The sequence below is a fragment of the Achromobacter veterisilvae genome (genome assembly GCF_037619525.1).
In the GTDB taxonomy this organism is placed as follows: Bacteria; Pseudomonadota; Gammaproteobacteria; order Burkholderiales; family Burkholderiaceae_B; genus Achromobacter; species Achromobacter veterisilvae.
Genome location: NZ_CP148753.1, coordinates 5,814,254 through 5,871,924 on the forward strand (window position 1 = coordinate 5,814,254; position 57,671 = coordinate 5,871,924).

Consider the following 57,671-nt stretch of genomic DNA (forward strand, 5'->3'; position numbering starts at 1 on the left):
AGGCCCTGCAGGACCACCACCACCCCGCCCAGCGCCATGTGGTCGGCCATCATCGAGACGATGCCGGACATGTGCGACGTGTACTGCTGGACGGCCAGGAAGCCGCCGGCATTGACCGCGCCGGCGGTAAAGGTCAGGAAGTAGGCCAACTGCCGGTTGGCCTGCGGGCTGCGGCTCACCGCCGTCAGCCGGCGTAGGAAGGGAATGGCCACGCTGGACTCTCGAAGACAAGAACTCGCTCACTGCGATGAGCCTGACATTCTAGTCTTCGGCGCGGGCCATCCCCCCGGGACGGGCTTACGCCCCGTCCGATTCGCTCAACTGCTTGCGGCGGTATTCGCCCTGGCGCGCGTGCATCCAGCCCGGGTACTCCGGCGGCAAGGCGCTGACCTCGTCGAGCGCAGCCAGTTCGTCTTCCGTCAGCCGGATGCCGGTGGCGGCCAGATTGTCGTCCAACTGGTCCACGCGCTTGGCGCCGATGATGACGCTGGTCACCGCCCGCTGATGCAGCAGCCAGGCCAGCGCCACCTGCGCCACGGACACGCCGCGCGCATCGGCGATCGACCTCAAGGCGTCGATGCTGTCATAGGCGCGATCCTGGTCCACCGGCGGGAAATCGAACACGGCTCGGCGGCTGCCGGCCTCGGCCTGGCCGCCGCGGCCGTACTTGCCGCTGAGCAGGCCGCCGGCCAGCGGGCTCCAGACCATCAGCCCGACGCCCTCGCTTTGCAGCAGGGGCACGATCTCGCGTTCCAGGTCGCGGCCCGCGATCGTGTAATAGGCCTGAAGCGATTCGAAGCGCGCCAGCCCCAGGCGCTCGGCGATGCCCAGCGCCTTCATGATCTGCCAGGCTGCCCAGTTGGACACGCCGACGTAGCGGACATGGCCGTGCTGCACCAGATTGTCCAGCGCCCTGACCGTTTCCTCGACCGGCGTCGCGGGATCGAAGCCGTGGATCTGGTAGAGGTCGATGTGGTCCAGTTGCAGGCGCGACAGGCTCTTCTTGACGCCGTCCATGATGTGCGCGCGCGAATTGCCGCGGGCGTTGACGCCGGCGCCCGTCTGGCCGAAGACCTTGGTGGCGATGACCACGTCGTCGCGCGCCACTTTCAGGTCGCGCAGCGCCTGGCCGGTGATGATCTCCGAACGGCCCTCGGAATAGACGTCGGCCGTGTCGATGAAATTGACCCCGGCGTCCAGCGCCCGGCCGACCAGCCGGTTGGCGTCTTCCTGCTGCAGGCTGCCAATCTTGCTCCACAACTCGCCCTCGCCGCCGAAGGTCATGGTTCCCAGGCACAGTTCCGATACGAACAGGCCGGTGCTTCCGAATTTCTTGTACCGCATGGTGGGCTCCTTCCAGGGACGCGGCGGGCGGTCTGCCTGCCGGTATCGGAGCAGTATGCGTCCCGGAGCGGACGCCGGCGCTGCTCGATACTGCCCTTTTTTTGCCTGATTCTCCGGCGATGTCCCGCCACCGGCCCGGGGACGCTCATTCCTCCGAATTTTTTGCCCATTCCTCCACGCCCCGCCGCGCCCGCAGCCAGGACGCCCGACTTGGGCCTACACTGGCAATCGCCTAATCCTCTGCTGCCCCGCCGGCTCCCGCGCCGAACGGCGCGCCACCGGAGTCCTCCCCATGCCACTGACCACCGCACTTCCCGCCGATCGCGCCCGCCCGCCGGCCGCCGTCGAATACGAGCCGGCGCGGCGCGAACTGCTCTGCACGCTGGAACGCATGACCGGCGACCTGGAAGGGTCGCTGGACACCCCCATCGAAGGCCTGTTCCTGCACCGCCTGTCGCAACCCACCGGCGCCAAGCCCGGGCTGCAGCGGGCCGCGCTGGCGGTCATCGCGCAAGGCTCCAAGCGCCTGCTCATCGGGGACGAGGCGTTCGAGTACGACCCCTTCCACTACCTGATTTCTTCGGTCGACCTGCCGGTGGTGGCCAAGGTATCGGTGGCCAGTCCGGCCCTGCCCTATCTGGGACTGCGGCTGGACCTCAACGCCGAGGAAATCACGGAACTGATCAGCGACGAGAACCTGCCCCCGCTGGTGCCGGCCGAGGCCTCGCGCGCCCTCAGCGTGAACCCGCTGGGCGGCTCGCTGCTGGACGTGGTGCTGCGCCTGCTGCGTCTGCTGGACACGCCGCGAGACATCCCCATTCTTGCGCCCATGGTCAAGCGCGAACTGCTGTACCGCCTGCTGATGAACGGCCAGGGCGTGGTGCTGCGCCAGTCGGTGCTGCAGGACAGCCAGCTCAACAGGGTGGCCAAGGCCATCCGCATCCTGCGGGACAACTACGCGCAGCCGTTGCGGGTCGAGGAAATCGCGCGCGACGTGCACATGAGCGTGTCGTCGCTGCACCATCATTTCAAGCAGGCCACCGCCATGAGCCCGCTGCAATACCAGAAACACCTGCGCCTGCAGGAGGCGCGGCGGCTCATGCTGACCGACGACGCCGGGGTCGCGCTGGCGGCGCACGCCGTGGGCTATGAAAGCTCGTCCCAGTTCAGCCGGGAATACAGCCGCCTGTTCGGGGCGCCGCCCCTGCGCGACAAGCAGCGCTGGAAGGACGAGACCGCCTTGGCGGCGGCCTGAAGCGCCCGCCGGGCATCCCGGAGGGCACGTCCCGGCGCGCAGCGTCATTCCTCGAACGCGATCCGCATTCCCGGCAGGCCGATGCCGTCCAGCGCGGTGCTCCACGTCTCGCCCGGGTGCACGGGATAGGCGCGGGTCAGCGTGCCGGTGGTGACGAGTTCGCCCGCCTGGATCGCCTCGTCCGCGGGACGGTCGGCCAGCGCCGCCAGCAGATGGGCCACGGCCGCCAGCGGGCTGCCCAGCACGTTGGCGCCGCAGCCCGTCTCGCGAAGGACGCCATTGCACGACAGTTCCACCTGGAAGCGCGCCAGCCTGTCGGCCAAGCCCGGCCAGGTCAGGCCCGGCCGGGTCAGGCCCGGCCCGAGATCGGCCGGCTCCAGCCGCGGGCCGACGAACAGCGCCGCGTGCAAGGCGTTGTCCGCCACGGTATCGGCCGCCTGAAACTGCCAGGCCGGGTAATGCGACTGCACCAGTTCGAAGCCGTGGGCGATCCAGTCCACGCAGTCCAGGATGCGCGCCGGATCGTCCGTCCGCGGCGGCGCGGCGCCGAAATGCAGCACGATTTCCGGCTCGATGCGCGGTTCGACGTAGCGGTCCAGCCGGCAGCGGAACTCGCCGCCGTCGTCCTGGAAGAGCGTATGCGCATAGACGCGGCCCCAGACCGGGAAATCCACGCCCAGCGCCGCCCACATCGCCGGATTGGTGAACCCGATCTTCCGGCCGACGGCCTGCGCGCCTTCCGCCAGCCGCGCCCGGTGGATCCGCGCGGCAACCTCGTAGGCCGCGTCCAGGCCGAAGCGCGGGAACCTGGCGGAGACCGGGGCGATGGAAGCGGCGTGGTCCTGCGCCGCCTTGATGTCGCGGGCGAGCGCCGCGGGGTCGGAAGCTGGCATGGAGGCTCCTGGAAATACCCGAATGTAAAGGGAAAACCGTCTCCGTTGCACGGGGCGCGAGGGGACTATTCGACCCATTCGCGCACACAATACGGCGACGGCCGTTATATGCTCGCCCTGATGTCCCATTTTCAGAACGACCAGGAGCCGGCATGCACGACTTGAATGATCTCTACTACTTCGTCCAGGTCGTCAAGAATGGCGGATTCGCCCCGGCCGGCCGCGCCCTGGACATCCCCAAGTCCCGCCTAAGCCGGCGCATCGCGCTGCTCGAAGACCGGCTGGGGGTGCGGCTCATCCAGCGTTCCACGCGCAGCTTTGCCGTCACCGAACTGGGCCAGGAGTACTTCGAACAATGCCTGTCGATGCTGGCGGGCGCGGAGGCCGCCCAGGAGGTCATCGACCGCACCCGCGCCGAACCGCAGGGCACGATCCGCATGAGCGCGCCGCCCGCGCTGATCTACTACTTCCTGGGCGACCTGGTCGCCCGCTTCATGGTCCAGTGTCCCAAGGTCCACGTGTACCTGAAGAGCTTCAGCCGCCCGGTGGACGTGCTGCGCGAAGGCTTCGACATCGCCGTGCGCGTGCGCTTCGGCCCCATCGAAAGCAGCGACCTCGTCATGAAACCCTTGGGGATGAGCTGCCAGAGCCTGGTGGCCAGTCCGGTCCTGGCGCGGAGCATCGCGCTGCCGGCCGACCCGCAGGCCCTGAGCCGGCAGCCCACGCTGGCGCTGGGCACCGAGCAGCGCGAATCGCATTGGCACCTGGAAGGGCCCGACGGTTCGCGCCAGGTCGTGCCGTTCACCCCGCGCCTGGTCACGGACGACATGCTGGCCTTGAAGCAGGCGGCGCTGCGCGGCGTGGGGGTGGTCGCCCTGCCGCTCCTGATGATCCGCGATGAGCTGGAAGCCGGCGCGCTGGTGGACGTGGGCGCCCCCTGGCAGCCCGAGCCCGGCAGCGTCCATGCCATCTTCCCGTCCCGCCGGGGCCTGCTGCCCGGGGTGCGGGACTTGCTGGATTTCATGAGCACGGAGTACCGGGAGGTTGCCCGGCGCGAACACGATGCGCAGAGGCGCCCGGGGCGTCCCGTCCCGGAATAGCCCGGACGCGCATCGTCCGACGAGTGGGACGCAGGAACCCGTTTTCCGTGCCTACCCGGCAGGGTGAGCGATCCGGACGACGCCGCCATGCTGCCGATCGAAAGCTGCGGCAAGGCCCAGGACGTCATCAGGAATGGCGATGCGCGATGCCCGCCGCGCTATTTCTTGCGGGCGAACGGATAGGCCTGCTGCGCCAGGAAGGTGCCCGGCATGTCGTTGTCCAGGATGCCGTAGTGCTCGGGCAGGCGGTTGCGCACGCCGCGCACCGCGGTGCCGAACAGGTAGTCGATGAACGACAGGTGGGCGGCGTAGTTCCTGTCGATCGCCTCGGTGTCCGACGAATGGTGCCAGTGGTGGAAATCCGGCGTCACGATCACGTAGCGCAGCCAGCCCCAGGGCAGCTTCACGTTGGAATGGATCAGCACCGCCTGGAAACCGACGATGATGATGTAGGCGTCGAGCACCGATTTCGAAAAGCCCAGCGCGAACAGCACGCCCAGCACCGCCACGCGGGTGATCAGCAGTTCGACGATGTGCAGGCGCGAACCGGCCAGCCAGTCCAGCGTGCGCGTGCTGTGGTGCACGGCGTGGATGCGCCACAGGAACGGCACCTCGTGATAGGCGCGATGCGCCGCATATTGCACCAGGTCCGCCACCAGCACGGCCAGGAACAGTTCCGCCAGGTAGGGCAGCGACACGATCGCCTGCTGCAGGGGTTCGTAGGCCGCCCAGGAGAACAGCCGGTGCACGAAGAAATTGATGCACAGCAGCACCGCCCCCACCGACAGGTGGTTGAACAGGAAGTGCTTCATGTCCACCTGCCAGTCCATGCGGAACACCGGCTGGCCGGGATACAGCGGGAACAGCTTCTCGAAAATGATGAACACGGTGCTGGAAGCCAGCAGGTCCAGGATGAACCAGTCCAGTCCCAGGTAGGGATGATTGCCCGTGTTGGACGTGGTCACCACCACGTTGCTGCCGCCCGCGGCGACCGCGCCGCACACCAGCACGAAGGCCGCGATGTTCAGCCAGCGCTGGCGGCCCAGGACCGTATTGGCCAGCGCAATCGTGCCTGACGCCAGCAGCGCGCCGAACAGCAGGGCCCGCATCGCGTCCACGGAATAGAAGCTGCGCAGTTCCGGGGTCGTCAGATAAGCCGGGAAATGGAAGGCCAGCACGCCCAGCACGGCAAGGATCGCCAGGAACAGCGCGATCACGCCGCTGATCATCCCCGTGCCCGGGCGGATGCGCCCGTCCTGCTTGAAGAGATCGAAAACCTGCCGATAGATGGGCGCGCGCTGTTTCATGTCACTTTTATGGCTGACCACGGGGAAGCGAGTGTATCCCCGGGCCAGAATCCCCATGTAATCACTCGTGACCAAACAGGACAAAATCACTTGGGGTGGGTATTCGGCCGCCGCGTCTGTTTGCGCCGCATCAACGCGCTGGCCGGCGCCGTCCGGGCGGACGGTTGACAACGGCTCGACGTTGGCGTGTCATGGAACCGAAGACACAAGGATCATCAGGCTCACAGCGCTTTCGCAGTACCCGCCAACCGGTTCTTTCAAGAGGCCCTTATGTTCCCTGAATACCGCCAACTCATCACCCGTCTGAAATCCGAAAACGCGCACTTCTCCGCGCTGTTCCAGCGTCACAACGACCTGGACCAGGAAATCAAGAATATGGAGGCCGGCATCCAGCCGGCCTCCGGCAACCAGGTCGAAGTGCTGAAGAAGGAAAAGCTGCAACTGAAGGACAAGCTGTACGGCATCCTGCGCGCGGCGGAGCAGGACGGTAGCTGAGGCTGCGCGCTACATCGGTTCCAACCCAGCCCCTTTGACGACCGTCGCGTATTTCGCCATTTCCGCGCGGAAGTACGCCACGGTCTGCTCCGGCGGCATCAGCACGATCTTGTTGTTCTGGACCGCCATGGCCTGCCTGACCTCCGGCGAGTTGAATGCGCGGTCCAGCGCGCCATAGACGCGGCGCACGTCGGCGGCGGGCAGCTTGGCCGGGCCCGCCGCGGCAAACCATCCCCCTATCTCGTAATCCGGCAGCCCCTGCTCCCGCAGGGTGGGCAGATCCGGCAGCGCCGCCATGCGCTCGCCGCCGCAGGCGCCCAGCGCCTTCAGCGCGCCGCCCTGCACCTGCGGCAGCACCGAAGGCAGCGACAGGACCCCGAAATCGACCTGTCCGCTCATCAGGTCCGCCATCATCGGCCCGACGCCCTTGTACGGAATATGCCTGGCTTTCACGCCCGCCTGCTGCACGTACATCTCGGCGGCCAGGTGCAGGACGGTGCCGTTGCCCGAGGACGCGTAGTTATAGCGGCCGGGCTGGCGCCGCAACAGCGCGGTCAGTTCCTGGATGCCGTTCGCCTGGATCTTCTGCGGATTCGCCACCAGCAGGAAGGGCGTCATCCCCACCATGCTGATCGGCGTGATGTCCGCCAGCGGATCGAACGGCAGCGATTTGTACACGCTGGGGAAAATGACGTGATTGTTCGACAGCATGGCGAGCGTATAGCCGTCGGGCGGCGAACGCACCAGCGCCGACGTGCCGACGATGCCGCCCGCGCCGGGCTGGTTCTCGACGACCACGGTATGGCCCAGGGCGGCCGACAGGGCCGGCCCCGCCGAGCGGGTGATCGTGTCCACGCCGGATCCCACCCCGACCGGCAGGATGAATTTCACGGGCCGGTCGCCCTGTGCCCGCGGCAGGCCCGGCGCGGCCAGCATCGCGGCTCCGAACGCGCCCAGCACCCTCCTGCGGCTCCAACCCGCGCTTTGCTTGTCCATGCTTGTCTCCTTTCCGTTTTTTATGTCGCGCGAACCTGCCGCGCGCTTCCCCTTGCGGGTTCAATGCCCCATCAAGCCGCCGCCCCCTGTTCCCGCAGGGCGGCGATCTCGTCCGGGGCGTAGCCCAGACTTTCCAGCAAGGCGTCGGTGTCGGCGCCCAGCGCCGGCGGATGCTGCCTGACCCCGAGGCGCTTGCCGTCCATCATCAAGGGGAACAGGGCCGCGCCCGCCATCTGCCCGGCCCGCTCGCCATCCGGCAGCCGGATGTCCGCCAGCCCCCCGGTCGCGCGCAGGTGCGGATCGTCATACAGTTCCTCCGGCTTGACGATGGGCGCGAACGGCAGGCCGATGCGCTCGAACACGCTTGCCAGTTCGGCGGCGCCGTAGCGCGCCAGGCGCTCGCGCAGATCGGCCAGCAAGGCGGGCCGCTGGCGCACGCGGTCATTGTTCGTCGCCAGCGCCGGGTCGTGCTTCAGATCGCCGAACCCGAACGCATCGCAAAAGGTCTGCCATTGCGAGTCGCTGACCGCCGCCAGGAATATCTGTTCGCCGTCCCTGACGGTGAACACGTCGTACAGGGCCCAGGCCGATACGCGGTCCGGCATCGGCGCGGAAGGCTGGCCCGTGATCGCATACTGCAGCATGTGCTGCCCCACCAGGAACACATTGTTTTCGAACAGCGCCGACTGCACCTCCTGGCCTCGGCCGGTGATGCCGCGCTGGATCAGCGCCGCCATGGCGCCGATGGCGCCGAACATGCCGCCCATGATGTCGTTCACGCTGGTGCCGGCGCGCACCGGGTCGCCCGGGCGCCCCGTCATGTAGGCCAGCCCACCCATCATCTGCACCACCTCGTCCAGCGCGGTGCGCAAGGCATAGGGACCGGGCAGGAACCCTTTGTGGCTTACATAGATGAGGCCGGGATTCTCCTTGGACAGGGACGCGTAGTCCAGGCCGTGCCTGGCCATCGTGCCGGGACGGAAGTTCTCGGCCACGACGTCGGCGCTCGCCGCCAGCCGGCGCGCGGCCTGCGCGCCGGCGGGGGTGTGGATGTCCAGGGCGATGCTCTTCTTGTTGCGGTTGAACATGGGGAAAAAACCCGCGCCCACGCCCAGCAGGTGGCGCGTCCGGTCGCCTTTTACCGGCTCGACCTTGATGACTTCGGCCCCCAGGTCGGCCAGCACCATCCCGCAGGTGGGCCCCATGACCATGTGCGTGAACTCGACCACGCGCAGGCCGGCCAGCGGCAAGGCATTGGGGGGTGCAACAACGGAAGCGTCTGGCGTATTCGGCATGGAATGGCTCGGATGGAATTCGGCGGCGCGCTCAAGCGGCGCCGGAAGGCGCGGGATAGGTTCTGGGCAGGCCGGCGCGCCACAGCGCGCCATGCAAGGGCTGGTCCGGCAGCCAGCGGACCGCGGCCTCGCGCAGCGCCAGCAGGCGGGCCATGTCCACGCCCGTGCCGATGCCCATGCTCTCCAGCATGAACACCAGGTCTTCGGTGCTGACGTTGCCGCTGGCGCCCGGCGCATGCGGACAGCCCCCGATGCCCGCCAGGCAGGCATCGAATCGCGCCACGCCGCTGTCCAGCGCCGCCAGCGCATTGGCCAGCCCGAGTCCTCGCGTATCGTGGAAATGCGCGCAGCAAAGACGGTCGCCGGCGATGCGCCGCGCCTGCCCGAACAGGCGCCGCACCGCGGCCGGATCGGCGTAGCCCACGGTGTCGGCCAGGCTCACGCGGTCGGCGCCCGCCTCCAGCAAGTCCGCCACCAGCCGCAGGACCTCGCCGGGAGGCACCGCGCCCTGCAGCGTGCAGCCGAAGGCGGTGCCGACCCCGCCCTCGATCAGCATGGACGAACCGGCGCAATCGCGCGCGGCGCGCATCTCGCGCACCATGGCGACCGCCTCTTGCGGAGTCTTGCGCAGATTCGCCACGCTGTGGGCGTGGCTGGCCGAGAGCGGCACCAGCATCAGGTCCGCGCCGCTTGCCAGGGCGCGCTCGGCGCCTTTCAGGTTGGGCACGAGCACCGAAACCGACAAGCCGGGCAGGCGCTTCGCGTGGGCGACCAGTTCGCCGGTATCGGCCAGTTGCGGCAGCAGCCGGGCGGGCACGAAAGATCCCACTTCGATCTCGCGCTGCCCGGCCGCATAGGCCGCGTCGATCCATTCGAGCTTGGTGGCCGTGGGCAGCACCATCGCCAGGCTTTGCAGGCCGTCGCGCAGGCCCACTTCTCGGACGATGGCGGCGGCGGGATGGGGGCTCGGACAATCAGGCGGCATCGCAGTGTCGGGTCGATCTGGGAGCAATCAGTTTAGATATTCCCATCCAATCCACAAGCGCTATTAAGGAACGTTTAAAATTCCGAACTGGAATATCAAGAAGCCCCTACTGCGATGCGCGACCTGGACATCACAACGCTGCGCCTGTTCATCTCCGTGTGCGAGACCGGCAACATCGCGCGCGCCGGCCGGCATGCCAACATCGTGGGGTCGGCCATCAGCAAGCGGCTGGCGCAACTGGAAGACACCGTGGGAACCAAGCTGCTGACGCGCAAGCGCCGAGGCGTGGAACCCACCGCGGCCGGGGAAACGCTGCTCGAACACGCGCGCGCCATCCTGGCCAGCTCCGGACGCATCGAGCGCGACATGGCCGCCTACGCCAGCGGCGTGAAAGGCCAGGTGCGCATCCTGGCCACCGCCTCGGTCCTGGCCGAATCCCTCGCCGAGGACATCGCGGCGTTCCTGCAGGCCGCGCCCCATCGGAATATCCGCGTGGACATGGAGGAACGCGTCAGCCACGAGGTGGTGCGCGGCGTCAAGGAAGGCATCGCCAGCCTGGGCATCTGCTGGGACGCCGCCGATTTCCACGGATTGCACACCCGCCCCTACCGGGGCGACCGCCTGGCCGTGGTCACGGGACCCGACCACCCGCTGGCCCGGCGCGACGCCGTCTGGTTCGAGGAAGCGCTGGAATACGAACACGTCAACATGCCCGCCGCCGGCGCCGTGCTGAGGATGCTGCAAACCGCCGCCAGCGAAAGCGGCAAGACCCTGCGGCACCGGGTGACGGTCAGCAATTTCGACTCCGCCTTCCGCGTGGTACTGGCCGGCCTGGCGATCAGCGTCGCCCCGATGGAAGTGGCCACGCCGTATGCCATGGCCCACGGATTGCGGGTGCTGCCGTTGAAAGACGAATGGAGCCGCCGCCGCTTCGCCGTCTGCATGCGCGACGAAAAAAACCTGCCGGCGGCCGCCGGACTGCTGCTGGAACATCTTGTGGCGGCGGGGCAGGCCGAAGCGACGGGCCGCGCGGAAGAATAATTCCGGAAAAGCCGGCCTCAGCGGCGCTTGCCCGCGCCCTTCCCGCTTCCGGACCCGGACGCCGAAGCGTTCGCATAGTCCTTCACGGTGCGGTCCTTGTTGAAGATCACGGTCAGCTTCTGCTGGTCGTCCATCGCATCGTAGGCGCCGTCGTAGAAATAGAACCAGGTCGCGGTCAACAGCCCTTCCTGGTTGAACTGCTGGGACCGGGGCGGGCCGTAATCGCGGACCATCTCGTCGTAGGTGGTGACGTTCAGCTTGATCGCCTGCACCTTGGCCTCGGTGATCAGATCGCTGGAACCGCTGGCGCATCCCGCCACCACGGCCGCCACGAACAGCAAGGACATTCTCATTCTTACTCAACCTTGTAGGATTCAAGCGGCCGGCGCCGTCACCACACGACGCGAACCCCCAGACGGCCGCTCACGCCGTGCCCGGCATAACCATCGATGGAGCGATTGTAATCACCCGCGGCGAATACATTGACGCGCTTGGACACGCGGCCGGACACCCCCACGCCGACCTGCGCCCAGGTGCTGCCGAGTTTCGTCTCCATCGCCACCGGGTTCTCTCCGGAAAGGTTGGAGAAGGTGGTTCGGCCATTCGCCCCGAATCGTTGCCACAGGTTCGCGCGCAGCCATGTGGTTGCCTCCTCGCCTTTGGGGTTGCCGGCCTGATGGGTCAGCCGGGCGCCCACACGGGCATAGCCAGTGTGGGTGTCGTCGAACCTGACCCGCCCATAACTGTCCTTGGCGCTGTCCAGCGATACATACTGGTAGATCATTTGCGCCTGCGGCTCCAGCGCCCATTGCGCCGTCAGGGGGATCGGGTAGCCGGCTTCTATCGACGCGGCGCCGCCATATCCGCGAGAGGTGGAGCGCTCTCCCCCGACGGAACGGGTCTTGACGTCGGGGTGATAGGTGCCCTGCACCACGCCATCGACGTACGCGCCCGATGCGCTCTTGCGCGTCCAATACCCGCCAAGCGATATGCCCGACATCGACGCCGACCCCGCGCGGCCTTCGGCCGGCGCCCTCACGTCCGCCGATGCGGTGGCCGCGCCCACGTATACGCCGGCGATATCGCGAGTGCCGGAAGGTTGCTCGCGGCGATACAGATCCGTGCCCACCTGGACGCCCGCGATGTCGTAGTCGTATGCAGGGCCTTGCCTGACCAGGGCGTCATAGCCGCGCTTGCCGGCGCTGCCCGTCTCTCCAAATACGCGGCCCCACGCGGATCTCCCGTGCGGCTGCGCCGGCGCCGCGTCGGCGTAGTCCTCGCCATTCCGGTCGTGATAGGTGCCCAGCATCGCCAGGCCAAAATGATTCGCCAGCGAGGGAAGCGCCATGTTCAAGGGAACCTCGACACGGTATTCGGGCGCGGGCCGCCCGGTTTCCCCGCCGCCCTGATCGGGGTCGGTTTCGAGGCTGGACCGCAAGTACCACGCATCGGGGTTTGCGCTGCCGCCCCGGTAAAGCCGATACTCGTACGCGCCCGCGGCGGCGCGCCCCGCCAGCGAAAACGACGCGGCGTCGGAGGTGCCGCCGTTGACCGTCTCGACGACAGCGATTCCGTCGCCGGTCGTCAGGGCCCCGCCCCCGCCGGTGTTGCGCACGACAATCGAGGTCGTGCCGCTGGCCTGCCCGCCGTCTATGACCACCTTGTCGGAAGCCGAACCGCTACCTCCCAGCCACGTGTTCAGCGCGATGCTGCCGCCAGCTCCGGCGTAGTTTCCGACCGTCAAGGTCTTGTACTGCGCCGCGTCGGCGGGATTCGCGGGCGGGGCGAAGTCGATGTGGCTCGCGGCGTTGGACAGCGACGTCAACGAGGAAGACCCCGTGACATCCCATCGGCTCGCGCCGGCCAGACGCAGGTGCGAAACGCCCGTTCCCGGGTCCGTCAGGGCGGCGCCGGAAATGTAGGACCGGTCGTCGGCGACCATGTCCAGGCGGCCGATCACATTCAGCGCCACGCCATTGACGCCGATCAGGGCCGAACGGTTCAGCGACGCCTGGAGCGATCCGGCGGCCACTTCAAGCGCGTTGCCCGCGGCCTGGACCACGCTATCGGTCATGCTCACAGAGTTGTCGGCGAATGACGAGAGGATCCCTTGCGAACCCGCGCCCGAGGCGCTGACCCGGGTCTGATTCAGCGTCACACTGCCCGCGGACAGCAATTCGACCCCGGCCGCCGCCGGCCCGTCGGTGGTGATCGTGGACTCCGTCGCGTCGATGGAGCTGGAAGCATTGGCGTACAAGCCGCTGGCGCCCGCGCCATGGGTGGCGACGATGGCGTTCTGAAGATTGATGGCGCCGTTGTAATACGCCCGGGCGCCATAAGCCGTCGCGCCCTGCGTCGAAATGCGGGTCCCGTCGGCATTCACCGTCGCGGTCGCTTCCGCGGACAGGCCGTTGGATTTCGCGCCGTGGGTCTCCACGGACCCGCCGGTCAGCGTCACTGTCGACCCCTGTTGAAACGCCGCCACGCCCGCCGCGACGTCTCCATGCGTAACGATATCGACGTTGTTCGCGATGGCCGTGGCCTTGACCCCCGACGCATTCGCCGTGGCCATCAGGCCAGCCGCATTGTTGCCCAGGGTCGTGATCGCGCCCCCGTCCATCCGCAGCGCGCCGCCCGCTTCGGCACGCGCGCCCGTGGCGCCGTTGCCCGAGGTCTTGATATCGCCGAGGGCGAAGTTGACGACGCTTTTCGTGTGCGCGAAAACCCCATGCGCATTCAGGCCCGAGGTTTCCACCGAGGTGTTTATCGCGTCGATGCTTGCCGTGGCCACCGTCGGCGCATAGGTCGAAAACAAACCGTAGGCATAGGCGCCCGCCGTCTTCACGGCCGTCGAGTCGAGAACCGCGTGGCTGCCGCCGGTCACCCAGACGCCGAAGGCCGACAGGGATCCGTTGCCGTCCAGCGCCTTGGTTTCTATCGTGCCGCCGCTGAACTGCAAGGCGCTGGCGCCCTCCACCTTGACCCCGCTGGAGAGCGAACCGCGCGTTTCGACGCGGGTGTTGGACACCGTCGCGCTGGAGCCGATGCCGGAGCCGTCGCCGGCGATCATCAGGCCGGGCGCGTTCGCCCCGCTGGTCGTCAGCGTACTGTCGGATACGCTGATCGTGCCGCGTTGCGCGCTGACCGCGCGAGCGCCGTCTCCCGTGGTCGCGATCGTCGCGCGAGTCAATTCCATCGCCGCCTTGGACACCGCCACCGCGCCGTGCGCGGACGCGCCCGTCGTGGTCACGGTCACATCGTGGGCCACAATCCCCACCTGCGCCGGCGCGGGGTCCGTGTACGCGTACAGGCCATAGGCATAGGCGCCGGAGGTGGACACCGAAGTTCCGTAGAGTTCCGCCAGGCCCTTGCCGGTCACCCACACGCCGTAGGCGGCGGAACTGCTGTTGCCCGCGGTCGTGGTGGTCTGGATCGAACCGCCCGTCATGACGGCTTTGCCCATCGACTCGAGCTTGATGCCCGCGGCGCCCTGCCCGCTGGTGCTGATGGTCAGGCCGTCGGCCTCGACGACCGAGTTGGCATTGCGGACCAGCATGCCGAAGCCCGCCGCCGCATCCGCGCTGGTGCTCAGGTTGGTATCGACGGGCAGCACATGCGTCTGGCCATCCGTCACCGACAATGCCTGCGCATGCGCGGCAATCGGGGACATGGCCAGCATACAAGCCGCTGTTATGGGTTTCAGGCGAATGCTGGGGATAACGGTCTTCATGGTGGTTTTCTTCTCGCTTGAGGGTTAACCCCAAGATAACCACCAGCCGCACAGCCCAAAGTAAGACGATTCCTAAAAGGACGCGGCCTTTACAATCGTTGACGCCCCCAATATTCGATAACTCGCCATCGGGAAGCCGCGGGAAGATGAAAGACGCCGCTATCGAGTTTCGCGCAGCCGGCGCCAAAGCGTAGTGGCGCTGATTCCAAGAATAGCGCAGGCCTCCTGGCGATTGCCCCCGCAGCGCGCCAGCACCGTCCGGATATGCGCCGCGTCATGCCGCCGCGAGGTGTCGGCCAGCGACTCCGCATCCCCATCCGCCGTCGCGCCGCCAGCCAGTTCGGGCGCGACGTCGCCGACGACGCGCCGCATTTGCGCGTCCGTGAGATCCGCGGGCATCTCGACCAGATATACGGCCAGGCGCTCCAGCACGTTTTCGAGTTCGCGGATATTGCCGGGCCAGGCATACGCCATCAAGGCGGCCTGCGCGGCGGGAGACAGCGGCCGGTGCGGGTACAGGCCGAGGTTCTCCTGAATGCGCAGGTAAAGCAGTTGCGCCAGCGGCCAGATGTCCTGCCTGCGTTCGCGCAAGGTCGGCATGTCGATGCGCAGAATATTCAACCGGAAAAACAGGTCCTGGCGGAAGTCCCCCGCGGCCACCATGACCGCCAGGTCCCGGTGGGTGGCGGCGATGATGCGCACGTTGACCGGCACGGCTTCGCTGCCGCCCACCGGCATCACCTGGCGTTCCTGCAGCACCCGCAGCAGGCGGATCTGCAACGCGGCCGGCATGTCGCCCACCTCGTCCAGGAAGAGGGTGCCGTTATGGGCCGATTCGAACAGGCCGGGCTTTCCGCCCCGGCGGGCTCCGCTGAAGGCGCCATCTTCGTAGCCGAACAACTCGCTCTCCAGCAGGCTCTCGGGGAAAGCCGCGCAGTTGACGGCGATGAAGGGGAAACTGTGGCGCGCGCTGGCCTGATGGATGCCTTGCGCCAGCACTTCCTTGCCCGTGCCGCTTTCGCCGCCGATCAGCACAGTGGAATCCACCCTGGCGTAGCGCCGGCCCAGCATGCGCACTTTCTCGACGGGCGGCGCCGTGCCGAACAGATCGTCCAGCGTGTAGCGCACCGCGTGGGCGCGCATCCGGGCGCGAGTGCGCAGGTTGCGGTCGGCGCGGTGGATGGCGCCGGCTTCCTGCAAGGTCAGAACGGCGCCCGACAGTCCAGCCCCGGTCGCCAGGGGAATGCGGTTCACGACCACCATCTTGCCGGCCAGGCGATGGATGGATTCGGCCTCGCGCTTGCCGCTGCGCAGCACCTCGTCCAACGACAGCGCCGGCGAAATCTCCTCCAGCCGCCGCCCCGCCATGCCGGACGCGCTGATGCCCAGCAGGCGCTCGACCGCGGGGTTCAGGGCCTGGACCCTGCCCGACGCGTCGACGGCGGCCACGCCTTCGTCCAGATTGGACAGCACCGCGTTGAGGTATTCGCGCCGCCCCGATTCGATCCGCTGCAGCCGGGTGATTTCGATGGCGTCTTCGATGCACGCCCCGATCGTCGCCGGCGAATACACCAGCACGCCCGTCAGGCCGATGCGCTCGGCGTAATCCACGAGCAGGCCGGAGCCGACGATCACCTCGATGCCCTCGCCCTTCAGCGCCTGGACCTGCGCCAGCGCGTCGTCCGGATCCTGGTAGGTGCGGACCGGGATATCCAGGGAGAACGTACTCAGGAATGTGTCCAGCTCCGGATACTGGCCCGCCTGCCCCAGCAACGCCACCCGCGGCGAAATGCGGCGGGCCGTGGAGAGCGCGTTCATGACCTCGAAGCCGATGATCTTCACCTGCACCACGGGCACGGACACATGGCGCCGCAGATAGGCGCCATTGAGGCCCGCCGCCACGACCGCATCCACCTGCCCCTGCCGGGCCGCCTGGTTGATGGCGTTGGCGGCCGCCTCGAAGCCCGCCTCGATGAGCTTGAACTCTCCCCGTCCGGCGAAGCGCGGCAGTATCTGCGCAAAGCTGCGCGATATCCGCGCCATGCCTATGGCCCAGATGCGAGGCAACGAGGCGGAATCCGGTTCGGTCGATGGCGAGGCGGGGAGCATGGCGGGTCCTGTAGCGGTTGCGCCCACGTATATCACCATTGAAATCCATGTATTTCAATTTTGAAATTGAAACATCGCCCCGCCCGCCCCGCGACGGGCGGAGCCAGCCTGGTACGCAAATTGCGTGAGTAGGCATATCCCCTTCCAACGGAGCACCCATGTCCCTCCCCACCCCCTCCGCCCCCGCAAGCGCCGGCGCGCGCATGCGCCTGGCAATGCAGACCGAACGCCCCTTGCAGATCGTCGGCGCCATCAACGCCAACCACGCGCTGCTGGCCCAGCAAGCCGGCTTCCAGGCCATCTATCTTTCCGGCGGCGGCGTCGCCGCAGGCTCGCTCGGCGTCCCCGACCTGGGCATCGTCGGCCTCGAAGACGTGCTGACGGACGTGCGGCGGATCACGGAGATCTGCTCGTTGCCGCTGACGGTCGATGCCGATACCGGCTTTGGCGCGTCGGCGTTCAATGTGGCGCGCACCACCCGATCGCTGATCGCGGCCGGCGCGGCGGCGATGCAGATCGAGGACCAGGCCGGCGCCAAACGCTGCGGACACCGGCCGAACAAAGAGGTCGTGACCCTGCCCGAAATGGTGGATCGCATCAAGGCGGCGGTCGACGCGCGCACCGACCCCGAATTCGTCATCATCGCGCGCACCGACGCGCTGGCCAGCCAGGGCAGGCAGAGCGCCCTGGACCGCCTGGCGGCGTGCATCGAAGCCGGCGCGGACGTCGCCTTTCCCGAGGCGGTGCACGACCTGGAAGGATTCCGCGGCTTCGCCCGCGCGCTGCCCGCGCCCATCCTGGCCAACATCACGGAATTCGGACAGACTCCCATGCTGACCGTGGACGAACTCGCCGCGGCCGATGTCGCCATCGCGCTGTACCCCCTGTCGGCCTTCCGCGCGATGAACCGCGCGGCGCAGCGGACGTACGCGGCCATCCGCCGCGACGGCACGCAGCGCGCCATGCTGGACGAAATGCAGACGCGCCTGGAACTCTACGAAAGCATCGGATACTTCGCCTACGAAGAAAAACTCGACGCGCTCTACGCCGGCAAGGCAGCCTGATCCGCCACCGCCCGCCCGACGGCGGGAACGGAAAAATACAACTGGAGACATCGCCATCATGCATTCCTCGCCGGATGACCCGTTCCTGCTCGTGTACGACGACGATGCGGAATATGGATCCCATTTCTCGGTCCCCGCCTTTGCGTCCACCCATGGGCTGGACGCGCTGCGCCTGCCCTACGTCGCCAAGGTGCTGATCGAAAATGCGCTGCGCCATGAAAGCGCCCCGGACGATCGCCGCCCGCGCGCACAGGCGCTGCTGCGGGCCTACCATCCGGATGCCCCCCAGTCCACTGCCGGCGAGCCCGCCGATGTCTGGCTGTACCCCACTCGCGTGCTGGCCCAGGATGTCAGCGGCATACCCAGCTTGATCGACCTGGCCGCGATGCGCGACGCCATACTGGCGCGCGGCGGCGACCCGAGGCGCATCAATCCGCACATTCCGGTGGACCTGATCGTGGACCATTCGCTGATCGCCGAGCAGGCGGGCCACGCCGGGGCGCGCGCCGCCAACGAGGCCAGCGAATACGCGCAGAACCGCGAGCGCTACGCCTTTCTCAAATGGGCGCAGGGCTCTTTCGACAAACTGCGCCTGGTCCCTCCCGGCAAGGGCATCCTGCATCAGATCAATATCGAATACCTGGCCGAGGTCGCCTCGGCGCGGATCACCGCGCAAGGCGCTCGCGTCACCTGTCCCGACACGCTGGTGGGCACCGACAGCCACACCAGCATGGTCAACGCGCTGGGCGTGCTGGGCTGGGGCGTCGGCGGCATCGAAGCCGAAGCCGCCATGCTGGGCGACGCCCTGGTGCTGCGCGCGCCAGAGGCGATCGGAGTGCGCCTGCGCAATCGGCCGGCGCCCGGCGTCACCGCCACCGACATCGTGCTCAGCCTCACCAGCATCCTGCGCCAGGCCAAAGTGGTTGCGCAGTTCGTGGAGTTCACCGGCGACGCCCTGGACGGCACGCTGACCCTGGAAGACCGCGCGACCCTGTCCAACATGGCCCCGGAGTACGGTTCGACCTGCGCGTACTTTCCCGTGGACGAAGAAACGCTGTCCTACCTGCTGCGCACCGGACGCAGCCCGGAGCACGTCGAACGGGTGCGCCGGTATGCCGAGGCGGCCGGCCTGTGGCGCGCGGCCGGAGCGCCGGAGCCGGGCTATAGCCGGATCGTGGACGTGGATCTGGCGCAAATAGGACGAGTGGCCGCCGGACCGGGCAAGCCCCAGGAAAGAGTGAGCCTGGCCGAACTGCCCATCAGCTTCAGGAAGGCGGCGTCCGCCATGCCCGCGACCGCGGGCGACGCGCTGCCCGAAGGCGCGGTGGTGCTGGCCGCGATCACCAGTTGCACCAACACGTCCAACCCCAGGCTGCTGGTGGCCGCCGGCCTGCTGGCGCGCAAGGCGGTTTCCCTGGGCCTGCGTCCGCCGCCATGGACCAAAACGTCGTTCACTCCCGGCTCCCGGGTCGTCACCGACTATCTGCGGGCCAGCGGATTGCAGACTGCGCTGGACGAACTGGGCTTCCATACCGCCGGCTACGGCTGCGCGACCTGCGCCGGACTGTCCGGCGCGCTGGCGCCCGAGACGGAGCGGGCCATCGCCGCGGGCAACACCCGCGTCGCCGCGGTTCTCTCCGGCAACCGCAATTTCCCCGGACGCGTCCACCCGCTGGCCCGCGCGAACTACCTGGCCTCTCCCGCGCTGGTCGTCGCCTTCGCCCTGGCCGGCACAGTGGAGCGGGACCTGGACACGGAGCCCGTCGGCTGGCGGCCGGACGGTACTCCCGTCCCCCTGGCCGAGCTGTGGCCCAGCGATGCCGAGACCGACGAGATGGTCTCCGCGCACGTGCGGCCCAGCCTGTTCACGCAGCGCTACCGCGACGTGTTCGAAGGCGATCCGGCCTGGCTGGCCCTGCCCACCGACACCGGCGCCTGCTATGCCTGGGATGAACAGAGCCTGTACCTGCGCCGCCCTCCGTACCTGGATGTGCCGCGGCAAGAGGGCGCCATCCACGTCCAGGGCGCGCGCGCCCTGATGATCCTGGGCGACTCGGTCACCACCGACCACATCTCGCCCGCCAACGAGATTCCGCCTCAGTCCAGCGCCGGCCGTTACCTGCTATCCCTGGGCGTGGCGCCCTCCGATCTGCATACCTACCTCGCGCGCCGCGGCAATCACCGGGTAATGATGCGCGCCACCTTCGCGCAACCCACTCTGGCCAACGAACTCTTGCCGCAAGGACCCGCCGGCGCCACCCGCCACGAGCCGGGCGGCGAGACCATGCCCGTCTATGACGCGGCCATGCGCTACCGGGACGCGGGCGTTCCCGTCATCGTCGTGGCGGGCAAGGACTACGGCACGGGATCCTCGCGCGACTGGGCGGCCAAGGGCACCCGGCTGCTGGGCGTGCGCGCGGTGATCGCGGAGAGTTTCGAACGCATCCACCGCTCGAACCTGGTCAACATGGGCGTGCTGCCCCTGCAGTTTCCGGCCGGCGTCACGCGCCTTACCCTGGAACTCGACGGCAGCGAAACCTATGATCTGGACATCGACGCCGGGCTGGGCCCGCAGGGCTCGGTTTCCTGCGTGATCCATGGCCCCGGCGCGCCACGCCGGCTGGCCCTGGCCTGCCGGCTGGACAACGAGCATGAAGTGGAAATCTGGCGGGCCGGCGGCATCCTGCCCGCCGTGCTGCGCCAGGCGCTGGCCGATTCAGGCGGCGCGCGGCAACCATAAGAAGCAGAAGCGAAGTGCCATCACCATAACCAAAGGAGACAACCATGTACGCAAAACGACTCTACTCCCCGCTGCGCGCCCTGGCGCTGGCGGCAGGGCTGGCGCTCGCCTCCGGCGCGCACGCCGCCGACTGGCCCACGAAACCGCTGCGGCTCGTCGTACCGTTCTCCGCGGGGGGCCAACTGGACGCCATGACACGCATCTTCGCGACCGGGCTGTCGGAACACCTGAAGCAGCCCGTCGTCATCGACAACCGGCCGGGAGCCGGCGGCCTGATCGGTTCCGACGCCGTCGCCAAGAGCGATCCGGACGGCTATATCTTCCTGGTCGCGGGCAACGGCGCCATCACGAACAAGCTGTTGCGCGCCAAGATGCCCTATGAAGACTCCGACCTCGTGCCCGTCGGACTGCTGTTCGAATCGTCGTCGGTGATCGTCGTCAATGCGAAGAGCGATATCCATACGCTCAAGGACTGGCAGAAAAAGGCCGGCGCCGGCGGACACCCCATCCTGTTCGCCACCGCGGGATCCGGCAGCACCGGCCACTTCGTCGGCGAAATGCTGGGCCAGGCGCTGAACGTTCCCGTGACGATCGTGCCCTACAAGAGCGGCTCCGAAAGCTCCGCGGCGCTGATGGGCGGACAGGTCGACGCGGCGTCGGAAGCCAGCGTATCGATCCGGAATTACATCGCCGCCGGCCGGGTGCGCGCGCTGGCCGCGACCGCGGACCACCGCACGCCCTTGCTGCCGGACACGCCGACCACGGCCGAGCAGGGTTTCCCGCAAATCAATATCACGCATTGGGGCGGCATGTACGCGCCCAAGGGAACGTCCGACGCCGTCATCGAGGCGATGAACCGCGCCATCGCCCAGGTCATGGCGACGCCGGCGATCAAGAAACAGTTGAACGACGCCGGCTACGAGCCCATACCCAACTCGGTAGCGCAGTTCAAGACCTTCATCGCCGCCGAAGACAAGCGCCTGGGCGGCATCGTCAAGTCGGCCGGCATGAAGGCCGAATAGCCTTCGGGGAACGGCGATCGGATCGCCGTGAGCCCTAGTCCGCCTTCATCTTGCCGATATCGGGCGCAAAGGCTTCGGGCGGATGCCTGGCGATGGAACGGCACAGCAGTTCGGACATGCCCTTGGCCAACTGCTTGTTGTTCCATTCGCCCGAATCGGAATACCACTTCGGCACCCAGTTCACGGCGCCGAAAATCGAGAAAATGGCCAGCTTGGGATCGCAGGGAATGACGCTCCCGTCTTCGATCCCCTCGCGCACGAAACCGCGCAGCTTGGCTTCGAAGCGGTCTCGTTGCCTGACGATCTCGGCCCGGTCGTCCGGCTCGAGCGCGTGCTCTTCCGTGATGATGACGCACCGGCTCATTTCGCTGAGCGTCACCTCCAGGTACTCCTTGAGGGCGAGCTGTAGTTTCTCCAGGCCGGTGCCGCCCTTGCGTTCCGCCTGTTCGATGGCGTCGAAGCCCACGCGCAACGCCTCAGCGAAGGCTTCGTACAGCAGCGCATGCTTGTTCGGAAAGTAGTGATACAAGGCGGCCTTGGTGACGCCAAGGCTGGTCGCGATATCGCCGAGCGACGTAGCGTGGAATCCTTTTTGGTTGAACGCGGCAATCGCCTGGCGCAACAACGCTTCGCGCTTCAACTGATGCATCGCCTTGTGCGTCGGCACCGAATTATTCCATGTTGCCACTGATCAAACCCTCCCGGTGAGTTGCGTGGACCGGCCGCATATTTAACTTTTTTTCCCATTGAGGTACAACTCGGTGAGCGTGCCCTCATACGCTTCGGCGGCGAACGCCAGTGTCTCGGACAAGGTCGGATGCGGGTGTATGGTCAGCGCGATATCGCCGGGCTCCGCGCCCATTTCGATGGCCAGCGCCGCCTCGGCGATCAGGTCGCCCGCTTGCGGCCCCACCATTCCCACCCCCAGCAAGGCATGGGTGCGCGGGTCGACCAGGATCTTGGTCAAGCCCTCGCCGCGTCCCAGGCTCAATGCCCTGCCGCTGGCCGCCCATGGGAAGCTGGCCGACTCGTACGCCACGCCATCCCGGCGAGCGGCCGTCTCCGTCAAACCTACCCAAGCCACTTCGGGATCCGTGTACGCGACGGCTGGAATGACCTTGGCGTCGTTGCCGGCCTTCCTGCCCGCGGCGACTTCGGCGGCCACCTTGCCTTCGTATGCCGCCTTGTGGGCCAGCATGGGTTCCCCGACGACGTCGCCGATGGCGAAAATGTGCGGGACATTGGTGCGCTGCCTGGCGTCCACCGCGATGAAGCCGCGCTCGTCCACCTGGACACCCGCCCGTTCGGCCCCGATCCCGGCGCCGTTGGGCCGGCGGCCGACGGCCACCAAGACGGCATCATACACCTGGGGCCCGGCGGCGCTCGCCCCCTCGAAGATGACGTGCACGCCATCTTCGCGCGCCTGCGCGGAGACCACCCGCGTGCCGGTCAGGATCGCCTCGTAGCGGCCGGCCACGCGCGCTTCCAGCGGTTTGACCAGGTCGCGGTCGCAACCCGGCAGCAGGCCCTCGGTCAGCTCCACCACCGTGACCCGGGCGCCCAGCGCCGCGTAGACCGTGGCCAGTTCCATCCCGATGACGCCGCCTCCCACGACCAGCAGGCGCCCGGGAACGTCCTTGAGCGCCAACGCGGCGCTCGAATCCATGATGCGGGGGTCTTCCGGCAGGCCCGGCAGGCGCACGGGATGCGACCCCACGGCGACGATGGCCTGCTTGAAGTTCACCGTGGGGCCATCGGCGACCGCCAGGCGGTTCGGGCCGGTGAATGCCCCCCTGCCGGTCACCACCCGCAGCTTGCGCCGGCGGGCCAGGCCGGCAAGGCCGCCGCTCAGCTTGGCGACCAGCGCCTCCTTCCAGGTCCGCAGCTTGTCCAGGCAAATCCGGGGTTCGCCGAACTCGATGCCCAGTTCGGACAAGGCCCGGGCGTCCTCCAGCGACCGCGCGGCGTGCAGCAGTGCCTTGGACGGGATGCAGCCCAAGTTCAGGCAGACGCCCCCCAATGTCTCGCGCGCTTCCACCAGCGTCACGGACAGGCCGAGATCCGCGGCGCGGAATGCCGCCGTATAGCCGCCAGGCCCGCCGCCCAGGACGAGCAATTCCGTATCGATGACGTCGCCCATCGGCCCTTTGTCCGCTTTTTCCGTTTTGTCCGTTTTCATGTCGCCTGTTCCGTCCTGCTTCCGCCCAGATAGGCGCTGGAAAGCTCCGTGCCCGCGTTGCGCGTGAGCACGTCGCGCGTCCCTTCGAACACCGTCTGGCCATGCTTGAGCACATAGCCGAAATCGGCCACCTTGAGCGCCAGGCTGGCCATTTGTTCGCTGAGCAGGACGACCCGCTTGCCCTGCGCGCAATACTGCTTGATGAAGTCGAAGATCTGGGCGACCACGATGGGCGCCAGGCCAAGCGACGGCTCATCGAGCAGCACGCAGCGCGGCTCGTGCAGCGTGGCCATGGACAGGATCAGCATCTGCTGCTGTCCGCCGCTCAGCGTCCCCGCCTTGGCCGCCCGCCGCTGCGCCAGGACGGGAAAATTTCCGTACACCTGTTCCAGCGCGACCTTGAAATTGCCCTTGGGCTTGCGGAAATGCCAGGCCGTGATCAGGTTCTCCTCCACCGTGTGCTGATGGAAGATCCGCCGCCCTTCCATGGCGTGCGCCAGGCCGCGGCGGGCTCGCTCGTGCGGCGGCAGCCGCGAGATGTCCTCGCCGTCCAGCAGGATCTGTCCGCCCTTGATGGGCGTGACACCCGAAATCGCGCGCATCAAGGACGACTTGCCCGCGCCGTTGGCGCCGATGAGCGCGGTGATTCCATCGGGGCGCGCCGTCAGGCTGACGCCGCGCACGGCCTCGATCGCTCCGTAACTGACCTGCAGATTGCGTACTTCAAGCATGGACGGGCTCCTCAACGCCGAGATAGGCCTGGATCACTGCCGAGTCGGCGCGCATGCCGTCCATGTCGCCCCGGTAGATCTCTTCTCCGGCCTCGAACACCACGACCTCCTCCGCCAGTTCGGCCAGGAAATCCATGTGATGGTCGATGATCATGATGGCCACGCCATGGTCGCGCGCCAGGCGGACGAGCCTGACCAAATGCGCGGATTCCACTTCCGACAGGCCGGCCGCCGGTTCGTCCAGCAGCAGCAATTCCGGATCGCTCGCCAGGGCGCGCGCGACTTCGGCCAGCCGCTGGATGCCGTATGGCAGCTCGCTCATCGTGGCGTCCGCCTGTTCGGCCAGCCCGGCCGCCGCCATCAGCGCATCCACTTGGCGCAGGAATGCGCCTTCCTCCCGCCGCGCCGCGGACGTATTGAGCGCCGCGGCCACGGCGCCATGCCGATAGCGGCGGTGGGCGCCCATCAGGATATTCTCGCGCACGGTGAAGGTGGGCACGTTGCGCGGGTCCTGGAATGTGCGGGTGATGCCGGCCCGCGCCACCTTGTGCGCCGGCCAGCCGGCGATGTCCCGGCCCTTGTAGAGAATGCGGCCCGAGGTCGGCGTATAGATGCCGCTCACGACGTTGACCAGCGTGCTCTTGCCCGACCCGTTGGGGCCGACCAGCGCCGTGATGCTCCCCGCGCGCAGCGCGAGCGAGACCCCGGCCAGCGCGCGCAGGCCCGAGAATTCCATGACCACGTCCTCGATGCGTATCAACGGCTGGCCGGCGTCCTGCCCCGCCTTGGGCTCGCGCACGGACAGCGGAGGTTCGGCCGTGCCCGCGGCGGCGGCCCCCAACTGGTCGAACTTGCTGTAGCGCGTCTGCGTGCGCAGCAAGCCGGCCAGCCCCTTGGGCAGCAGCGTGAAAATGAACACCAGGATCAAGCCGTAAACGATGTATTGGTAGTCGTTGAAGGCCTGCAGCTTCTGGGGAAGATAGGTGAAGAGAATGGCGCCGTACACCTGCCCCGCCAACGTGCCCAGGCCGCCCACGATGGACATCACCAGTATCTCGATGGAACGCATGAGGCCGAAACTCTCGGGCGTGAGATAGCCGATCATGTGGGCGTAGAATCCCCCGGCCAGGCCCGCCAGGCCGCCGCTGATGGCATAGGCGGCGCGCTTGACGGCGGCTTGCGAAATGCCCAGCGAACCCGCGGCGATCTCGCTGACGTGCACCGCGTAGAAAGCCCGGCCGAAATGGCTTTTCACGAAATTGCGCAGCATCAGCATCACCAGCAGCAACACCGCCAGCAGGATGCGGAAATAGGCGACCGTGTCGATGTGCCAGCCGAAGATCTGCAACGTGCCGATCTGCGACGACGGAATGCCCCGCATACCCATGACCCCGCCCGTGACGCCGCGCAACTCCCGCGCCAGCTCGTAGACGATGAGGCCGAACCCCAGCGACATCATCGCCAGGTAGAACTCGCGCACCCGGCCGGCGGGTCCCGCGAGCAGGAACCCCACCGCCGCCGCGGCGAAGGTGGCCAGGACCAGCGCGACCGGAAACGGAATGCCGAAGGACTTCAGCGCGATCGCGCTGGCATAGGCGCCGATGGCGAAGAAACCCGCGTGGCCGAGGGAAATCTGGCCGTTGATGCCCGTCAGGAGGTTGATTCCCTGCGCGAGCAGGATGTTGATGATGACGAAACTCCACATCTGCACCGTGCCGGTCGCGACGTGGCCGGCCCCGATGGCCAGCGCCACGGCCAGCGCGCCCAGCGTCCAGGAATTCGTCAGGAGTTGCCCTAGCTGTTTCATCGTCGTCACACCTTCACTGTTTCGCGCTTGCCGAACAACCCCTGCGGCCGCACCGTCAACACGCCTATCAGAAGCGCGAAGGCGACGACCTCCGCGGCCGCGGGGGATACATAGCCGCCCACCAGCTTTTCCAGGACGCCGAGGATCAACCCGCCCACCAGCGAGCCGAACGCGCTGCCCATCCCGCCCATCACGGCGGCGACGAAGGCCAGGATCAGCAGGTGCAGGCCGAAATTCGGATCGACGGTGCCCGACACCTGCGAGACCAGGATGCCGGCGACCCCGGCCAGCACGCCGCTGACCAGGAATGAGAAAACCACCACGCGGTAGACCGGAATGCCCATCAGCGACGCCAGTTCGCGGTCGTGAGCGACCGCGCGCACACCGTAGCCCCAGACGGAATGCCGCAGGAACAGTTCCATCAGGCAGACGATCAGAACGCTGATGGCGAACACGGCGATGTATTGGAGCGAGAGATAGGCGCCCATGAACTCGACGGTATCCGCGCTGCTGAACAGCACGTCCGGAAACGCCACCGCCTGCGTGCCGAACAGCCAGCTCGCCACTCCCTGGAGGAAAATTCCGATCCCCAGGGTGGAAACCACCCACCCCATGCTGCCGGCGATGCGCCGAGTGGGACGGACCCCGACCAGTTCGACCACCCACAGGATGAAGGAAGTCGCCAGCAGCGACACACCCACCGCGAGAAAGACATTGACCCCCGCGCCGACCATGACCGCCGTCAGCATCGCGCCGGCCATCAGCACCGAGCCCTGCCCGAAATTGAGCACGCGCGTGGTCCAGAACGTCAGGTTCAGGCCCAGGCCGATCAGCGCATAGACGGCGCCGACGCTCAATCCCGAAACGACCATTTGGATAAAGAAATCCATATCACCATCATCCATGCAGGCATGGCGCGCATCCGGAGCGATACGGCGCCGGATGCGCGGCTCGCCGATTACTGGGCAACCGGCTGCAGCCGGATCCTGTCGTCCTTCTTGACGTACTCGAACACCTTCACGCCGTCGGTCTCGATGCCATGGTGGCGGTCCTTCGAGAAGTTGTAGGTGGTGTTCACGCCCTGGAAGTCCTTGATCGACTCGATCGCGGCAATGATGGCCTTGGGGTCGCTGGAATTGGCCAGCCGTATCCCTTCGAACAGGACGTTGGCCGCGTCATAGCCGTTGGACACCGAGATCGCCATGAACAATTGCGGATTCTCCGGGTCGTTGCCCCACCAGCGGTCCGCGCCGTACTTGGCCTTGTAGGCCTTGGCGAAATCCGCCGCGGCCGGGCGCAAGGGGTTGCCGAACGCGCCTATCATCGTGCCCAGGGTTCCCAGCGTCAGGTCGCCGGCGCCTTCCTGGTAGGGCTGGCCCAACGCCCCGTTGGAAGCGACCAGCGGGACGTTCACGTTGAGCCGCGCCATGGTCCGGCGCAGGACGGCCAGGTCCTTGCCCAGGCCGATGGCCGCGATCGCATCGACGTTGGCGCGCTTCATGCGCGCCACTTGCGCGGTCATGTCCTGCGCGCCCTGGTTGTAGGAGTCCGTGGCCACCGGCTTGGCGCCGCCGTTCCTGCCGATGGAGGCGGCCAGGTAATCGACGCCGGTCACGCCGTAGGCGGTGCTTTCATGCACGATGCCGACGCGCTTGAAGCGCTTCGCCAGGTATTCGCCCATGGCTACCGCCTCGATGTCGTTCTGCAGCGCGAAGGAGAACACATTGGGACGCGGTTTCTCGCCGGTCTTCTCGCCGGAGTAGGTCACTACCGGCGTCTGCGCGATGGGGTTCATGTAGGGCCGGCCGTCCGCCTGGGCCATGTCGATCACCGCCAGCGTCGGGCCGCTGCCGGCCGGACCGATGATGCCGACGATCTCCTTGTTGTCCAGGATCGCGCGCATGTTCTGCACCGCGCGGTCGGGATTCAACTGATCGTCCAGCAGCATGGCGATCTCGATCTTCTTGCCGTTGATGCCGCCCTTGGCGTTCCACTGCTCGACAGCGAGTTCGACGGCGCGGCGGTTGCCTTCGCCGAATTCGCTGTAGGGGCCGGTCAGGGCCGACGTCATGCCGATCTTGACCGTGTCGGCAGCCAGGGCGCTTCCTGAAACCAGCATGGCGGCCGCCACCGCCAGCCACGTGGGCGTGGATTTCCTGTACCAGGACATATTGTCTCCTCCTAGGTTCTTGCTCGTCGTTGTGAGGCGCTCCGGGTTCGCGAAGCGCCATCCGCGGGCCTCTCAGCGGGCCGTCTGGATCTCTTTGAAAGCGGCCAGGACATCGTCCAGGTCCGCGTCCGGCAAGGCGGCCGCGAATCGTTCGATGCGGTCGTAGGCGCGTTGCGCCACGCCGGTTTCCTCGCCGATGCCGCGCACGAGCGTCGATACACGGGCCCGGTCGTAGCTGTATTCGGTATGGTCGGTGTCCATCCGCAGGATGGAGGGGGGCTCGCCATTGCCCGTATCGGCCTCCAGGCGGCAGGCCAGCAAACCCAGCGATTCGTCGGCGTGGAGCGTGATCCGGGGGATCAGGCCCTTGACGGCCGCGTCGTCGAAATCCGCCATGCGCGCGATGGTGGGCGCGCCATGCAGCAATGTCGTGGCCACGCAGAACTGCGTGCTCATCAGCGTCCCGGAAACGCTCTGGAACGGCCCTTCCTTGTCCATGCCCGCATAACCCACGACGGTGGGATTGAGGTAGACCCGCAAGCCCCGCAAGCCGTCCATCCGGTCGCCCAGCCGTTCGCGCAACAACAGGCTGGCGCGCACCGGCGTCTGGTTGAGCGCGCATACGGGATAGGGCTTGAACGTGACTTTGAGCAGGGACCAGTCCCTGCCCAATCCGCCGGCGATGGCATCGGCATCGCACTCGGCCCGGACGAAGGCGCGCGTGAAGCCGGCGTGCCCCTCGAAGGCGCCGGCCGCCGACACCGAACCGTTGGCCGCGAGCGTCGCGGCCGCCAGACCGTTGCGCCCCGCCATGCCGACCTGATAGCGCCACTCGTCGGTGCCGTCTCCGAATGATTGCAGGATGCCACCCGTGAACGAGGCGGCATTGGACAGGGCCGCCGCGGTCCGCTCCACGGACAAGCGCCACAGCCGCGCCGTGGCCGCCGCGGCCGCGATCGTTCCGTAGAGCGGCGACGCGCGCAGTCCCGCCGCCGTGGTCCGCGCCGAATAGGCTGACTCCAGCGCGCCGCCCACTTCATATCCCGCCACCAGCGCCGGCAGGAAATCCTCCATGCGCCCTTCCCCCCGCTCCACCAGCGCGGTCAGCAGCGGCAGCAGGATGGCGCCGAAATGCGCCACGCCGCAGGTGTCCTCCTGGGCCCGGCCATGGAACAACGCGGCGTTGGCCAGCGCCGCGCCGGCGACAGTGCTGCGGCGGCCGCTGCCCAGCAGCGTGGCGCCGTCCGGACGCTCGCCGTCCATGGCCAGCGCGGCGCGCTCGGCCACGCCGAAAAACGGCGTGGGATGCGAACCCAGCGCGATGCCGTAGCCGTTGAGCACGCAGGCCCGGGCTTTTTCGATCACCGGTTGCGGCAGGTTCCCCATGGCAAGCTGCGCGGAAAATTCCGCGAATCGTCCGGCCAAACGCATGATGTCTTCCCCTTTTCTGTCTCGCCCGCTCCCCGATGGAGCGTCAGGCGTTGTACTGGTCCCGCAGCACCCGCTTGAGGACTTTCCCGGACGGATTGCGGGGCAGCTCCTCCACGATCTTCAACTCGCGCGGCACCTTGAAGTTGGCGACGCGCTTGCGGCAATGGCGATCGATCTCCTCCAGCGTCAACGTCTGCCCGGGATTGAGCACCACGACGGCGGTGATGCGCTCGCCCCATTTCTCGTCATGCACGCCGATGACGGCGGCTTCGGCGATCTGCGGCATTTCGTACAGGACGGCCTCGACCTCGCTGGAAGCCACGTTCTCGGCGCCGGTCAGGATCATGTCCTTGCTGCGGTCGGTCACGAACAGAAAGCCTTCGTCATCCAGGTAGCCCACGTCGCCGCTGCGCAACCAGCCGCCAAAAAAGGCCTCGGCGGTTTTTTCGGGCGCGTTCCAGTACCCCCGGGTCACCTTGGGCCCCCGCACGCAGATTTCGCCTATCTGGCCGGCCGGCAGCCAGTGTCCTTCGTGATCGGCGATGCGGATTTCCACGTGCGGCAGGGCGCGGCCGGTGGAACCGATCTTCTCGATCTCGCGGCCCGGCTCCATCAGCGTGTCCCCGCTGCAGGTCTCCGTCATGCCGAAACCGTCGATGAAGCGGCCATGGGTGAACACGCGGGTAAAGTCGCGGATGCGGGATTCGGGCGTCTTCTCGCCGCCGGCGATGCACCAGCCGAAGGTCTCCAGGGCGAACCGCTCGGGATTCGGCACGGCCAGCACGCGGCTGAGCATCACGGGCGCCATCCATCCGCAGGTCAGGCGATGGCGTTCGATCGACGCGAGCACGGCCTCCGGATCGAACTCACGGTGCACGCACAGCGTGCCGCCCACCCAAAGCACCGCGATGCCCGGCAGGTCGAACGCCCCGACGTGGTACAGCGGCCCGACCACCAGCAGCCGCTCCTTGCTGGTCAGCCCGAGCGCGATGACGTGGTCGATCGACTTCCAGTGGATGTTGCCGTAGGAATGCATCACCCCCTTCGGCCTGGAAGTGGTGCCCGACGTGTACATCAGGCGCACCAGGTCGTGCTCCGCCGTGGCGGCCTGCTCGGGAACGGCCAGGCCAGGCTCGGCCAGGCGGCGCGAATCGGCCTGGGCCGCGGCATCGACGATCACCTTGGGCGTTTCCAGCGCCACGATTTCCGGAAATTCGTCATCCACGAACAACAGCTTGGCGTTGGCGTCTTCCAGTATGTAGCCGGCCTCCGGGGCCGCCAACCGATAGTTGATCGGCAGAAAGACAGCCCCGAGATAGCTGGCGGCGAAAGCGAGTTCCAGGAAGGCGGCGCTGTTCTTCATGAACAGGGCCACGACGTCGTTGCGGCCGACGCCGCGCGACTGGAGCAGGGCCGCCGCCTGGCGGATCCGCTCGTGGAAGTCGGCGTAGCTTATCGCCTCGTCCCGGTAGATGATGGCTGCGCGATCGGGCTCGCGCCGGGCGTGATACGCAATCGATGCGCTCAGGTTGAACATGTTGGGTCTCCCTTGGATGGCGGCTCAGTGCGCGGGTAGCGGCCGAAGCCGGTCCCGCGTCTCGATTGTGCAGGTTCAGTACGATTTCGGCATGCCGAGGTCGTGAATGGCGATGTAGTTCAGGATCATCTCCTCGGATACCGGCGCAAACTTGAACAGGCGGGCGTCGCGCCACAGCCGCTCGACGTGGAATTCACGCGCATAGCCCATGCCGCCCATGGTCTGCATACTGCGTTCGATGGCATGGCTGGCCGCTTGCGAGCCGATGAGCTTGGCGATGTTGGCCTCGGTTCCGTACGGCAGCCCCTGGTCGCACAGGGCGGCGGCGTTCAGGTTCATGAGGCGGGCGCACTGCAATTCGGCGTGCGACTGGGCCAGGGGAAACTGCAGGCCCTGGTAGGCGCTGATGGGCTTGCCGCCGAATACCTTGCGATCGTTGGCGTACTGCACCGCCAGGCGTTCGGCCAGGCGGCCCGCCCCGACCAGGCTGGCCGTCGTCACAATGCGCTCGGTATTGAGCACGTCCAGAAGTTCGCGGAACCCCTTGTCCAGCGTGCCGACCAGTTCATGCGGTTCGATACGGACGTTGTCAAAGAACACCGAGCAGGCGCTGAGGGTCTGCGTGCCGACCTTGTCGATGGAAGAATAGGTCAGGCCCTCTCGCTCGACGTCGATGATGAACATCGAGATTCCGTCGGTGGGCCGCGCGCCTTCGACCGGCTTGGCGGTGCGCGCCACGACCAGCATTTTCTGCGCGGCGTCCACCGCGGTGATCCAGATCTTCCGGCCGTCCAGCCTCCAGCCGCCGTCCGGCTGCGCTTCGGCGAAGCTCTTCATGGCCAGCGTATTGGTGCCGGCGTCCGGCTCGGTGAGCGCCATGCAGAAATTGATCTGCCCGCCTATCAGCCCGGGCAGCAGCTCGCGCTTCATCCGTTCGCTGCCGAACCTGGAAATGGGCACGCCCCCGAATATCGGATTGATCATGAACAACTGGCCCAGCGTCGAACCGCCGCCGCCCGCCGAAAGCTCTTCGACGATCAGCGCCAGCTCCACCATGCCCAGGCCGGACCCGCCATGCGCCTCCGGCAATGCGGCGCCCGCGAGGCCGGCGTCGCAAATGGCCTGCCAGCATTCCTGCGGAAAGGCCTTCTCGCGGTCCTGTTCGTACCAGTAGTCCACGCCGTAGGTTTCGCCGATCCGGCGCGCGGTCTCGACGATCAGCTTCTGCTCGTCCGAAAGCGAAAAATCCATGGGGTCTATCCTTGAGTCTGGGTGCGCAGCAGCCGGTACGGGTCCTGCAGCAGGTCGATGACGTAATTGAGGAATTTCAGGGCGCCAGCGCCGTCGTGCAGCCGGTGGTCCGCGGCCAGCACCAGGCCCATTTCGCGCTTGAGCGCCGGCGCGCCTTGCGCGTCGGGGCGGAAAACGTCCCGCACGCTGCCGACTCCAAGAATCGCCGACTGCGGCGGATTGATGATCGGCGTCATGTAGGTGACGTTGAACATGCCCGCGTTGGAGATGGAGATCGCGCCGCCGTTCATGTCCGCGTGCGTGGCGTTTCCGCTTCGAACGCGTTCGAGCAAGCCGTCGGACTGCCGGGCGATCCCGTCCAGCGTCGCCGCGGCCAGGCCATGCAGCACAGGCGCCATCAATCCACGCTCGGTGGACACCGCCACCCCGACATCGACCTCATCGAACTGGACGATCTGGCCGTCGCTCCAGATGCGGTTCTGCTGCGGCAGCGCCGCCAACGCGCGGGCCACGGCCGCGATGACGAAATGGTTCAGCGTCAGCCTGGGCGCGCCAGGCTGATCGTTCAGGCGGCGCCGCAAGTCAAGCAGCTCGCCGATCTCGGCCTCCGCCGCCAGGTAGAAATGCGGAACCTGCTTGGCCTGCGTCATCCGCCTGGCCATGGACTGCACCAGCCCGCTGGCGGCGACGCGCTGCCCGCGCTCCTGGAGCGGGGCTTCCGGCGCCGGCGCCTTCGCGTGGCGGACGTCCGCCGCCTTGATGCGCCCGCCCGGCCCCGTGCCGCCGACCCCGGCAAGGTCCAGGTCCATTTCGCGGGCCAGGCGCCGCGCCAGCGGCGTGGCCACGATCCTGCCGTCCGTAGCGGGCGCGGGCGGGATGGCCGGCACGCTCGCCGCGGGCGACTCGGCCGGGGCGGATCCGCCCGGTTCCTGCCCGGCCTGCTGGCCCGGCCCCGTCCAGTGGGCGACCACCGCGCCGACCGGCACCGTTTCCCCCGCGGGAACGAGAATCTCGCCGATCAGGCCGTCGGCTTCCGCGGCGATCTCGTTGGCCACCTTGTCCGTCTCCACCACGAACAGGGGATCGCCAGCCTTGACCTGATCGCCAGCCGCCACGCACCATTCGATCAGCATGCCCTCCGTCATGGTCAGGCCGAGCTTGGGCATCAGGAGGTCGTTCAACGGGCTCATGGGTTACTGCCCCGTAAAGCGCGCTTCGCGCTTTTCGAGAAACGCGCCGACGCCTTCGTGCGCATCGCGCGTATCCAGCACCAGCCCTATCATGGCCTGCTCGTGCGCCAGCGCGTTGGCCAGCGGCATGTCCGCGCCGTCGCGCAGCGTGCGCTTGAGCAACTTGAGCACCAGCGGCGATTTGCCGGCGATCTGGCCTGCCAGCGCGAGGGTTTCCTCCATGAGCTGGCTTTGCGGCACCACCCGGTTGGCCAGGCCGATGCTTACGGCCTCGGCGGCGCCGATGCGCCCGCCGGTGAACATCAACGCCTTGGCCACGCAGGGAGAAACCTGCCGGATGATGCGTTGCGTCCCGCCCGCCCCCGGGAACAGGCCCAGGTTGATCTCGGTGAGCGCGATCACGGCGCTGTCCGCCAGGATGCGCAGGTCCATTGCGAGCAACAGTTCGGTGCCGCCGCCGAGGGCCCATCCATTGACCGCCGCGATCGTGGGCTTGTCGCTGATTTCGATGCGCCGGAATACGCGGTGGATGTCTTCGGCGAATTCCTGGTAGTGGGCCAGCCCCTGGCGCGAATTCAGGTCCGCCAGGTCGCCGCCGGCCACGAAGGATTTGTCTCCCGCCCCGGTAATGACGATGACGCGGCATTCATCGTTGGCCTCCAGCGCGGCGAACGCCTGCTCAAGCTGAAGCAGCGTCGGCGTATCGAGCGCATTGTGCAGCTTCGGCCGGTTGATGGTGAGGATGCCGACGCGGTTGCGGATTTCGGCAAGGATGCTTGATTCGTTCATGCTGTCTCCTGGAGTCAGGCGCAGAGCTTGCGCGCGGCCGCGATGACGTCGGCCTCTTGGGGCTGATACTGTTCTTCGAGCGCTGGGGCGAACGGCACCGGAACGAAGGGCGCGGCGACGCGGACGATGGGCGCGTCCAGCTCGTCGAAGCCGATATCCGCCATGCGCGCGGCGATTTCGGCGCCCACGCCGAATGCCTCGACGGCTTCGTGCACGATGAGCAACCGGTGCGTGCGGCGCAGCGAGGCAAGCACCGCCTGCTCGTCCCAGGGCTGGATGCTGCGCAGGTCCAGGATCTCCGCTTCGATACCGTCGGCAGCCAGCGCTTCGGCGGCGCGCAACACCTTGTGCACCGTCGCGCCGTAGCTGACCACCGTCAGGTCGCGTCCCGCGCGCGCCAGGCGCGCCTGGCCCAGGGGAATCGGTCCCGCATCCTCCGCCACTTCGCCCTTCAGGGCGTACAGGGCCTTGTTCTCCACGAAGACCACCGGGTCCGGATCCCGGATCGCGGATTTCAGCAGGCCATAGGCATCGGCGGGATTGCTGGGGCACACCACCTTCAGGCCCGGGATATGCGCGAACCAGGCTTCCAGGCATTGGGAATGCTGCGGACCCGCGCTGATGCCGCCGCCGTGCGGCGTACGCACCACCATCGGCACGCTGGCCTGCCCGCCGAACATGAACCGCGCCTTGGCGGCCTGGTTGACCAGCGCGTCCATGGCCAGCGTCATGAAATCCATGAACATGATTTCGAGCACGGGCCGCAGGCCGGACAAGGCCGCGCCGACGGCGGCGTTGGCCATCGCCGCCTCGGAGATCGGGGTGTCCCGGATGCGGTCCGGACCGAAGCGGGCATGCAGGCCACGCGTCACGCCGAACGGCCCGCCCGCCTCCGCGATGTCTTCCCCGAACAGGAACACCGCGGGGTCTTCCTCCATGCACTCGGCCAACGCGCGGTTGATGGCATGGGCAAAACGAAGTTCGGCCATCTCAGTTCGCCTCTGTAGTGGTGTACACATCGTCGCGGGCGGCCTGCCAGACCGGCGACCGGCCCTGGCGCGCACGCTCGACGGCCCGTTCGACCTGCGCCTGGACCTCTTCGTACGCCTGCTGGCGCTGCGACTTGGCCACGCCCCGCTTATCGAGCACCGCCTCGAAACGCGCGACCGGATCGTGTTCGCCCAGGCCTTCGATTTCCTCGGAAGGACGGTATTTCTGGGGATCGCCTTCATAGTGGCCGCGCCACCGATGGGTTATGCATTCGAGCACCCGCGGACCGTTGCCCGCGCGGATGCTCTGCACGGCCGCGCGCGCGGCATCCGCCACCCGCAGCACGTCATTGCCGTCGATTTTTTCGTGGGGAATTGAAAAAGCGGCCGACAGTTTGTCCAGCGGCGCCACGAACTGCTTGTGGGTGGGAGAAAACTCCGCCCAACCGTTGTTCTCGCACAGGAACAGCAGCGGCAGGCGCCACAGCGAGGCCAGGTTCAGGCTTTCGTGCAGCACGCCTTCGGCCATGGCGCCGTCGCCGAAGAAGGCCACCGCGACGGCATCCTTTTTTCTGACCTGATGGGCCAACGCGCTGCCCAGGGCGATCGGGATGCTTGCGCCGACGATGGCGTTGGCGCCCAGCATGCCGATGGACATATTGGCCACGTGCATCGACCCGCCGCGTCCCTTGCAGATTCCTTCGTCGCGCGCCATCAACTCCAGGAAGAACTCCTCGATATCGATGCCCTTCGCCAGCGCATGGCCATGGCCCCGATGCGTGGACGCGACCGTATCGTCCGGCCGCAGCACCATTCCCATCGCGGCGGCGACGGCCTCCTGCCCAATGCTGAGATGGATGAACCCGGGCACCTCTCCATCGGCGAACAAGCGTCCCAGCCTGAGTTCCGCCAACCGGATGCGCAACATGCGCCGGTATGCGTCCAGCAATTGCTCTTTGTTGGCGCTAGCCACCATTGCCTCCTCGTAACCACCGCGATTTCTGAATCGAAGCGCCGGCTTGCGGCTGCTTCGTTACATATTAGTTATCGGTCAGTTAATTTACTAACCGGACGGTTAAATGAATGATAAGCACGGCCCCGGCGGACGTCAATCATGTTTTTTACGGAGTCGGGCCAGGCGGCGGACAGCCGCCTTCCGCGCCTGCGCGGGCGCAAGGGCGCAACGTCAAGCCAGGCGGAGGATCAGCCCCGGCCGCCCGAGAGCGCGCGCGTGATCAGCGCGGCGCGATCGCGCAGGTCTACTCCCAGGCGCTTGAGCGCGTCGCCGGAAAACTGCGCGCTGAAGCCGACCGCGCTGATGGCCATGGCCGGTTTGCCGAATTCGTCGAGCACGGCGGCCGAGACGGTGCTCACGCCCTTCACGTATTTGCCGGCGTCGATCGCATAGCCGTTTTCACCCGCCTCCCGCACGCCCGCCAGGTATTCCCGGAAGGGGGGCTTGTCGTCCCAGCGCAGGCTGTCGAAACGTCGGCGCAATTCGTCCTCGTCCAAGCCCGAATGCGCCGCCATGCACCGGCCCAGCGCCGCGATGTACATGGGCAGGCGCTGGCCGACGCTCATGTGGACCCGCACCGAACTGTCGGTGTCGGCCCGGTCCACCAGCACGACGCGCTCGTTGGAGGTGCGCTGCCAGAGCGTCGCCGTAACGCCATGCACGCGCGCGATATCGCGCAGGTGCGGATGGATCAGCCTCACATAGGAGCCCTGCTCCAGCACCCCTTTGGCAAGCTCCACCAGACCCAGCGCGATGGAGTAGGTCTTGGTGGCTTCGTCGAACGTCACCAGTCCCTCGTAGACCAGCGTCTTGAGGAAGTTGTAGCAAGTGCTGGAATTGAGCTGAAGATCCCGCGCCACGCGAGTGACGCCCACGCCCGAGGGCGCCGCGCTGAGGTAGCGGAGCACGCGCAACCCGCCCACAAGCGCGCCCACGAGTTTTTCTGGCTGTTCGGTCGTCATTCGGAAGACAGAGAATCTCTCTGGATAGAAAAGGTCAAAAATTGTGGCATAGAGCGCCACCCGGCACAAACCAGGCCTGCCCTCAATCGGCGCGCGCGCCGCGCAGCCCGGCCAGGTAGGCGCGTATCGCCTCCTGCACGCCGGGACGGCTGAAGTTCTCGTGCATCAGCGGCTCTAGCGCTTCGATCCGCTGGACCACCGCCTCGGGCGGCTCCATCCGCAGGCGCGCCCTGCGGGCGATCGCGAGCGCTTCGCCGCGCGCGCAATAAAAGGCCAGGCGCCGGGCCGCGAGCGCGTCGAACTCCCCCGCCGCCAGCACGTCGGTCACCAGGCCCAGCTCGCGGGCCGCGGCCGCCTCCAGCGGCTGGCCGCTCAGGCACAACTGCCTGGCCCGCGCCGCGCTGATCTTCGTCTCCAGCGCGACCTGGACCATGACGGGGTACATGTTGAAGGCGATCTCCGGGCACACGAGACTCAGGTCCGCCGCGGCGATGACGATATCGGTCATCGCCAGCAGCATGACGCCGGCCCCGGCGGCTTTGCCCCGGGCGACGGCCACGATGGGCGCCGGGCAACGCGCCATCGCGGCCATGAGTTCGCGCAGGCCCGCGCCCTGCGCGTCCAGTTGCGCCGCGCCGCTGGCGAATTCCTCGATATCGCCGCCGGCGCAGAACAGCGTGGGCGAAGCGCTGCTGAGCACGACCATGCCGATGCCGTCCTCCGCCACGCGGTCGATCGAACGCCGCAGTCCGGCAAGCATTGCCGCGCTGAGCGCATTTGCCTTGCCGGCGCGGTTCAGGACGAGGTTGCGGACGCCATCCGCGTCCCGGACCAGCACATGGGCCGACGCGCCGGTCATTCGGACCTGCCCACCACGGCATCGAGCACCCAGGCCTGCCCGCCGCCCACCGCCAATGGGTTGATCTCGATTTCAGCCAGGTCGGGCCGCGCGAGGAAAGCCTCGCACAGGCGGGCGACCTGCCTTGCCAGCGCGGGCACATCCACCGCCGCCCTTCCACGAAACCCCCGCAGCAGCCGGGCCGACCGCAAGCCCTCGATCATTTCCTGGATGCTCGCGGAGTCGAGCGGCAACAGGCGGCTGGCCACGTCCGGATCGAGTTCCACTTCGACCCCGCCGCGGCCCAGCGTGAGCGTGGGGCCGAACTTCGGATCGCGGCGCAAGCCCAGCAGCAGTTCGTGGTCGAACGGCTGCATGGCCTCGATCAGGATGCTCCAGTCCTCGATGCGCCTATCGCGCGCGATCTGCCCCAGGCGCCGCAGCGCGGCCCGCAGGCTGTCGTCGTCCGCTATCCCGAGCACCACGCCGCCTATGTCGCTCTTGTGGAGCACATCGCTGGCCTGCAGCTTGGCGACGACCGGATAGCGCAATGGCCGGGGCAGGCTGCCGGGCGGATCCTCCCCCACCAGCACGCTTGCGGGAATGCCCTCTATACCCATGTCGCGCAGCAGCGCCTTGCCGGCCCACTCCGCCATGAAGGCGGTCTTGCCGGCCGGCGCGGCCGGCGAGCGGCCCTCGGGCGGCGCCGGCATGGCCAACGCCGCCTCGCGCAATGCGTTGAGGCGCACCGCGGCGCCCAGGGCGGCCACGGCGGGAGGAATATCGCGGAACACCGGAATGCTGGCCTGTTCCAGGATGGCCGCCGACGTCTCCTTGACGCCGATCCAGATCACGATGATGGGACGGCGCGTGCGCTGGCGCGCATGCGCGATGGCGTCGGTGAAGGCCGTGGCGATGCTGTGCATCAGCCCGACGAACAGCACGATGGCATCGTTGCCCGGATCGCTGGCCACCGCCTCGAGCGCCCGCGAAATGCTGGGCGTGTCCTGTACGACGTTGCCCGTGAGATCCAGCGGATTGGCCGCCTTGACGAACGAAGGCAGCACCGGCGCCAGCGCATCGGCCGTTTGCGGGGCGAGCGCGGGCAGTTCCAACCCCCAGCGTTCGGCCTCGTCGGCGATCAGCACCCCCGCGCCGCCGGATACCGACATGACCGCCAGCCGCTTGCCCCGCGGCACGCTGTCGAACAGGAACAGCCGGGCCACGTCCATCATCTGGCCCAGCGAATCCACGCGCAGCGCGCCGTGCTGGCGCAGGCAGGCGTCGTACAGCACGTCGTCGCCGGCCAGCGCGCCGGTATGCGAGGCGGCCGCCGCCGCGCCCGCCCGCGAGCGGCCGGCCTTGATGGCGATGACCGGCTTGCCGGCCGCCGCCGCGCGCAGCAGCGCCCGGCGGAATGCCGTCGAATCCCGGATGTCCTCGACGTACAGGCCGATGACGCGCGTGTCCGCGTCGTCGGCCAGGTAGGCGATGGCAGCGGCGGCATCCATGTCGCATTCGTTGCCGGTCGTGATCCATTTGCTGAACCCGAGCCCCGAGCGCAGGCAAATGTCCATCCAGTACGCCCCCAGGGCGCCGCTCTGGCTGACAAAGGCGAAGCCTCCCCGCTCGATCGGCGTTTCCTCCAGGGCGGTCGTAAAGGAAGCGATCAGGCCGGTGGCGCTATTCGCCACGCCCAGGCAATTGGGGCCGAGGATGGTGACGCCCTGGCTGCGGGCCAATTCGCCCAGCCTGCGCTGAAGCGCGGCGCCCTCCTCTCCCGATTCGGAAAAGCCCGAGGAAAACACGACGAACGCCTTGACGCCGGCCGCCGCGCCTTCGCGGACCACCTCCTCGACCATCGCCGCCGGCGTGCCGACGATGGCCAGGTCGACGGGCTCGCCGATCGCGGACAGCGAGGGATAGCTCTTGAGCCCCTGCACCTGGTCGCGCGTCGGATTGACGGGGAACAGTTTGCCCGCGAACCCGCGGGACAGCATGTAGGCCAAGGGACGGCCGGCGATCTTGCCGGGGTCGGCCGACGCGCCGACGATGGCGACGCTGCGCGCTTCCAGCACCGCCGCCGCGCGCGCGGCCCCATCCCGTTGCGCCGATGCTCCGCGCTCGGCGGGCTCCGAGGTCATCGCTTCTTCCCTCATTTCAATTCGCCTGGATGCCCGCGGTTTTGATGACCTGGGCCCAGCGTTGGATTTCGCCGTCCAGGAATGCACTGAACTCCTGCGGGGCCGAGGCCACCGGGATGACGCCCTGGCCCAGCAGCCGCTTGCGCACCGCGGGGTCCTCGAACTCCGCGCGCACCGCGGCCTGCAATTTATCCACGATGCCCTTGGACACGCCGGCCGGCGCCACCAGCCCCAGCCACGTGTTGCCATTGAAGCCCGGCAGGCCCGATTCGTTCAACGTGGGATAGTCCGGGTAGGCCGGCGAACGCGTCAGGCCGGTGACCGCGATCAGCTTCAGCTTTCCCGCCTTGACGTAGGGCTCCGCCGAAAGCGCGTCGATGAACATCACGGACAGCGAACCGCCCAGCAAATCGGTCAACGCCTGGGCGCTGCCCCGGTAGGGCACGTGCACGAGCTTGATGCCGGCGTCCTGCTGCAGCAATTCCCCGGACAAATGGTTGGACTGCCCGACTCCCGCCGACCCGTAGGTCAGGGTCCCCGGCTTGGCCTTTGCCAGCGCGATGAGCTCCTTGAGATTGGATGCCGGCACCGATGGATTGGCGACCAGGAAATTGGTCAGTTCCACCATCTGCGTCACATTGGAGAAACCGTGCGCGGTGTCATAGAGCAGCTTGGCGTACATACTGGGATTGATCGCATGGCTGGTGGCGACCGCCCCCAGCGTATAGCCGTCGCCCGGCGCGCGCGCCACGGCCTGGGTGCCTATGGTGCCGCCGCCGCCCGGCAGATTCTTGACCACGGCGGGCTGGCCCAGGCGTTCGATTCCATGCGCCGCGGTACGCGCGATGGTGTCCAGGATCCCGCCGGCCGAAGAGGCCACGATGATCTCTATCGGCTTGGAGGGATAAACGGTGTCGGCCAACGCCGGAGCCGGCGCGGCAAGAACGACGGCAGCCGCGCAGGCCGCCCGCAATGATGGATGAAGCCGGCGGATTACGATTTTCATGTTGTCTCCGATATTCTCTATGGCGAATAATTATCTTTATAGAGAATAAAGTCTAGAATTGGCCATTGGGCTTGTCAAGGAAAAAAGGACGAGTCCTGCAATTGACGCTGTGTAAAAGCATGGCTATGATATTTTTTAACGAGAATTTAATTCTCTATATAGAATATTCAAAAACATAGCCGCCTTCCGTCCATCCCAGGCCGGGCGCCACCGACGGCGGAGACAAAAGGAGCATATCCGTGAGCTTGAGCTTTGCCTTTTCCAATGAGCATGAAGCGGTGCGGGACACCGTGCGGCGGCTCTGCCAGGAAGAACTCGCCCCGCTGGTTTTCGATGCGGAAGAGCAGGAAACCTTCCCCAGGCACGTTTTCGAACGCTGGGGGGATTTGGGGCTGCTGGGGGTGCGCTATCCCGAAGCCGACGGCGGCAGCGGGCTCGACAAGATCAGCGATTGCATCGTGCGGGAAGAACTGAGCTACCTGTCCCAGGCCTTCGCCTCGACCTGGTCGGCCCACACCCATCTGGGCATCTGGCCGATCTGGAAGGCCGGCACCGCAACGCAGAAGGAGCGCTTCCTCGCGCCCGCGCTGGCCGGCCGGAAAGTGGCCGGTTTCGGCCTGAGCGAGCCCGACGGCGGTTCGAACGTGCGCGCCATGAAAACCCGCGCCGAACGCGTCGACGGCGGCTGGCGCCTGCATGGCAGCAAGCTGTACATCACCAATGCGCCGTTCGCCGATTTCCTGCTGGTGGCGGCGCGCACCCGGCCCGAACTGAGCCCGGGATCGATCAGCCTGTTCATCGTCGAACTCCCCAATCCGGGCTTCGACATTTCCAAACTCAAAAAGGAAGGGATACGCGCCTCGGAAACCGCGCTGATCCATATCGACAACGCTTTCGTGCCCGACGATTGCCTGCTGGGCGAAATGGAAGGCACCTATCCCCTGATCCTGGAATCGCTCAGCGAAAACCGCGTGGGCGTGGCGGCCAACGCCCTGGGCATGGCGCGCGCCGCCTTCGATGCCGCCACCGCCTTCGCCAACGACCGGCTGGTCGCCGGCAAACGCATCGGCCAATACCAGGCGATCGGCCACAAGCTGGCCGAGATGTCGGCACAGATCGAGGCGGCTCGCTGGCTGGTCTATTACGGCGCGTGGCGGGTGGACCAGGGAACCCTGGACGCCGCCACCGCCGCGCGCGTGAAGCTGATCGCCAGCGAGACCGCCGTATCGGTCAGCGAGCAGGCCATCCGCATCTTCGGCGGCGCCGGCATCATGCGCGAGTACCCAGTGGGGCGGATCCACCGCGATGCCCTGGTCTACGTCATCGGCGAAGGCACCAGCGAGATCCAGAAGAACATCATCGCCAACAGCCTGGGATTCAAGCCATGACCGATTTCGTATTGCGCGAGCGCCGCGGCGCGACGCTCATCATCACCCTCAACCGCCCCGAGCGGCGCAATGCATTCGACCTCGAGGTACGCCAGAGCCTGGCCGAAGCCGTGTTCGAGGCGCGCGACGACGACGCCGTGAAGGCGGTGGTCGTCACCGGCGCGCAGGGGGTGTTCTGCGCCGGCGGCGACCTGAAATCGCTGTCCGAGGCCAAGCGGCCTATCTACAAGGACCGCGACCGCATACGCCGGCTGCACACCTGGTTTCACGAACTGGTCAACCTGGAAAAGCCCGTGATCGCCGCCGTCGACGGTCCCGCCTTCGGCGCCGGCTTCAATCTCGCGCTGGCCTGCGATTTCATTCTCGGCACGCCGGCCGCGCGCTTTTGCGCCGTATTCGGACGCATCGGCCTGGTGCCCGACCTGGGCGGCTTCTTCCTGTTGCCGCGCATCGTCGGCCTGCAACGCGCCAAGGAACTGGTGTTTTCCGCGCGCGAGGTCGATGCCGACGAGGCACTGTCGCTGGGCATCCTGTACCGGATCGTGCCGAGGCAAACCCTGCTGGACCAGGCGCTGGAACTGGCGGCCCGTTTCCATTCCGCCTCGACCGAAGCGCTGGGCATGTCCAAGAACATTCTCAACCGCTCCTTCAACCTCGACCAGAACACGCTGGCCGAACTCGAATCCCACGCGCAGGCGCTGGCCCTGCACACCGCCTACCACGACGACGCCGTGGCGCGCTTCCTCGACAAACAGCCGCTTGCATTCGCCTGGCCCGCCAAGTCCGGAAAGGACGGCGCGGCATGAGCATGAACGCGTATATCACCGGCGCCTGCGACACGCGCGTCGGCGAACTGCCCGGCTCCAGTTGCATGGGCCTGCACGCCGAAGCGGCGTTCGGCGCCATCCGCGACGCGGGGTTGGAGCCCGGCCATATCGACGGCGTGCTGTGCGCCTATTCCTTTACGGAACCCCACCTGATGCTGGGTTCCGTCTTCTGCGAGTACACCGGCCTGAGCCCGAATTTCTGCGCCGCCATCCAGGCCGGCGGCGCCAGCGCCTGCATCATGATCATGCAGGCGGCCGCGCTCGTGGCCAGCGGCCAATGCAACCACGTGCTGGTCGTGGCGGGCGACAACCGCCTGACCGGACTGTCCAGGGACGGCGCGGTGGCGGCCCTGGCCGAGGTCGGCCATCCGCAATTCGAGCGCCCCTTCGGCATCAGCGTGCCGGCATCCTACGCGCTCGTCGCCCAGCGCTACATGCACGAGTTCGGCGTCAGCCCGGAACACCTGGCCGCCATCGCGGTGGAACACCGCCGCCACGCCGGCCGCCATCCCAAGGCGCACAAGCGCGAACCGATCTCCATCGACGACGTGCTGAACTCCCGTGAAATCAGTTCGCCGCTGCGCCTGCTGGATTGCTGCCTGGTCTCCGATGGCGGCGCCGCGCTGGTGGTCAGCCGCCGGCCGGCCGGCCACGATGGCCGGAGACGCGCCGTCGAGATCCTGGGCGCGGGCCAGGGCCATACGCACGAACACATCGTCGCCGCGCCCAGCCTCGTCGATTTCGGCTGCAAGGCATCGTCGCAGCGGGCGTTCTCGGCCGCCGGCTTGAGGCCGGCCGATATCGATGTCGCGCTCATCTACGACTCGTTCACCATCACGCTGCTGGCCGAACTCGAATCCATCGGCTTCTTCGCGCGCGGCGAAGCCGGGCCCGCGGCCCTGGAGGGCCAGCTCGGCCTGGACGGCGCGCTGCCGTGCAACACCCACGGCGGCCTGCTGTCGTACGGCCACTCGGGCGCGGCAGGCGGCATGTTCCATGCGGTCGAAGCCGTGCACCAGCTTCGCGGCCAGGCCGACCTGCGGCAGGTCGACGGCGCGAAGCTGGCCTTCGTGCACGGCGACGGCGGCATTCTCTCCGCCCATTGCTCACTCGTCCTGGGAGCCGCCTGACATGGAAAAGCCTCCTATTCGCCCCACTGCCGACACCCGCCCTTTCTGGGACGGCTGCCGGAACCGCATCCTGCGCTATCAGGCCTGCGAGGACTGCGGCGCGGTCCAACGCATTCCCCGCGGCGTCTGCGCGAATTGCCATGGCCTGCGGCTGTCCTGGCGCGACTCCGCCGGCCAGGGCACCGTGCTCAGCCACACCACCGTGCATCGCGCCCCCACCGCCGCCTTCAAAGCCGACACCCCCTATGTCATCGCCCTGGTCGACCTGGACGAAGGCTTCCGGTTGATGATCAATGCGCGCGGCGCGCCGCTGGCCATCGGCCAGCGGGTGCGGATCGGGTTCGAGCCGCGCGGCGACCAAGCGGTCCCCATCGCAGAACCGGAGACGCCATGAGCGATCTGTACACCTATGAACGCTTTACGCCCGGCGCCGTCCTCGGCGATTGGGAAGAACCGCTGGACGCGAACCTGCTTGCCGTCTGGGATCGCCTGTTCGGCGCACAGGCGCAAGACGCGCCGGCCCGCCAGGCCGGCCTCGCCGTCGCCTTGATGATGCGGGCCTACCTGAACATCGTGGCGCCTCGGCCGCCCGGCAACATCCATGCGCGCCAGGAGCTCGCCGTCCGGAACCTGCCGCTGGCCGGCGAGGTGGTCCGGTCCCGCGTGCGCTGCCTGGACAAGGAAATGCGGCGCGACCGCCGTTATCTTCAATTGGAGGTCAGCGGCAAGGGCGCGGGCGGCCGGGCGCTCTATACCGGAAAGATGAATCTGATATGGGCCGCCTGATGACCGCCATGCCACGAACCCTGGAAACCGTCTCCATGACAGTCAGCCAGGCGGACATCGACCTCTACGCCGAACTGACCGACGATTTCAATCCCCTGCACGTCGATCCGACATTCGCCGCCGCGACGCCGATGGGCGGCACGATTGCCCACGGCACCCTGTCGGTCAACCTTATCTGGCAATCGCTGGCGCGCACGTTCGGCCCCGCGGCCCTCGATCGGTTCGATCTGGACATCCGGTTCCTGAAGCCGCTGCATGCCGGCGGCGCCATCGTCGCCGGCGGCGAAAGCCTCGCCGGCTCCCCCGGACGATTCGGCGTCTGGGTCAAGGACGCCGCCGGCGCCACGCTGATCGCCGGCCAGGTCGCGCTGGCCGGCGCCCGCCCGGCCCCGGCGGCCAATTAATCCACGGAGGAAAGTCGTGCACTTCACCCATGAGCATCGCGAACTGGAGCGGACCACCCGGCGCATCATCGCCGAACACCTCGACCCGTATCTGGACGAATGGGAGGCGGAACAGATGTTTCCCGCCCATCGCGTCATGAAGGCCTTCGGATCCGCCGGCCTGCTGGGCATAGGCAAACCCGCCGAGTACGGGGGCATGGAGCTGGACTTCAGCTACGAAATGGTCTTTGCGGAAACCCTGGGAGAGGTCCGTTCCAGCGGACTGACCTCCGCCATCGGCGTGCAAAGCACCATGTGCACCCCCGCCCTCGCGCATCACGGCAGCGATGCGCTCAAGCGCGAATACCTGGCGCCGACCATCGCGGGAGACCTGGTGGGCTGCATCGGCGTCAGCGAAGCCTCCGCGGGTTCGGACGTTTCCCAAATCAAGACCTGGGCGCGCCGCGACGGCGGCGACTACATCATCAATGGCTCGAAGATGTGGATTACCAACGGCGTCCAGGGCGACTGGATCTGCCTGCTGTGCAACACCTCGCAGGAAGGCGGGCCTCACCGGAACAAGTCCCTCATCATCGTGCCCCTGAAATCCCCCGGCGTCAGCGTTTCGCGCAAGCTGGACAAACTGGTGCTGCGCGCTTCCGACACGGCGGAACTGTTCTTCGACGACGTGCGGGTGCCGGCAAGCAACCGCATCGGCGAAGAGAACATGGGGTTCATCTACCAGATGGAGCAGTTCCAGGAAGAGCGCATGTTCGTCGCGGCACGCGGCATGCGGTCGATGGAGCGGGCCATCGAGGAAACCATCGACTATGCGGGCCAGCGGCAAGTGTTCGGCGGCACGGTGCTGTCGAACCAGGTGGTCTACCACAAGCTGGCCGAAATGCAGACTGAAATCCAGGCTTTGCGCTCGCTGCTGTATCGCGCCATAGAACAATACCTGGACGGCCAGGACATCGCGCAGTTCGCCTCGATGGCCAAGTACTACGCGGGCAAGCTATCCATGAAGATCCCGAACGAATGCCTCCAGTTCTGGGGAGGCCAGGGAGTCATGACGGAGAACTGGATCTCTCGCGCCTATCGCGACCTCCGGCAGACCGCCATCGGCGGCGGCGCCAACGAAATCATGCTGGAAGTCATCGCGAAGACAATGGGAATACACCCAGGCAGGCGCGGATAGCGCCGGGCGCTATGACAGCTTGCGCGCCATTTCCTGGTACTTGCGCAGCAGGCGCCTGCCGTTGAGCACCTTGCTCCAGGCATAAAGCGGCAGCAATTGCTTGGATCCGAAGCCGTCCACCAGATAGAGCCCCTTCCGTCCGTCGGCATTGAAGCCCAGGACGATGTTGCTGGCGCTGACGTCGTTGAAGATCACGTGCGCATCGATCAGCCCCATGAAGAATTCGTGCACCAGAACGCGAAGCTCCGGTCCGAAACCCTGCTGGGCCACCACCTGCCTGAGCGTGGGCGCGAGGTCTCCGCGCACATCCACGATGCGCTCCACCACCAGCCCCAGGCCCTGCGAGGTCAAGACCACGCCGGCGATGCGCGCCATCAGCGTATTGCCCTGGTCCGCCCTTTGGCGCACGGTCGTGGCGATGTACTCGACGATTTCCGCGATGAAGACGCGATGCGCGTCCTCGCGCTGGAAACGCTTGTGCCAGGGACGCTTGCGGCCGACCTCGTCGATGCGCGCCCGGTTGATGATCTTGATGAGCAGAGACCCGTCGGTAGGGTGCAGATACACATCGCGCTCGCTGCCCGCCGCCGCGATGGTGACCTGCCTCAGGTCCAGGATTTCGAACGGCGCGCTGGCCCCCGGAAGGGAGGGCACTTGGGAAAGGACCTTCAACCCAAGCGCGCTGGGAGGGGGCTCGGCCACGCCATGCCGTACGGATACTTTGAACATGTGGCTGGCGTCTAATGCGAGCCCGGCGCGGCCGGGCCGTGGAAGCCAAGTTGCGCGAGCCAGGTGCGGTAGACCTGCTCCGTGCGTTCCGCCAGGCCAGCCAACGAGAACTTGCCCTCGGCATACACCATGCGCTTACCCGCCGCGCCCATGCGCGCCCGCAGGCCGTCATCGTCCAGCAGATTGGCCAGCGCGGCCCGAAGCCCCGCGACCTCGCCCGCCGGCACCAATATGCCCGTCTCCCCGTTCTTCACCATTTCGCTCACACCGCCCACGTCGACGCCGATGACGGGCAGGCCCGCGGCGGCGGCCTCGACATAGACGGTGCCCGACGCCTCTTTCTGGGTCGCCAGGGCGAAAATATCGCTGCCGGCCAGGATGTTGGGCACGTCATGACGAAATCCCAGCATGTGGATGCGGTCGGCCAGGCCGATTTCTTCGATCATGGACTGCAACTGTTCGAACATGGGCGACCCGCTGCCCACCAGGACCAGATGCACCTGGGGCCGGTCCTTCATCAGAGGCCGCAGGGCTTCGATGAGTTCGCGGTGCCCCTTGGTGGCCCTCAGGATGGCCACACAGCAGACCACCACGGCCTTGGACGGCAGGTTCAGTTCTTCGCGCAGCGCCGACCGGAGACCCGGCGGCGGCAGAGTGATGGGGGAATAGATCGTTTCCACGCGATCGGCCGGCACCCCCCGCTCGATCAGGTATTCCCGGACATGATTGCTGACAGTGGTGACCCGGTGCGGCACCCAGGTGTATGCCAGCATGGAATTGACCCGGTTGGTCAAGTGGCGGGTACGCACGATCAGCGGCGTGCCCGCCATGCGCGCGCCCAATCCGGCCAGCAGGGTGTCGATGCGGCTATGCGTATTGAGGACATCGAAATGGCCCTCTCGCAGTATGCGACAAACCTTGGGCGCGCCGCGCAGCAAATTCAGCAGTCCCCCCATGGGCAGCGTACGCACCGGAATACCGGCTTCGGTCGCGGCCTGGACGAGCTTTGCTTCTGGCCTGCATATCAGTTCCACATGGTGGCCGCGTTCTCGCATGGCCTGCATTTCTTTGAGGATTCTGCGTTCTTGGCCGGCAAAGCCGAGAGCCGCCTCGGCATGCGCAATGCGCAAGAGTCCGGATGTTTCGGAAGGCATAGGATGGGTGGCGCGACGCTTTCCGCATGGAAAAGACCGCGCTATTGCTTGCTTGATCGATCAAACAAATTTATATGCGGGGCGGCGATAGCGCAAGCAATACGCCGCACGCAAATCGATCGGATTTCCGGGAAAACCCGGTGATTCCGCCGGCTACCAACCGCTATTGCCTATAAGCGCGGAATCTGGAAATGTCTTTTCCACCGTCATGGCGATCCAATTTTGGGGCTATTCGTTGCGTGGACGCGACGGTTTCGCGCCGGAATCCCGGCCCCGGACGGCGCGAGGGGGCTTCGCATCCGAAGCGGCGGCAGGCCGAAAAATTCAAGCGCCGGCGTCGTGTTCCCAGGCGCGCATGCGGGTGCGGCAATGGCGCAGCGCGCGCGTGAGGTGCTTGTTCACCATGTCGACGGAGATATCGAGGCTCTTGGCGATTTCGCCGTGGGACATGCCTTCGACCTGCCGCATCAGGAACGCTTGGCGGCAAGCGGGCGGCAGTTCCCGCAGGGCGCGCTCCAGGCGCGCCAACTGCTGACGGCGATAAAACCGCTCATCCTGCAGCGGCGCCTCGCACATGACGGCCTCGGCTTCGGCGTCCAGCGGCACGGCCTGGGCACGGTGCCGGTTGCGGTGCAGGTCGGTGCAGAGATTGAGCGCGGCACGGAAAAGAAATGCCCGCGGCTGGGCGATGGCGCAGTCTCCGTTGCGATCGAGCACGCGCACGTAGGCCTCCTGGGCAACGTCGGCGGCATCGTGTGAATTGCCAAGTTTGCGCCCAAGGAATCGCAACAGATCTTTGTAGTACTGCTCCATCCGGGCCTTCCCCCGTGTGATCCCGACTGAGGCGCAAAAGGCGGGATCCTGCATAATGCCGCCTGGAACCGTGCTTTCCTTGAGAGCCATGCACGGCGCCTGAAGTGTAACAAATCTCATTTATATTAACAGCCATGGCCGTCCCTCCCACGATTTCCTCCGGCAAGCAGGATGACGTCCTGACCGAGCAGGCCGTGGAATGGTGCGTGCGCATCCATGACGAATCCTGTTCCGAACAGGACCGCGCGGCGCTGCAAGCCTGGCTCGAGGCGGACCCGCGCCATGCCCGCGAATACGAGGCGGTGCGCGATCTCTGGATGATGGCCCGGGACCTGCCGGCCGAGGAAACCGCGGCCGCGCCACGGGTGCGGCCGAGCCGTTCGCACGCCGCCGCCCGATGGGCCCTCGGCGCCTGCGCGCTGGGCCTGGCCTGCTGGGGCGCGGGCTGGTGGTTCGCCCTGCTCCCCAGTTCCTACCACCGCTACGGCAGCGGCGCGCAGATGGCGACTGTCACGCTGGACGACGGCAGCGAGGTCGACCTGAATATCGACACGGCCATGGTGTACCGCAACTACCGCGACACGCGGCGCGTGCGCCTGAGCGACGGCGAAGCGTATTTCCGCGTCTCGCACGATGCCGCCCATCCCTTCGTGGTCGAAGCAGGCTCCGGCACGGTCACCGTCACCGGCACCGCGTTCAATGTCTGGAAATCGGGCGACACCGTCATCGTCACCCTGGTCGAAGGCAGCGTGGATCTGCGCGCCGGCGAAACCGGCAAGAAGGTGAGCCTTCAACCGCTGACCCAGGCGCGCTACACCAGCCGCGGCGATCCCGTCACCCGGGCCGTGAGCGGCGCCGACTCGGCGGCCTGGCGCCATGGCAAGCTGGTGCTGGACAATGCCACGCTGCGCGACGCCATCATGCAGATCAATCGCTACTTGCCCGCCGACGCACGCTACACGACGGTGGATCCCGCCGTCGCGGGCCTGCGCCTGGGCGGCACTTACGATGTGCGCAACGTGGCGGAACTGATCCGGGCATTGCCGGACATTCTTCCTGTCCGTACCTTGCGCAAGGCCGATGGCAGCTTGGCGCTGGTGCCCAATCCTCCTCGATAAACAGCGGCGGCCCATCGCTGGCCGGCTCCCGGACCGATGCCGGACCGGCCCCGCGGCGGCTCGCCCGCGGGTGGTTTCATTTAGTTTCAACTCTGCGTTCCTAGTTCGCGCCGCAAGGCCGTCTTAATGATTGTCAGTCGTAATTACTCTCAATCCTTTTTCGGTTAGACAGCCCTCATGCGAGCCAGATCGAACGCCGCCCTCCGCGGCCAGCATTCCCCGTTCCACCCCCGCCGTTTGATCCTTGCGCTGCTGGGTGCGCTCGCCTCGCTAAGCGCCTCGGTACAGGCCGCCCCGGTCGACATCAACATTCCTTCCCAGAACCTCGCCCAGGCGCTGCACGAGCTTGGCCGGCAGGCCAATCTGCAAGTCTTGTACAGCCAGGACCTGATCGAAGGCCTGCGCAGCCAGGCCGTGCGCGGCCGGATGGAGCCCACCGAGGCGCTGGAGCGCCTGCTGAACGGCCGCAACATCCGCTACTCGATCCAGAACAACACCGTCACGCTCACGGCCGTGCCGCAAACCTCCACGCTGCCGGCGGTAAACGTGATCGGCGCCCTGCCGGACTCCGAGACTTACGTGGCTTCGGCGACGACCGCGGGCACCAAGACCGATACCCCCTTGATCGAGGTGCCGCAGTCGATTTCGGTGGTCACGTCCGCGCAGATCCGCGAACAGAATCCGCAGACCCTGGGCGACGCCGTGCGCTACACGCCCGGCATCGTCGTACAGGAAGGCTTCAATCGCACCGACGATCCCTTCATCATCCGCGGCTTCGACGTGCGCACCAATCCGGGCGTCATGTTCCGCGATGGGCTGAAAATGCCCCTGCCTCACTACAGCGTGATGTCCGAACCCTATGCGCTCGAGCGCATCGAAGTCGTGAAAGGCCCGGCATCGGTGCTCTACGGCCAGGCCTCGCCGGGCGGCATCGTCAACGTCGTGTCCAAGCGTCCGACCGAAACGCCCTTGCACGAACTGCAACTGAGCGGAGGTTCCCACGACAACAGGCAGCTCGCCGGCGACTTCGGCGGCAGCATCGACAACGACGGCCGGCTGACCTACCGCTTGACCGGGCTGGTGCGCAACGCCGACACGATGATCGATCATATCCCGGACGACCGCTACTACTTCGCGCCCGCGCTCACTTGGCGCATCAGTCCGGACACCTCGCTGACGCTGCTGGCGAGCTACATGAAGAACAAAACCGTCAACAACGCCGGCTACCCGGAGGAAGGCACCGTCAAGTACAACCCGAACGGCCGCATCTCGCGGGACCGCTTCACCGGCGAACCCGACTGGAGCAAATGGGACCAGGAGATGGGCAATGTGGGCTATCAGTTCGCGCATCGTTTCAACGACACTTGGCAGTTCAGGCAGAACCTGAACTACGCCCAATCGCGCAACCGCGCGAATCATGCGTACTGGTGGAGCTGGGTGGCCGGCAGCAATTTCTCGACGGCCGAGCGCGGCGCCTACCGGCGCGACGACGACGCCCACGGCGTAAGCGTCGACAACCAATTCGAGGCCAATTGGCAATCCGGCCGCTTCAAGCACAACGTACTGTTCGGCCTCGACTACACGGAGACCTCGCTCACCCGCAAGCAGTACGCCGGCTACAACAACCTCGCGCCGATCGACTTCTTCGATCCCGTGTACGGCTCCAGCGTGGTGCTGCCGGCGCGGCCCGATACCTACACCAACGAGAAGCGCAGCCAAGTCGGCCTGTACCTGCAGGACCAGATCAAATTCGACGACAAGCTCGTGATGGTGCTGAGCGGCCGCTACGACGACGCGGACGGCAAGACGCTGAACAAGCTCACGGGCGCCGATACGCGCACCGGCGACAACGCGTTCACGTGGCGCGCCGGCCTGCTCTATCTCGCGGACAACGGCCTGGCGCCTTACCTCAGCTATTCCACCTCGTTCCAGCCGCAGGCCGGAACCACCTCGCCGGCCCGCGGCACCGCGCCGTTCGACCCGACCAAGGGCAAACAGTGGGAGGCGGGCGTCAAGTACCAGCCCAAAGGCTCGAACTCGTTCGTGACGGCATCCATTTTCGAGCTGACGCGCACCAACGTCCCGACGACCGACCTCGCCAACCCGATCTACAGCGTGCAAGAAGGCGAAGTGCGCTCGCGCGGCTTTGAATTATCCGCCACGGCCAACGTGGCGTCGGGCTGGAACCTGATCGCGGCCTACACCTACACCGACGCCGAGATCACCAAGAGCAATTCCAACACCCAGGGGAACACGCCCGAGGCCGTGCCCCGCAACATGGCCTCGCTCTGGTCCGATTACACGGTGCAGGCGGGCGCGCTCGCGGGGCTGAATGTCGGCGCCGGCGTGCGCTATATGGGGTCCACCGTCAACAGCGCCAATACCGCCAAAGTCGGCGATTACACCGTGTTCGACGCGGCCCTGCGCTACGACTTCGGCGCGCGCAATCCTTCCTTCAAGGGCTGGACCGCCGACATCACGGTGCGCAACCTGTTCGACAAGGACTACGTGGCGTCCTGCACCTATGCCTGCTTCTACGGAGAGAGCCGCACCGTGCTGGGCCGGGTGACGTATAAGTGGTAGGAGTTCTCGACCCATTGGTCGACCTGTGCGGCGCGGGGCGTGATGCACTGCCTGGCCTGCACCATTCCATCAGGGCCGAACAGGTCAAGGCAATGGCGCAGGTCAATGATTGCACCAAGGACGAAGGGCGTCCTGATCTTGCCTTCTTTCTTGCGTTGAACCGCCCCCGGCGCGCCAGGCGCGCCTCGCTTCCCACGCGGGTTCAATAGCTCTTCGGCGTGTTCACCCAAAGAAGCTCCGTCTCGCCCTCCCCATTGGCTACCCACATGTGGGGTTTGCGGCTGTCAAAGGAAATACTGTCTCCGACATGCAACCGGACAGCGGCATCATTGTCCACGGTGATGATGAGCTCGCCTTTCAGAACGTGGATGAACTCCTCGCCGGCATGCGAGTAGGCCCCCTCGCTTCGGACGCCGGGCGCGAGAATCCACCGTTGACAGTCCAATGCCTGCAATTGGTTCGCGAGCTGCAAAATCCTGATGCCGGGCTCGAATTGCGGCGCGACGATTTCCTCGCCGCGTCTCACGACTTCGGCCGCTATGGCCGTTGACCGCGAGCCGCTCGTCGACAGCTCGGTCACCGTGGTGCCATAGCTGGCCGCCAGCTTCTGGAGGCTCGCGACGGTTGCCCCTCGATTCGTTCGCTCAAACGTCGAAATGAACGAAATAGGCAAGCCGGATGCATCCGCCGCCTGTTTCAACGACATTCCGCCGCTTACGCGCGCCGCTCGAAAGCGAGCTCCCAAGGGAGTCACGTCAGGGGTGTAGCTGCCGGGGATGGAGGCGTCGTCAGAAGATGCCTGCGGGGGGGACGGAAACTGCGAGGCGATGACTCGCTTGATGGCGGTCATGTTCAGGCCTTCGACCCGCCTCAGCCTTTGAATAGTATGAACTTTCTGCAGTTGCGCATCGGTATAGACGCGCTGGCCTTTTTCTGTCCGTTCCGGGGTGATCAAGCCATGTTGTTCCCAGAGCCTCAGTGTTGAGATGCTGATACCGGTCAGTCGCGCAATGTCACCGATCCGAAAATTAGCTGTCGTCATCACTGATGTTTGCTCTTGCGCGCGTTCGCGCTGAGAGCGCCCCCGACGCAAGATTCTACAGAAAAGATGTAGTTTACACGGGCTTATGCCAGATTGCCGAGGGGCCTTGGCTCGCCTGATGGCCGGCCCGGCCAGCGTCTTGGCGCATCCGAAATTCGGCAAAACACGGCTCGGCGCCCTTAGAGCCAATGAACTTGCCCCGGGTAAACACCCATAGGGCGGAATTAAAAAATAACTATATTATTTCTGTAGACAGAAAATATGTAGTTTTTTAATGATTCCGAATTCCAACATGCGCATCCGAAGCATTCAACTCGGCTCGGCGGTGGCCATGCCGTCGCTCGCGAGAAGCCACTGGTTCAACGAGGCCGGGCTTGGCCGCTCTCCAAGGACGCGGTTGACCGGCCGCCAGCGCGCGGACGTCGCAATCGTCGGAGGCGGCTTCGTCGGGTTGTGGACTGCGCTCGCCATCAAGGAAGCCGCGCCCGCTGCGGCGGTGGCGGTGCTCGAACAGGACGTATGCGGAGGCGGCGCCTCCGGCAGAAACGGCGGCTTCGCGATGTCTTGGTGGCCGAAAATCGGGACGCTGCTAGGAATTTCGGACCGTAGCGAGGCGTTGAGGCTGGCTGTCGAATCGGAGGGCGCTGTTTCCGCGCTGGGAAAATTCTGCGCCGAACACGGCATTGACGCGCACTTCACGCAGCGCGGCTGGATGTGGACAGCTACCAACGATGCACAGCAGGAAGCCTGGGCCGGGACGCTGGCAATGTGCCAACGCCTTGGGCGTACTCCATTCAAAAGCCTGACTCCCCGGGAGGTCGCTCAAAGATCCGGCTCGCGCTTTCACTTGGCGGGTGTCATCGAACCCAGCAATGCGACCGTCCAGCCCGCCGCGCTGGTAGCCGGGCTGCGGCGGGTAGCTCTGTCCAAGGGCATCCAGATCTTTGAGAGGTCGCGCGTCGATTCCCTGCAAGTGGGCCCGCCTGCGGTGCTGGTCACGGCCGAGGGGGAACTATCGGCCTCGACCGTTGTGATCGCAAACAACGCTTGGGCTGTCGCCATTCCGGAGTTGGCGCGTCTGATTACGCCGGTAAGCAGCGCAATCGTGGTGACCGAACCCATCCCCGACAGGCTGAAACAGATCGGTTGGACTGGCGGAGAAGCGATCACCGACTCGCAACTCATGGTCGGCTATTACCGAACCACAAGGGACGGACGCATTGTGTACGGCAAGGGTACCGGGGCGATTGAGGCCGGCCGCCGGATCGGCAACACCTTCAGCCGGGATCCCAAGGCACTCGAACTCACGGAGGCCGATTTTCGCCGCGCCTATCCGGAGCTGTCGAACGTCGCCATCGCGGACAAATGGAGCGGCCCGGTCGACCGTACTTTCGACAGCCTGCCCGTGTTCGGCCGCTTGAAGGCGGCGGACCACATCTGCTATGGCGTGGGCTGGAGCGGGAACGGCGTAGCACCCAGCTACATCGGCGGAAAGATCCTCTCCAGCCTCGCGCTTGGGGTCCATGACGAATGGTCTTCATGCGCATTGGTAAATCGAAACTGCCGGACTTTCCCCCCCGATCTCATCCGTTTCATCGGCGGGAACGTAGTGCGCAATGCAGTGCTCCGCAAGGAGCGGTCGGAAGCTCAAGGAGTGAAGCCCGCCTGGTTGGACGTACGTCTGGCCAGCCTGGCGCCCTCCGGATTGGAAGATAAATCCTGATAAATGGAGCCGTAATGAAAAAGCCCGTCGTGATCAACACCGCAACCATCGCCGCCATGCCTGCGTTCGAGGCAATGCCTGAGATGCCCGGACGGCAACGTCCAAGCGCGCGCTCCGCCGCGGCCCCGATTCCCGAAGACCAGGGAGCAAGCTCGGGAATCTGGGAATGCACGGAAGGATCGTTCCGCCGTCAGATCACGAAACGCGAGTTCAGCCATTTCCTGGAAGGCCGCTGCACATTCACGCCCGATGGCGGCGAACCCGTCGAGATCAACGCCGGAGACGCGGTGTACTTTCCTGCCGACTGCTTCGGCACCTGGAACGTGCTCCAGGCAATCCGCAAGACTTTTATCGTGCTCGATTAACACGGGACGCCCTCCCCGCTATTCACATGCTTGCCCGTCCGCCTTGATAGGGCGAGGCAAATCTGCGTGTTTTTGACTTTAGAGATCATTATGTCGGTCGATTCATTTAGCGCCTCAGCCGCTGTCGAAACAACCTATCACGCCCATCGCCCGGTCATTTCCGCCCGAAAGCACGTCGTGTCCAGCGGCCACTATCTGGCCTCGCATGCCGCATTCCAGATCCTGGAGGCAGGCGGAAACGCCGTCGACGCAGGCGTGGCCGCCGGAGTGGTGCTCGGCGTCGTACATAGCGACCAGGTCAACATCGCCGGTGTCGCTCCCATGGCGATTTATCTGGCCGACCGCCGTAAAACCATCACTATCGACGGTCTGGGCGGTTGGCCGAAAGCGGCGACCAGCAAGCTGTTCGCCGAAAACCACGGCGGAGTTATCCCGGAAGGATTGCTGCGCACCGTCGTTCCGGCTGCCCCCGCGGCCTGGATCCTTGCGCTGCGCGAATACGGCACGAAGAGTTTCGCGGAAGTCGCGCAGTATGCGATCCGCTTCGCGCGCGACGGCTTTGTCATGTATCCGTTCCTTGCCGACCGGATGGAGGAAGCCAAGCACAAGTTCGCGCGCTGGCCTTCGAATGCCGCGATTTATCTGCCCAACGGCAAACCTCCCAAGGTAGGCGACGTGTTCGTCCAGTCCGACCTCGCAAAAAGCCTGCAGTACATGGCAGACCAGGAGACGGCGATGGCGGGCTCGCGCGAACAAAAGCTCCAGGCTGCCCATGACGCTTTCTACAAGGGAGATATAGCGCGCGCCATAGTCAAGTTCCATGAGGAAAATGGCGGCCTTTTGACGGCGCGCGATCTTGCCGACTACAAACCCCGCATCGAAGAGCCCCAGCACACCCGATTCAACGGAATCGACGTCTATTCATGCGGATTCTGGTGCCAGGGGCCTGCTCTGCTGCAGGCGCTCAATATTCTGGAAGGCACCGACCTCAAGTCGCTGGGCCATAACACCCCTGCC

Annotated in this window: 48 protein-coding genes and 2 pseudogenes (2 of these 50 running past the window's edge); 19 read left to right on the plus strand and 31 right to left on the minus strand. The window is 66.5% G+C overall.

Going from position 1 to position 57,671, the window contains the following annotated elements; all coding sequences use genetic code 11:
• Together WHX56_RS27065 and WHX56_RS27070 are read right to left on the minus strand one after the other, a co-directional pair.
• Positions 1–212 (minus strand): annotated as a pseudogene (locus WHX56_RS27065) (YoaK family protein) (its annotated part extends 568 nt beyond the left edge of the window); the annotation flags it as partial.
• An 85-nt stretch (positions 213–297) separates the two neighbouring features.
• Positions 298–1,344: an aldo/keto reductase gene (locus WHX56_RS27070; protein WP_129241630.1), complete on the minus strand. Its 1,047-nt coding sequence runs from the start codon at positions 1,342–1,344 to the stop codon at positions 298–300.
• 292 nt (positions 1,345–1,636) lie between these two features.
• On the opposite strand from WHX56_RS27070, the gene WHX56_RS27075 reads away from it, so the two are divergent.
• A complete protein-coding gene (locus WHX56_RS27075) occupies positions 1,637–2,599 on the plus strand; it encodes an AraC family transcriptional regulator (protein WP_338879482.1) in 963 nt (320 codons plus the stop codon).
• A gap of 44 nt (positions 2,600–2,643) precedes the next feature.
• Here WHX56_RS27075 and WHX56_RS27080 read toward each other — a convergent pair whose 3' ends face one another.
• Entirely contained in the window at positions 2,644–3,492 is an 849-nt protein-coding gene (locus WHX56_RS27080) for a 2-keto-4-pentenoate hydratase (protein WP_338879483.1), read from the minus strand.
• Between the two features lie 152 nt (positions 3,493–3,644).
• Here WHX56_RS27080 and WHX56_RS27085 point away from each other — a divergent pair, with 152 nt between their 5' ends.
• Positions 3,645–4,592: a LysR substrate-binding domain-containing protein gene (locus WHX56_RS27085; protein WP_338879484.1), complete on the plus strand. Its 948-nt coding sequence runs from the start codon at positions 3,645–3,647 to the stop codon at positions 4,590–4,592.
• A 158-nt stretch (positions 4,593–4,750) separates the two neighbouring features.
• Here the strand turns inward: WHX56_RS27085 and WHX56_RS27090 are convergent, their stop codons facing one another.
• A complete protein-coding gene (locus tag WHX56_RS27090; protein WP_129241634.1) occupies positions 4,751–5,899 on the minus strand; it encodes a sterol desaturase family protein in 1,149 nt (382 codons plus the stop codon).
• Between the two features lie 270 nt (positions 5,900–6,169).
• Between WHX56_RS27090 and WHX56_RS27095 the strand changes: the two genes are divergently transcribed.
• Positions 6,170–6,394, plus strand: coding sequence for a YdcH family protein (locus WHX56_RS27095; RefSeq protein WP_129241635.1), 225 nt, complete (start codon positions 6,170–6,172; stop codon positions 6,392–6,394).
• Positions 6,395–6,403: 9 nt separating this feature from the next.
• Here the strand turns inward: WHX56_RS27095 and WHX56_RS27100 are convergent, their stop codons facing one another.
• The 3 genes from WHX56_RS27100 to WHX56_RS27110 all read right to left on the minus strand — a co-directional run bounded on the left by WHX56_RS27100 (position 6,404) and on the right by WHX56_RS27110 (position 9,670).
• On the minus strand, positions 6,404–7,390 hold the full coding sequence (locus WHX56_RS27100) for a Bug family tripartite tricarboxylate transporter substrate binding protein (RefSeq protein WP_129241636.1): 987 nt from the start codon (positions 7,388–7,390) through the stop codon (positions 6,404–6,406).
• Positions 7,391–7,461: 71 nt separating this feature from the next.
• Positions 7,462–8,685, minus strand: a complete 1,224-nt coding sequence (locus WHX56_RS27105) for a CaiB/BaiF CoA-transferase family protein (protein WP_338879485.1) — start codon at positions 8,683–8,685, stop codon at positions 7,462–7,464.
• Between the two features lie 31 nt (positions 8,686–8,716).
• Positions 8,717–9,670, minus strand: coding sequence for a hydroxymethylglutaryl-CoA lyase (locus WHX56_RS27110; protein WP_338879486.1), 954 nt, complete (start codon positions 9,668–9,670; stop codon positions 8,717–8,719).
• A 114-nt stretch (positions 9,671–9,784) separates the two neighbouring features.
• On the opposite strand from WHX56_RS27110, the gene WHX56_RS27115 reads away from it, so the two are divergent.
• Positions 9,785–10,711 carry a LysR family transcriptional regulator gene (locus WHX56_RS27115; RefSeq protein WP_338879487.1) on the plus strand — a complete coding sequence of 309 codons (927 nt, stop codon included), beginning with the start codon at positions 9,785–9,787 and terminating at the stop codon, positions 10,709–10,711.
• 17 nt (positions 10,712–10,728) lie between these two features.
• On the opposite strand, the gene WHX56_RS27120 is transcribed toward WHX56_RS27115, so the two are convergent.
• From WHX56_RS27120 to prpR, 3 genes are all read right to left on the minus strand, one after another.
• On the minus strand, positions 10,729–11,058 hold the full coding sequence (locus tag WHX56_RS27120; RefSeq protein ID WP_244235051.1) for a hypothetical protein: 330 nt from the start codon (positions 11,056–11,058) through the stop codon (positions 10,729–10,731).
• Between the two features lie 44 nt (positions 11,059–11,102).
• A complete protein-coding gene (locus WHX56_RS27125; RefSeq protein ID WP_338879488.1) occupies positions 11,103–14,441 on the minus strand; it encodes an autotransporter outer membrane beta-barrel domain-containing protein in 3,339 nt (1,112 codons plus the stop codon).
• Positions 14,442–14,600: 159 nt separating this feature from the next.
• Positions 14,601–16,550 carry a propionate catabolism operon regulatory protein PrpR gene (gene prpR / locus WHX56_RS27130; RefSeq protein ID WP_338879489.1) on the minus strand — a complete coding sequence of 650 codons (1,950 nt, stop codon included), beginning with the start codon at positions 16,548–16,550 and terminating at the stop codon, positions 14,601–14,603.
• A gap of 158 nt (positions 16,551–16,708) precedes the next feature.
• Between prpR and prpB the strand changes: the two genes are divergently transcribed.
• Genes prpB through WHX56_RS27145 form a run of 3 tightly spaced genes read left to right on the plus strand, consistent with a single transcriptional unit; the run spans position 16,709 to position 21,376 of the window.
• Positions 16,709–17,614 (plus strand): methylisocitrate lyase, encoded by a 906-nt coding sequence (gene prpB, locus WHX56_RS27135; RefSeq protein ID WP_338879490.1) that lies wholly within the window; start codon positions 16,709–16,711, stop codon positions 17,612–17,614.
• A gap of 58 nt (positions 17,615–17,672) precedes the next feature.
• The gene (gene acnA, locus WHX56_RS27140) at positions 17,673–20,354 is read left to right on the plus strand and encodes an aconitate hydratase AcnA (RefSeq protein WP_338879491.1); all 2,682 of its coding nucleotides are present in this window, start codon (positions 17,673–17,675) and stop codon (positions 20,352–20,354) included.
• Positions 20,355–20,398: 44 nt separating this feature from the next.
• Positions 20,399–21,376 carry a Bug family tripartite tricarboxylate transporter substrate binding protein gene (locus WHX56_RS27145; RefSeq protein WP_129241645.1) on the plus strand — a complete coding sequence of 326 codons (978 nt, stop codon included), beginning with the start codon at positions 20,399–20,401 and terminating at the stop codon, positions 21,374–21,376.
• Positions 21,377–21,410: 34 nt separating this feature from the next.
• Here WHX56_RS27145 and WHX56_RS27150 read toward each other — a convergent pair whose 3' ends face one another.
• From WHX56_RS27150 to WHX56_RS27230, 17 genes are all read right to left on the minus strand, one after another.
• Positions 21,411–22,064, minus strand: a complete 654-nt coding sequence (locus WHX56_RS27150) for a TetR/AcrR family transcriptional regulator (RefSeq protein ID WP_129241646.1) — start codon at positions 22,062–22,064, stop codon at positions 21,411–21,413.
• A 42-nt stretch (positions 22,065–22,106) separates the two neighbouring features.
• Positions 22,107–23,555 (minus strand): dihydrolipoyl dehydrogenase, encoded by a 1,449-nt coding sequence (lpdA, locus tag WHX56_RS27155; protein WP_422393625.1) that lies wholly within the window; start codon positions 23,553–23,555, stop codon positions 22,107–22,109.
• The gene (locus WHX56_RS27160) at positions 23,552–24,286 is read right to left on the minus strand and encodes an ABC transporter ATP-binding protein (RefSeq protein ID WP_287751486.1); all 735 of its coding nucleotides are present in this window, start codon (positions 24,284–24,286) and stop codon (positions 23,552–23,554) included. Before WHX56_RS27160 ends, lpdA begins: the two co-directional genes overlap by 4 nt.
• Complete coding sequence (locus WHX56_RS27165) at positions 24,279–26,093, minus strand: branched-chain amino acid ABC transporter ATP-binding protein/permease (RefSeq protein ID WP_338879492.1); 1,815 nt, start codon at positions 26,091–26,093, stop codon at positions 24,279–24,281. Before WHX56_RS27165 ends, WHX56_RS27160 begins: the two co-directional genes overlap by 8 nt.
• 5 nt (positions 26,094–26,098) lie before the next feature.
• Complete coding sequence (locus WHX56_RS27170; protein WP_129241649.1) at positions 26,099–26,983, minus strand: branched-chain amino acid ABC transporter permease; 885 nt, start codon at positions 26,981–26,983, stop codon at positions 26,099–26,101.
• A 68-nt stretch (positions 26,984–27,051) separates the two neighbouring features.
• Entirely contained in the window at positions 27,052–28,263 is a 1,212-nt protein-coding gene (locus WHX56_RS27175; RefSeq protein ID WP_129241650.1) for an ABC transporter substrate-binding protein, read from the minus strand.
• A 72-nt stretch (positions 28,264–28,335) separates the two neighbouring features.
• A complete protein-coding gene (locus WHX56_RS27180; RefSeq protein WP_338879493.1) occupies positions 28,336–29,694 on the minus strand; it encodes an MmgE/PrpD family protein in 1,359 nt (452 codons plus the stop codon).
• A gap of 43 nt (positions 29,695–29,737) precedes the next feature.
• Complete coding sequence (locus WHX56_RS27185) at positions 29,738–31,231, minus strand: long-chain-fatty-acid--CoA ligase (RefSeq protein ID WP_338879494.1); 1,494 nt, start codon at positions 31,229–31,231, stop codon at positions 29,738–29,740.
• A gap of 75 nt (positions 31,232–31,306) precedes the next feature.
• The gene (locus WHX56_RS27190) at positions 31,307–32,482 is read right to left on the minus strand and encodes an acyl-CoA dehydrogenase family protein (protein WP_129241653.1); all 1,176 of its coding nucleotides are present in this window, start codon (positions 32,480–32,482) and stop codon (positions 31,307–31,309) included.
• 5 nt (positions 32,483–32,487) lie between these two features.
• Entirely contained in the window at positions 32,488–33,672 is a 1,185-nt protein-coding gene (locus WHX56_RS27195) for a dihydrolipoamide acetyltransferase family protein (protein WP_338879495.1), read from the minus strand.
• A gap of 3 nt (positions 33,673–33,675) precedes the next feature.
• Positions 33,676–34,461, minus strand: coding sequence for an enoyl-CoA hydratase/isomerase family protein (locus tag WHX56_RS27200; RefSeq protein ID WP_338879496.1), 786 nt, complete (start codon positions 34,459–34,461; stop codon positions 33,676–33,678).
• Between the two features lie 14 nt (positions 34,462–34,475).
• Positions 34,476–35,450, minus strand: coding sequence for an alpha-ketoacid dehydrogenase subunit beta (locus WHX56_RS27205; RefSeq protein WP_338879497.1), 975 nt, complete (start codon positions 35,448–35,450; stop codon positions 34,476–34,478).
• A gap of 1 nt (position 35,451) precedes the next feature.
• Positions 35,452–36,423, minus strand: coding sequence for a thiamine pyrophosphate-dependent dehydrogenase E1 component subunit alpha (locus WHX56_RS27210; protein WP_338881844.1), 972 nt, complete (start codon positions 36,421–36,423; stop codon positions 35,452–35,454).
• 230 nt (positions 36,424–36,653) lie between these two features.
• Positions 36,654–37,427, minus strand: coding sequence for an IclR family transcriptional regulator (locus tag WHX56_RS27215; RefSeq protein WP_338879498.1), 774 nt, complete (start codon positions 37,425–37,427; stop codon positions 36,654–36,656).
• Positions 37,428–37,509: 82 nt separating this feature from the next.
• A complete protein-coding gene (locus WHX56_RS27220) occupies positions 37,510–38,286 on the minus strand; it encodes an enoyl-CoA hydratase/isomerase family protein (RefSeq protein ID WP_287754236.1) in 777 nt (258 codons plus the stop codon).
• On the minus strand, positions 38,283–40,424 hold the full coding sequence (locus tag WHX56_RS27225; RefSeq protein WP_338879499.1) for an acetate--CoA ligase family protein: 2,142 nt from the start codon (positions 40,422–40,424) through the stop codon (positions 38,283–38,285). Before WHX56_RS27225 ends, WHX56_RS27220 begins: the two co-directional genes overlap by 4 nt.
• Position 40,425: 1 nt before the next feature.
• A complete protein-coding gene (locus WHX56_RS27230; RefSeq protein ID WP_244235054.1) occupies positions 40,426–41,415 on the minus strand; it encodes a tripartite tricarboxylate transporter substrate binding protein in 990 nt (329 codons plus the stop codon).
• Positions 41,416–41,654: 239 nt separating this feature from the next.
• Between WHX56_RS27230 and WHX56_RS27235 the strand changes: the two genes are divergently transcribed.
• Genes WHX56_RS27235 through WHX56_RS27265 form a run of 7 tightly spaced genes read left to right on the plus strand, consistent with a single transcriptional unit; the run spans position 41,655 to position 47,127 of the window.
• Complete coding sequence (locus WHX56_RS27235; protein WP_129241659.1) at positions 41,655–42,803, plus strand: acyl-CoA dehydrogenase family protein; 1,149 nt, start codon at positions 41,655–41,657, stop codon at positions 42,801–42,803.
• Positions 42,800–43,609, plus strand: a complete 810-nt coding sequence (locus WHX56_RS27240; protein WP_129241660.1) for an enoyl-CoA hydratase/isomerase family protein — start codon at positions 42,800–42,802, stop codon at positions 43,607–43,609. Before WHX56_RS27235 ends, WHX56_RS27240 begins: the two co-directional genes overlap by 4 nt.
• The gene (locus WHX56_RS27245; RefSeq protein WP_338879500.1) at positions 43,606–44,760 is read left to right on the plus strand and encodes a thiolase family protein; all 1,155 of its coding nucleotides are present in this window, start codon (positions 43,606–43,608) and stop codon (positions 44,758–44,760) included. Before WHX56_RS27240 ends, WHX56_RS27245 begins: the two co-directional genes overlap by 4 nt.
• 1 nt (position 44,761) lies before the next feature.
• Complete coding sequence (locus WHX56_RS27250; protein WP_338879501.1) at positions 44,762–45,154, plus strand: Zn-ribbon domain-containing OB-fold protein; 393 nt, start codon at positions 44,762–44,764, stop codon at positions 45,152–45,154.
• Positions 45,151–45,546 carry a hypothetical protein gene (locus WHX56_RS27255; protein ID WP_338879502.1) on the plus strand — a complete coding sequence of 132 codons (396 nt, stop codon included), beginning with the start codon at positions 45,151–45,153 and terminating at the stop codon, positions 45,544–45,546. The genes WHX56_RS27250 and WHX56_RS27255 overlap by 4 nt, the downstream gene beginning before the upstream one ends.
• Before the next feature lie 8 nt (positions 45,547–45,554).
• The gene (locus tag WHX56_RS27260; RefSeq protein ID WP_338879503.1) at positions 45,555–45,950 is read left to right on the plus strand and encodes a MaoC family dehydratase; all 396 of its coding nucleotides are present in this window, start codon (positions 45,555–45,557) and stop codon (positions 45,948–45,950) included.
• A 16-nt stretch (positions 45,951–45,966) separates the two neighbouring features.
• A complete protein-coding gene (locus tag WHX56_RS27265) occupies positions 45,967–47,127 on the plus strand; it encodes an acyl-CoA dehydrogenase family protein (protein WP_129241665.1) in 1,161 nt (386 codons plus the stop codon).
• A gap of 9 nt (positions 47,128–47,136) precedes the next feature.
• On the opposite strand, the gene WHX56_RS27270 is transcribed toward WHX56_RS27265, so the two are convergent.
• From WHX56_RS27270 to WHX56_RS27280, 3 genes are all read right to left on the minus strand, one after another.
• Complete coding sequence (locus WHX56_RS27270) at positions 47,137–47,856, minus strand: YrbL family protein (RefSeq protein WP_338879504.1); 720 nt, start codon at positions 47,854–47,856, stop codon at positions 47,137–47,139.
• Positions 47,857–47,867: 11 nt separating this feature from the next.
• Positions 47,868–49,010, minus strand: coding sequence for a glycosyltransferase family 4 protein (locus WHX56_RS27275; protein WP_338879505.1), 1,143 nt, complete (start codon positions 49,008–49,010; stop codon positions 47,868–47,870).
• Positions 49,011–49,334: 324 nt separating this feature from the next.
• Complete coding sequence (locus WHX56_RS27280) at positions 49,335–49,913, minus strand: sigma-70 family RNA polymerase sigma factor (RefSeq protein ID WP_244235055.1); 579 nt, start codon at positions 49,911–49,913, stop codon at positions 49,335–49,337.
• Positions 49,914–49,957: 44 nt separating this feature from the next.
• Here WHX56_RS27280 and WHX56_RS27285 point away from each other — a divergent pair, with 44 nt between their 5' ends.
• Positions 49,958–50,941, plus strand: a complete 984-nt coding sequence (locus tag WHX56_RS27285) for a FecR family protein (RefSeq protein ID WP_338879506.1) — start codon at positions 49,958–49,960, stop codon at positions 50,939–50,941.
• A 130-nt stretch (positions 50,942–51,071) separates the two neighbouring features.
• Positions 51,072–53,524, plus strand: a pseudogene (locus tag WHX56_RS27290) (TonB-dependent siderophore receptor).
• A gap of 202 nt (positions 53,525–53,726) precedes the next feature.
• Here WHX56_RS27290 and WHX56_RS27295 read toward each other — a convergent pair.
• A complete protein-coding gene (locus WHX56_RS27295) occupies positions 53,727–54,566 on the minus strand; it encodes a MerR family transcriptional regulator (RefSeq protein WP_129241670.1) in 840 nt (279 codons plus the stop codon).
• A gap of 274 nt (positions 54,567–54,840) precedes the next feature.
• On the opposite strand from WHX56_RS27295, the gene WHX56_RS27300 reads away from it, so the two are divergent.
• The 3 genes from WHX56_RS27300 to WHX56_RS27310 all read left to right on the plus strand — a co-directional run.
• Positions 54,841–56,289, plus strand: a complete 1,449-nt coding sequence (locus WHX56_RS27300; RefSeq protein WP_338879507.1) for an FAD-dependent oxidoreductase — start codon at positions 54,841–54,843, stop codon at positions 56,287–56,289.
• A 14-nt stretch (positions 56,290–56,303) separates the two neighbouring features.
• Complete coding sequence (locus WHX56_RS27305; RefSeq protein WP_244235057.1) at positions 56,304–56,654, plus strand: cupin domain-containing protein; 351 nt, start codon at positions 56,304–56,306, stop codon at positions 56,652–56,654.
• Positions 56,655–56,744: 90 nt separating this feature from the next.
• Positions 56,745–57,671: the 5' portion of a gamma-glutamyltransferase family protein gene (locus tag WHX56_RS27310; RefSeq protein ID WP_338881845.1), read on the plus strand. Its footprint extends 831 nt past the window's final position; only the first 927 of its 1,758 coding nucleotides appear in the window; it begins with the start codon at positions 56,745–56,747; its stop codon lies off the right edge, out of view.

Coding starts and splice junctions, on each gene's coding strand:
- WHX56_RS27275 (WP_338879505.1), bottom strand. CDS start 49,010: ATGCCTTCCGAAACATCCGGACTCTTGCGCATTGCGCATGCCGAGGCG.
- WHX56_RS27300 (WP_338879507.1), top strand. CDS start 54,841: ATGATTCCGAATTCCAACATGCGCATCCGAAGCATTCAACTCGGCTCG.
- WHX56_RS27095 (WP_129241635.1), top strand. CDS start 6,170: ATGTTCCCTGAATACCGCCAACTCATCACCCGTCTGAAATCCGAAAAC.
- WHX56_RS27070 (WP_129241630.1), bottom strand. CDS start 1,344: ATGCGGTACAAGAAATTCGGAAGCACCGGCCTGTTCGTATCGGAACTG.
- WHX56_RS27145 (WP_129241645.1), top strand. CDS start 20,399: ATGTACGCAAAACGACTCTACTCCCCGCTGCGCGCCCTGGCGCTGGCG.
- WHX56_RS27115 (WP_338879487.1), top strand. CDS start 9,785: ATGCGCGACCTGGACATCACAACGCTGCGCCTGTTCATCTCCGTGTGC.
- WHX56_RS27105 (WP_338879485.1), bottom strand. CDS start 8,685: ATGCCGAATACGCCAGACGCTTCCGTTGTTGCACCCCCCAATGCCTTG.
- WHX56_RS27215 (WP_338879498.1), bottom strand. CDS start 37,427: ATGACGACCGAACAGCCAGAAAAACTCGTGGGCGCGCTTGTGGGCGGG.
- WHX56_RS27080 (WP_338879483.1), bottom strand. CDS start 3,492: ATGCCAGCTTCCGACCCCGCGGCGCTCGCCCGCGACATCAAGGCGGCG.
- WHX56_RS27285 (WP_338879506.1), top strand. CDS start 49,958: ATGGCCGTCCCTCCCACGATTTCCTCCGGCAAGCAGGATGACGTCCTG.
- WHX56_RS27270 (WP_338879504.1), bottom strand. CDS start 47,856: ATGTTCAAAGTATCCGTACGGCATGGCGTGGCCGAGCCCCCTCCCAGC.
- WHX56_RS27255 (WP_338879502.1), top strand. CDS start 45,151: ATGAGCGATCTGTACACCTATGAACGCTTTACGCCCGGCGCCGTCCTC.
- WHX56_RS27230 (WP_244235054.1), bottom strand. CDS start 41,415: ATGAAAATCGTAATCCGCCGGCTTCATCCATCATTGCGGGCGGCCTGC.
- WHX56_RS27195 (WP_338879495.1), bottom strand. CDS start 33,672: ATGAGCCCGTTGAACGACCTCCTGATGCCCAAGCTCGGCCTGACCATG.
- WHX56_RS27185 (WP_338879494.1), bottom strand. CDS start 31,231: ATGTTCAACCTGAGCGCATCGATTGCGTATCACGCCCGGCGCGAGCCC.
- WHX56_RS27090 (WP_129241634.1), bottom strand. CDS start 5,899: ATGAAACAGCGCGCGCCCATCTATCGGCAGGTTTTCGATCTCTTCAAG.
- WHX56_RS27175 (WP_129241650.1), bottom strand. CDS start 28,263: ATGTCCTGGTACAGGAAATCCACGCCCACGTGGCTGGCGGTGGCGGCC.
- WHX56_RS27180 (WP_338879493.1), bottom strand. CDS start 29,694: ATGCGTTTGGCCGGACGATTCGCGGAATTTTCCGCGCAGCTTGCCATG.
- WHX56_RS27245 (WP_338879500.1), top strand. CDS start 43,606: ATGAGCATGAACGCGTATATCACCGGCGCCTGCGACACGCGCGTCGGC.
- WHX56_RS27295 (WP_129241670.1), bottom strand. CDS start 54,566: ATGACGACAGCTAATTTTCGGATCGGTGACATTGCGCGACTGACCGGT.
- WHX56_RS27125 (WP_338879488.1), bottom strand. CDS start 14,441: ATGAAGACCGTTATCCCCAGCATTCGCCTGAAACCCATAACAGCGGCT.
- WHX56_RS27200 (WP_338879496.1), bottom strand. CDS start 34,461: ATGAACGAATCAAGCATCCTTGCCGAAATCCGCAACCGCGTCGGCATC.
- WHX56_RS27225 (WP_338879499.1), bottom strand. CDS start 40,424: ATGAGGGAAGAAGCGATGACCTCGGAGCCCGCCGAGCGCGGAGCATCG.
- WHX56_RS27100 (WP_129241636.1), bottom strand. CDS start 7,390: ATGGACAAGCAAAGCGCGGGTTGGAGCCGCAGGAGGGTGCTGGGCGCG.
- WHX56_RS27085 (WP_338879484.1), top strand. CDS start 3,645: ATGCACGACTTGAATGATCTCTACTACTTCGTCCAGGTCGTCAAGAAT.
- WHX56_RS27110 (WP_338879486.1), bottom strand. CDS start 9,670: ATGCCGCCTGATTGTCCGAGCCCCCATCCCGCCGCCGCCATCGTCCGA.
- prpR (WP_338879489.1), bottom strand. CDS start 16,550: ATGCTCCCCGCCTCGCCATCGACCGAACCGGATTCCGCCTCGTTGCCT.
- WHX56_RS27260 (WP_338879503.1), top strand. CDS start 45,555: ATGCCACGAACCCTGGAAACCGTCTCCATGACAGTCAGCCAGGCGGAC.
- WHX56_RS27120 (WP_244235051.1), bottom strand. CDS start 11,058: ATGTCCTTGCTGTTCGTGGCGGCCGTGGTGGCGGGATGCGCCAGCGGT.
- WHX56_RS27305 (WP_244235057.1), top strand. CDS start 56,304: ATGAAAAAGCCCGTCGTGATCAACACCGCAACCATCGCCGCCATGCCT.
- prpB (WP_338879490.1), top strand. CDS start 16,709: ATGTCCCTCCCCACCCCCTCCGCCCCCGCAAGCGCCGGCGCGCGCATG.
- acnA (WP_338879491.1), top strand. CDS start 17,673: ATGCATTCCTCGCCGGATGACCCGTTCCTGCTCGTGTACGACGACGAT.
- WHX56_RS27170 (WP_129241649.1), bottom strand. CDS start 26,983: ATGGATTTCTTTATCCAAATGGTCGTTTCGGGATTGAGCGTCGGCGCC.
- WHX56_RS27165 (WP_338879492.1), bottom strand. CDS start 26,093: ATGAAACAGCTAGGGCAACTCCTGACGAATTCCTGGACGCTGGGCGCG.
- WHX56_RS27240 (WP_129241660.1), top strand. CDS start 42,800: ATGACCGATTTCGTATTGCGCGAGCGCCGCGGCGCGACGCTCATCATC.
- WHX56_RS27160 (WP_287751486.1), bottom strand. CDS start 24,286: ATGCTTGAAGTACGCAATCTGCAGGTCAGTTACGGAGCGATCGAGGCC.
- WHX56_RS27280 (WP_244235055.1), bottom strand. CDS start 49,913: ATGGCTCTCAAGGAAAGCACGGTTCCAGGCGGCATTATGCAGGATCCC.
- WHX56_RS27250 (WP_338879501.1), top strand. CDS start 44,762: ATGGAAAAGCCTCCTATTCGCCCCACTGCCGACACCCGCCCTTTCTGG.
- WHX56_RS27220 (WP_287754236.1), bottom strand. CDS start 38,286: ATGACCGGCGCGTCGGCCCATGTGCTGGTCCGGGACGCGGATGGCGTC.
- lpdA (WP_422393625.1), bottom strand. CDS start 23,555: ATGAAAACGGACAAAACGGAAAAAGCGGACAAAGGGCCGATGGGCGAC.
- WHX56_RS27075 (WP_338879482.1), top strand. CDS start 1,637: ATGCCACTGACCACCGCACTTCCCGCCGATCGCGCCCGCCCGCCGGCC.
- WHX56_RS27205 (WP_338879497.1), bottom strand. CDS start 35,450: ATGGCCGAACTTCGTTTTGCCCATGCCATCAACCGCGCGTTGGCCGAG.
- WHX56_RS27190 (WP_129241653.1), bottom strand. CDS start 32,482: ATGGATTTTTCGCTTTCGGACGAGCAGAAGCTGATCGTCGAGACCGCG.